Here is a 57,671-nt window from a genome sequence, read left to right on the forward strand (position 1 = left end):
CGCCCTGATCACGAACTTGCGCTCGCTCTCCTGCCAGCTATGAAGCGCAAACATCTTGAACGTTGAATAGTACCTGTCATAGATGGCAATGGAGTCCAAGGGCAGTTCCTCGATCCAATGGGAAGCCAGGGTCAGCTCGCTGGTCCGGTATGGGGCTATGCAGGCATGGGTCACCAGGTCGTTCAGCACATCGTAGTGATAGAAGGTCTTTGCCTGCACGAAGCTCGAGTTCTGGTTGCTCTGGCCGCCAAAGTGGGCCTGCAGGGAAGGYGTGTTCACCAGRGCAAGGTTGGAACCGTCAACTGCGATCAGGCGGTAGCCCATCCATCTCCTGGTATCCCCCGAAGCATGGCGCAGGAAGCTCTCGCAGAGCACCCGGTTCCAGACCAGGAAGAAAAGGGGGCTCAGCTTGCTCCTCTGCTGGGAAAAGGCACTCACCGAGCAACTGATCTTCTTGCCCAACTCACCAAAGAAACCTTCCAGTTCGACAGAGAGGGTCCGCTTGCACATCTTGGCGATCAGCAGGACCAATCTCTCGAAATTGAGCTTGCGGTCCCGGGTGAAATGGGTTTTGGAATTCCTGAAAAGATTGAGCAGCARAGGATCTGTTAAACAGATAGAAATAAAATTTTTTAGGTCTGATATGATTTTAAGTGCTATTTTTACATCGGCCATAAACGCGGTTGTTTAGATTTGTTTAGTAGTGAATTCAAAATTAAACATTTACGTGATTTATGGCCTTATTTTTTTCTTAACTTAATGACATTGCCCTGTAGGGGTCAAATGCTGTAGGCATGAAATCTTCCTTAAATGCCGTAGGTATGCCATATCTATAGAAATGACATCAGCCCAAATACCAACGCCGTAGGTGTGGCATCTTTTAACAAACAAATGCACGTAATGCAACAAAATAGTTTCTTGAGCTAAAGCTCAAGACGATGACAGAGGCCTTTTTTTTAAAGGGGCGACATGGCTGTCATTCTTCAGCCCTCTCATTTTCAGTGGCGGAAGAATGGATAAAATGCCGCGGCCATTGTGCGTCGGGATTGCCCTTCGACTCCGCTCAGGGACCACCCTTGGATGCTTTCAAGCAATTATCTCCTGTAAAGAGATAATTGATTAGAACGGCATCCTCGGCAATAAGGCATTTTGTCCATGTGCGTTGGACTAGCGCGACAAGCCACCTTAAATGAGCAAGCGTTTTGGTTACTTTTGCGCCTCAAAAGTAACTAAACCATTTTTCAAATGACCAAAATCATTTTTCCAAACATCGCTCTACAAAACCCTGTTTTTCAATTGTTTGCAACAATTGAAAAACCCCGTCCATTTGTAACATACACAAAAACGACAAATTTGTCTTTTTTGTTTTCTAATTTTGTAGACAGTTAAGAATTAAATAGTTGAGAGAATTAAAGATCAAAGTGATGAACGAACAACAAATTGCACTAATTAAAGCTACCGTACCAGTATTAAAAGAAAATGGCGTTTTATTGACCAGTTATTTTTATGAGCGTATGTTTAAGCATAATCCTGAGCTTAAGCATGTTTTCAATATGGGGAACCAAAACTCAGGAAAACAACAAACAGCATTGGCGATGGCGGTGCTGGCTTATGCTGAGAATATTGAAAATCCATCCGTATTAATGGGCGTAGTAGATCACATTGGGCATAAACATACTAGTTTAGATATCCGTCCTGAGCATTATCAAATTGTCGGCAACCACCTTATATCATCCATTAAAGAGGTATTGGGTGAAGGCGCAACGGATGAGCTTCTTGAAGCATGGACCATTGCTTACAATCAGTTGGCAGCGATTATGTCGGGCCATGAAGCTCATATTTATGATGATAAGGTTAAAAAATCAGGAGGTTGGACTGGCTGGCGAGCATTTACAGTAAAAGATAGAGTCAATGAATCCGAGGAAATAACTTCATTCTACCTATACCCTACCGATGGCGGAAATATTGCGGAGCATCTTCCGGGGCAATATATCTCCGTTCGTTTGTTCCTGCCAGAGCTGGACTTGTTACAACCGAGACAATATTCAGTTTCAAACTCTCCGAATGGTGAATATTATAGAATTTCCGTTAAGAAGGAAAAAGGCAGTACCCATCCAGATGGCATGATCAGCAATCGTTTACATGACCATGTGCAAGTTGGAGATACCATTGAATTGTCCTCACCTTCAGGAAATTTTGTATTGCAGAATAAGGAGGAAGGTCAGCCCCAGGTTTTCATCAGCGGTGGAATCGGACAGACCCCGTTATTGGCGATGGTGGAAGATTTGATTTTCAACAAAAACACCGATCAGCCCATTGTTTGGGTGCATGGATGTAGAAATGAACGGGTTCATGCCTTTAAAAACAGGTTAAGGGAATTGTCTGCAGCGAATTCAGCATTTCAGAACCACCTGTTCTATGAGCAGCAGGAGGCTGAGAACGGAAATATAAAATGCGGAATAGTAGATCTTCAACAGATCGAAGACAAGATTTTGTTGGATGATGCTAACTATTACCTATGTGGTCCTGCAGGATTTATAAGAAAGCAATATGAATATTTAAAGCAGGTTGGTGTGGATCCGTCATCGATTCACTTTGAGGAATTTGGACCAGCATCATTATCCTTGAATTAGTATTTATACAGTATTAGATATTGGCGCCTTAGGAGGTGCCAATATTTCAATTAATAAAATAACCATGGAACCAAAACCACTTAAAAGACACAAAGCTCTGCAACCTCTCAGCAAGGAGCATCATTTTGCATTGCTTTTATGCTGGAAGATAAGGCGTGGATTAGAGTTAGGGATTGACCCAGAAAGGATTGGCCGTTATTTGGAGAAAATGTGGAGCCATCAATTGGACTTGCATTTCAACATTGAGGAGGAATTTGTATTCCCTATACTGGAGAGTGAAAATAAATTGGTGCATGATGCCATTTCAGATCACCGAGCAATAAAGCGACTGATCCTCAGCGAGCCTTTCACCGAGAAATCACTGAACCGTATTGAGGAAAAGCTAGAGGCACATATCAGGATGGAAGAACGCCAGTTATTTCCATTGGTTCAATCCATGGCCTCGGAAGAGCAGATGGCGTATATCAATTCCAAGCATAACCATCCGATCACGGAATTGCTGTGGGAGGATGAGTTTTGGACTTTATTAGACATTAGACATAAGACATAAGACATTAGAATTGGCAGCACTTCTTTTGGCGCCGGAATGGGTTGGTGGCCACATAAACAATATTACTCTGTAACTATTATAGCTCCAAAATAGTTTCCTGAGCTAAAGCTCAGGAATGACAGACACCTTTTTTTAAAAGGGGCGATTTTTTGGGGGATAATTTTGCGGCTTGCTGCAAAATTATCCCCCAAAAAATCGCCCTCACGCTCTCAAACTGGCTGTCAATCTTCAGCCCGCTCATTTTCAGTGGCGGCAGAATGGATAAAATGCCGCGGCCATTGTGCGTCGGGATTGCCCTTCGACTCCACTCAGGGACCCCCCTTCGGCTCCTGGTTTCGACTACGCTCAACCAACGCAGGGACCGCCGCTTCAAGCCGTGGCCGGTGTTCCCACCTGCCACCAAAAATATCCCTACGCCACTCAACCCTGTAGGGGTGTAACAATTATAGTAACACCCTATGCCATGAAATGGCATTTTTCCTATGGATGGTTGGTGGGGACACCAACCATGGCATTTGTGTTGGCAGCAATTTGGCGGTCGTGTTGCCGCCAATCTATGGATGATTGGTGTCCCAAAACAATCCCCTTTCCTTATCTGTTCTTTAACTAATGGATAATAAACAAAAATCACACAGATGGAAAATCTGGGTAGGCATCCTTGCCGCCTTCGTTTTATTGATATTAGGGGGGCTATATTTTGTTTCTTATAAATTGGAACCCATGTTGGACAAGAAGCTGAAGGAAGGAATCACCAAATCCTCCGAAGGACTTTACACTATTGAGTACAGTGACCTGGACTTAGATATCGCGGGTGGTAACCTTACACTCAAAGACATTCTTCTCAAAAATGACAGTACCGCATATATAAAGTTGGATAGCGCCAAAAAAGTACCCAATACTAGGTTTGAAGCTAGAGCGGATCGTTTGGCGATTAGTGGTGTCAGTGTATGGGGGATATTGGTCAATAAGAAGATAGATATCGGAACCATTGCTTTGGATTCCTTGAAAGCGAAGGTTCTACTTCGGGATAGGCCATATAACAAAGATAAAAAGGAAGAAAAAGACCCTTATGCTATGATCAAAGATCGTTTTAAGTCATTGGGAGTAGATAAGTTTCGGGCGAATGGCATTGATTTGGAACTTGAGGACCTAAACAAGGAAGGCACAAAACCAAAAAAGGTGAATGGAGTTGACTTAGCCGTTGCCAATTTTCTGATTGATGAACATTCGGGCAATGACAGCACGAGGTTTCTGTATTCCAAGGATATTTCATTGCACATTCCGGGGTTCAAGACCAATTTGGAGGGGGCACCCTATACATTTAGCTTCAAAGACCTAAAGTTCAGCTCAAAAAATCGGAATGCACAGATTTCCAAGTTGAGCTTGCAGCCTACATTGAGCTTGGAGGCTTTTGCAAAACAGGACAAACTGAACAAACCAAGGATAGAACTGGACCTGGATTCAACATGGATTACAGGCATAAATTTGCAGAAACTATTGGCAGAAAAATTATTTGAGGCCGATAGTGCTCATGTTGTCGGTGGAGTTTTTGATCTTTCCAAGGACAAACGCTACCAATTGGAGAACGTGTCCAAGGTGGGTCAATCGCCAGCCCAACAGCTGATGAAGGTAGGCTTGCGATTTTCTGTAAAGGCGGTAAAAGTAAGTGGCATAGACCTCAGTTATGCACAGATCAGCGATAAGTACTTTAGGGAAGGAAAAATAGAGTTCAAAAATATCAGGGGGACATTGAAGAATGTCAGCAACGATACAACTGTTTTGCGCAGAAACAAGAATATGACGGCAGACTTGGTGGGCAATATTTATGGGGAAGGTCGGTTGAGTGCGTTTTTCACTTTTGACATGCTCAGCAAGGCTGGCAATCATTCTTATAAAGGGGGATTGACGGCTATGAAAGTAGCTGCGTACAACCGGATTTTGGAACCGCTATTGAATATTAGATTGGCTGATGGAAATATTGAAAAGATTACTTTTGATATGCATGGCAATGATGTGAAGAATTGGGGGAAGTTCACGTTTGACTACAACCACCTGAAGGTTGATGTATTGAAGCATCCAGAAAAGGGACCTGGTAAGAAAGGGATTCTTTCTTTTATAGCAAACAAATTCTTTATCAATGACAGCAATCCCGATGCGAATGGGAAGTATCATGTTGCTCAGGTTGATTATGAGCGAAATCCAAATCACCCTTTTTTCAAGGTAGTATGGCAGAGTTTGCTTCAAGGGATTATTGAATGTACAGGGACGGATCCAAAATATTTGCCTTTGTAGATGCTTCAAAAAATAGTGGTCTGTGGGGACACCGACCACGGCTTCTTGGCTGTGCTTCGTTCTCTGGCTTCGGTTCGGGTCCTTCGGCTCCGCTCAGGGACCGAGCCGAAGGGCGTCTACCGCAGCACCAATAAAAAGTCTGGATAAACGCCCAGCACAATCGTCAATATCACAGTGATCACAAAGACCACCTGGAAATTCACAGGCGTAGCTACTGTATGATCTTCTTTAGAATTCATGAAATACATATGGACAACCACGCGCAGATAATAATAAACCCCAACTGCTGCATTGATTGCTGCCAGGATTAAAAGCACGGTATGGTAGTCGTTCATAACATTGGAGAACATCATGAACTTTCCGATAAATCCTGCTGTCAAAGGAATACCTGCCAGGGAAAGCATCGCGACGGTAACAGCAAATGCCAACCAAGGGTTTCTTTTGCCAAGTCCATTGAAAGATTCGAAATGGTCAGAACCTATTTGTCGTTTCACTAAGATCAATGCTCCGAAAGCAACAATGGATGCCAAACCGTATGCAGCTGAATAAGTCAATATTCCTGATGCTGAATTTGGTCCTATTGACAGGATTGCAAACAACATATAACCAGCATGTGAAATACTCGAGTATGCCAACATCCGTTTAAAGCTTGTTTGCATCAGTGCCGTTACATTTCCAATAAACAGTGTAATAATAACAACTGTCAGTAATACTGGAGTCCAGAATTCATTTAATGGAACCAAAACTGTACTGAACAATTTCAGGAAACCTGCAAATGAAGCAATCTTTACGACCGTACTCATAAAGGTTGTTACCAGAATTGGCGACCCATCATATACATCTGGAGTCCAGAAGTGGAAAGGTGCAGCACCAACCTTGAAACATAGACCTACCAATAACAATAAGATCCCACCATAGAACATCGGTGATATTCCGGTAGGGTTATCAATGATATATTGTTTGATGGCAGCCAGGTCAAATGAACCTGTGGAGCCATATAGCAATGTTATTCCGAACAATAAGAACCCTGTTGAAAAGGCTCCCATCAAGAAATATTTCAGGGAGGCTTCATTTGAAGCTTTATCATTTCGACGGATACCGGCGAGGATATAAAGTGCTACTGACATAATTTCCAGACCAATAAACAACATCGCAAAATTATGGTATGAACATACCAATAATGCTCCGGTCAAAGAGAATAATATCAAGGTGTAATATTCAGCGATATTGTCGGAGATTGCCTTGAAGTATTCTTTCGACAACAATAAAATCAAAATGGTCAATGCCAGGCATAGGATAGAAAACGAAAGGGAGAAATGGTCAAGGATTACCATCCCTTTATAGAGAGGCACTGCTTCCATATTCCAATAATAAACTTCATAACCCAAGGCAAGTAACAAGCCTAATATGCTAACAGGTAATAATGCATTTTTTGCTTTATAGAGCCCTAAATACAAAATAAGTATACCTAACAAAGAAAGCGTAATAATCGCACCCATAATATCTATAAACTTGTTCTATTTAATCTGTTGTAATAATTGTGAAACTGATGCTTCAGAAAGGTGCAATAGACCATTAGGCAATACACCGATCAAGATGATCAGGATAACTATAATTGAAAGGACTACTACCTCATAGCCTTTGATATCAGCTACATGAACATGGCTATCATTGATTTGTCCCAACATTGTTTTTTGAAAGAGGCGAAGCATATAAACTGCACCCAATATTAAGGTAGTACCACCTATCACGGCATACCACACCCCATTATCGGATCCTGAGAAGATACCTTTCAACAACAAGAATTCTCCAATAAAACCATTGGTCAACGGAAGTCCTACAGCACCCATAATGATGATCAGGAAAGTAATGGCCAAGATAGGCATATTACTTGCCAAGCCCCCCAGCTCATCTAGGTTTCGAGTTCCCGTTCTTTGTTGGATAATATCAATTGCGAAGAACAGTCCTACTACAGAAATACCGTGGTTTATCATTTGCAGGATTGCCCCTTGGATCCCTTCTTGTGTCAAGGAGAAGATGCCGGCAGCAATAAGGCCAACGTGAGCAATAGAAGAATAGGCGATCAATCTCTTGGCGTCTTTCATTTTAAACGCGATGATAGATCCATAGACCACGCCGATCAAGCCCATTATCAAAGCAATATGACCATAACGCAATACGGCTTCAGGAGTTAATGGCAGCAACCAGCGCAATAAACCAAAAAGTCCCATCTTTAGCATAATACCTGACAGCAGCATCGTTCCTGTTGATGGTGCATGTGTATAGGTATCAGGTTGCCAAGAATGCAATGGAAAAAGAGGGATTTTTATTGCAAAGGCTATAAAGAAAGCCCAGAACACCCAGTTTTGGGCACCGACAGTCAAATCCAGTTTGGTCAATGTTGCCCATGACATATCTCGGCCACCAGTTTGTTGATAGAGATAGACAATAGCGATCAACATCAATAAACTACCGAAGAATGTATATACAAAAAACTTAAGGTTAATACTGATTCGGTTGCCTTCTCCCCAAAGGGCACAGATAAAATAAATCGGAATTAATGCTGCTTCCCATCCCATATAGAATGAAAAAGCGTCCAATGAGATAAATACCAAGACAAGGCCGGCTTGCATAAAAGACACAAGGCCATAGAAACCACCCTTTTGTTGATGGCCAAAGCTTGCAAGTATGATTAATGGGATAAGACCATTTGTCAAGATCAGCATCGGTAGGCTGATACCATCGAGACCAATTTGAAATTGAATCCCTAAACTGGAGATCCAGTTCCAGGATTGTGAAAATTGGATACTGGCATCTGGCACAAAATTACAGATGAAAGGAAGGGTTAGACCCAATTGAATAAGTGACAATACCAAAGCTGCCCATTTTGCAGAGCTTGTTTTGATAAAGGCTAAGATGATAGCACTTATTGCAGGTAATATTAGCAGTATAAAAAGGTTGTCCATTGATTCCTAAATTCTGATCTAGATTGTAAATAATCCATAAAGCATGAAGGCAATAACACCAATTACCATCATAAAAATATAAAATCCCACATTTCCGCTCTGTAATTGGCGAATTCCTTTTCCCGAAGAGACAAAGAGATCCCCAATGCCATTGATAAGCCCATCTATACCTGCTTTCTCAACTACGGAGTGCAAGAATTTGGAAAGGCTGTTCAAAGGGCGTACAAATAGCGTATCATACAATTCATCGATATATAATTTATTATATGACAATTTATAAAGTCCGCTTTCTTCTGATGCTCCATCACCCTGAGGGATTTCAGATTTCTTCACGTATTTATTATAAGCTATAAAGGCCATGATAATTGCTCCTAATGCAGAGGCCCCCATTAGCACGTATTCTGTGCTGTGCGATAGATGGAAAGGCTCCACCACTTGGTTGGTCTGTGCAAAGACAGGGCTCAGGAAGTTTGCCAGCCAAGTGCCCCCATGCAATGCTTCCGGTAAATTGATCACTCCTCCAACAACAGATAAAACTGCCAATACAATCAGAGGTATAGTCATTTGAACAGGAGATTCATGTAGGTGATGCTTTTGGTTTTCGGTACCACGAAATTCTACGAAAAAGGTCATATATAACAACCTAAACATATAAAATGCCGTACACAACGCTCCTAAGAATCCCAATACCCAGAATACAGGGCTTGAAACAAAAGCATGAGCCAAGATTTCATCCTTAGAGAAGAACCCTGACAATGGTGGAATACCCGCAATAGCAATGGTTCCCACTAACATCGTTGCGTAAGTAATTGGCAGATATTTCTTGAGACCACCCATCGAACGCATATCTTGTTCATCGCTCATGGCATGGATAACCGATCCGGCACCCAGGAACAATAAAGCCTTAAAGAATGCATGTGTCAATACATGGAAGAAAGCACCAGTGAAGGCACCTACTCCCAATCCCAGGAACATATATCCTAATTGCGATACGGTAGAGTATGCTAGGACTTTTTTGATGTCGTTTTGAGTAATTGCAATAAATGCTGCGATTAAAGCAGTTGCCACACCTATGATTGCAATAATTTGCATAGTTACAGGAGACAATGAGAACATGATATTAGAGCGTGCGATCATATAGATCCCTGCTGTAACCATCGTTGCTGCGTGGATCAATGCCGATACAGGTGTTGGGCCTGCCATGGCATCTGGAAGCCAGGTGAACAACGGAATCTGTGCTGACTTACCTGTTGCAGCAACAAATAACAATAAGGTTATGATCAATAATGTGGTATCACCCATTGCCAATTGTCCGGCACCGGCGAAAACCGTATTGAATTCCAAGGATCCAAAATTTGCCAATATAAAGAACATCGCGATCAAGAATCCCAGATCACCGATTCTGTTCATGACAAATGCTTTCTTAGCAGCCTTGCCATAGTTGCTGTTCTTGAACCAAAATCCAATCAACAAATACGAACATAAACCTACACCTTCCCAGCCGATGAACATCACTAGGTAATTCGAACCTAGCACTAACAAGAGCATAAAGAAGATAAATAGATTGAGATAAGAAAAGTACTTGCCATATCCTTCATCATGTGCCATATACCCTACTGAGTAGAGGTGGATCAAGAATCCCACGCCGGTAATGATCAACAACATGATTGAGCTCAATGGGTCGACCAAGAAACTTATATTGAAGTTAAATGTTCCTACGGTAAACCAATTGAATACCTCTTGATAAATTATACCATCTCCACCGGCTTGGCGTGCATCATATACTTCCTTGAAAATACCGCAGCTTAGTAAAAACGAAATCAGGATTGTACCACATCCAATGATGGAGATCAATGGTTTTGGCGCGCTCTTGCGGAGCAGACCAATCATCAGAAATCCTAACAAAGGAATTAATGGGAGCATCCAAATGAATTCTTTCATATCTAGTTCTCTCTTAAATTCTAATTCTTACCACCTCAGCTTATTCAGGGAATCAATATCCACTGATTTGGTATTTCTATAAACCATAATTATAATGGCGAGTCCGACTGCAACTTCCGCTGCTGCCAGTGCCATAATAAAAAACACAAACACTTGCCCGCTCGGGTCACCTCTATATGCCGAAAACGCTGCCAGCAATAAATTCACAGAATTCAGCATCAGCTCGATCGACATCATGATGATGATGACATTACGGCGAATTAATACTCCGATTACACCAATTACGAAAATGATGCTGCAGAATATCAAATAATGATTCAGGGGAATACCCTGCATATTTTCTATCAGATTACCCATTTTGTTTCGCTCGTGTTTCTTTCTTAGCCAATAAAACTGCTCCTACCATCGCTGTCAACAACAGAATTGAGGACAGTTCGAATGGAAGCAGAAAATCCTTAAACAATACTTTTCCCAGGTTCTTTACCAGACCAAGGTCTTCAGAAGCCTTTACAAACTCATTATTGGTCTCCAATACTCTAAATGCACCCAATAAAGTTGCCAATAGACACATCCCGGCGATCGCACCCATGAATTTTACAAGATGGGATTTCATCGGTTCGGTATCTTTGTTGAGGTTCAAAAGCATCAGCACAAACAGGAATAGAACCATAATGGCCCCCATGTAGACGATAAAATTCACAACCGCCAAAAACTGCGCATTCAGCAGGATATAATGAACCGTAAAGGTGAAAAATGTAATTACGAGGTAGAGTACACTATGCACGGGGTTCTTTGTGAAGATGGTCATCAACGCAAAGAAGATCGATAGAAACGCTACAAAATAAAATATGGTCATAGTTTAAGCTTGCTGATTTTGAGATAATTTCGTGATATCAAACTTTGGTTCCAACAATTTGTCTTTCCCATAAATAAAATCTTTGCGCAAGTAATCTGCGGTAACATGCTTGCCGTCCAAATAGATCGCTTCCTTAGGACAAGCTTCCTCACATAGACCACAGAATATACAACGTAGCATATTGATTTCATAAACTACAGCGTACTTCTCTTCTCTATACAGGTTTTCTTCTCCTTTTTTACGTTCTGCGGCAGTCATGGTAATTGCCTCCGCCGGACAGGACAAAGCACATAGGCCACAAGCTGTACAACGCTCTCTGCCTTGTTCATCACGCTTCAATGAATGTTGACCCCTGAAATTCTTCGAATAAGGCCTGATCTCCTCAGGATATTTCACCGTAGGAATTTTCTTGAAAAAGTGTTTTATAGTGATCGAAAGACCTTTGGCAATGGCAGGTAAATAAATACGCTCCCAAAAGCTCATCGGTTTCTGTTCTAATACTTTTTTTCTATTTGATAACGACTGCATTTCCCTCCCTATTAAAAGTAAGTATCTTTAACTATGGTAATGATTCCTGTCAATACAATATTTGCAATGGCCAATGGGATCAACATTTTCCAACCTAAGTTCATCAATTGATCATATCTGAACCTTGGCAAGGTCCATCTAACCCACATAAAGAAAAATATAAAAGCAAATATTTTCAGGAAGAATACCAATACTCCAATGATTGTAATCCAATTTTCTGACAGTCCGAGGTCATACATAAATGGAAAATTATATCCTCCAAAGTACAGGGCTGCCATCAAGGATGATGAAACAAACATATTGATATATTCAGAGAACATATAAAGGCCCAATTTCATGGACGAATACTCTGTATGGTAACCACCGACTAGTTCAGTTTCACATTCTGGCAAGTCAAACGGCACGCGGTTACATTCTGCGAATGCACAGGTCATAAAGATCAGGAAGCCCAAAGGCTGAACCCAAATATTCCAATTGACGAAACCAGATTGCTGTGCTACGATCTCACCGATGGAAAGGGTACCTGTAACCATCAACAAAGCAATCAGCGACAATCCCATTGCGATTTCGTAACTGATACTCTGTGATGCTGCACGGATTGCACCCATCAGCGAGAATTTATTGTTGGAAGCCCATCCTCCCAACATGATTCCATATACCCCAAGGGCGATGACCCCAAAAATATAGAGAACACCAATATTGACATCGGCAACCTGCAATTTGATCGCTTGGTCACCTATTGTCAGGGTCTGACCCCAAGGAATAACAGCCGAACTGATACAAGCTGTTATGATTGCGATCGTAGGACCTAATATAAACAAGGTTTTATGTGCCCCGGCAGGAATAATCTCTTCCTTAAAGAAGAATTTTCCACCATCACACAGGGGTTGTAATATTCCGAATAGACCGGCACGGTCAGGACCATAACGGTCCTGCATAAACCCTGCAATCTTTCTTTCTGCCAAAGTAGAATACATCGCTATGACCAAGGTGATCACAAAAATGATTACTACTAAGATTAATTTCTCTAAAATAAAGGCCGTTTCCATCTTCCCTATTTCTATTTTAATTTTTCAGATCTTGCTAACTGTTCCACATTCGCCTCCTTTAAAACAGGATTGTCCTTAATTACGCTTGGCGGATCGAAACGCAGGTAATGATTCGATGAAATCACGGATTGATCGCTGATTTTTGTAGGTTCTTCTAAGTTCCAATCGTCAGTTCGTTTGGTTTCAAACCTACAAGTATCACAGATAAAATCTTCGACTTCATTGTGTTCATCCTTGCGTCCTGTTACACGGATTACATCTGGCCCTTTATACCATAATGTCACTTTCCCTGAACATTTAGGACAGTCACGGTGAGCATTCACTGGTTTGGTAAACCAAACCCTGTTTTTGAACCTAAAAGTTTTGTCTGTCAATGCTCCTACTGGGCATACATCAATGACGTTCCCAATAAAATCATGATCCAAAGCTTCATGTATGTACGTTGAAATCTCAGCATGATCTCCGCGGAATAGAACGCCATGTTCTCTTTTGTTGGTCAGCTGATTAGCAACATATACACAGCGGTAGCAAAGGATACAACGGTTCATATGCAGTTGGATCTTTTCGCCGATGTCTATTCTTTCGAAGGTACGTCTTTCGAATTCATATCTTGTTTTGTCTGCTCCGTGTTCATAACTCAGGTCCTGAAGTTTACATTCTCCGGCTTGGTCACACACAGGGCAATCCAAGGGGTGGTTGATCAACAACATTTCCACTACTGCTTTTCTGGCGTCTACCACCTCTGGCGAGGTGATGTTGAGCACTTCCATTCCATCCATGACGGTTGTTCTGCAGGATGCTACCAACTTGGGCATCGGTCTAGGGTCTTTTTCTGATCCTTTGCTCACTTTTACCAAGCAGGTTCTACACTTTCCACCAGTTCCTTCCAGCTTGGAGTAATAGCACATTGCCGGTGGCACAATATCACCACCTATCTGCCTTGCAGCGTTTAATATCGTAGTACCCGGAGCAACTTCAACTGTTATTCCGTCTATTGTAACTTTAAAATTTTGAACTTCTTCTGCCATTGTCGCTCTTTCTAAATAAATCCTTTATTCCGTTACTGGAACTAGGGGATCTGCATAATGTCCTAAACCGTAGTTTCTTTGCATTGCTTCTTGAGGATTTAGGATATGCCATTCAAACTCATCCCTGAAATGGCGGATTGCTGCCGCCACGGGCCATGCTGCCGCATCACCCAAAGGACAGATCGTATTTCCTTCAATCTTCTGTTGAACCTGCCATAATAAGTCAATGTCCGACATATCACCCCTGCCATACTCAATCTTTTCTAGGATCTTTTCCATCCATCCTGTTCCTTCGCGACATGGTGAACATTGTCCACAACTCTCATGTCTATAAAAACGGGTATAATTCAAGGTATTCCGTACAATACATTGGTCTTCATCAAATACGATGAAACCACCTGATCCCATAGCGGTACCACTTACAAATCCACCGTCTGCCAAGGACTCATAGGTCATTAGGCGTGGGTTTCCTTGCATGGTCTTAACAATCAGGTTTGCAGGCAAAATAGGAACGGATGACCCGCCGGCCACCACAGCCTTCAGACGCTTTCCATTCGCCATGCCACCACAATATTCTTCTGAGAAGATAAATTCCTCAACGGGAAGGCCCATTTCGATCTCATAAACTCCAGGTTTTGCTATGTTCCCTGATGCGGAGATCAACTTTGTCCCTGTACTTCTTTCGATACCGATTTTCGCATACTCCTCACCGCCATCATTGACGATAGGTACTGTTGCGGCAATCGACTCTACGTTATTTACAACCGTCGGACAGCCATACAATCCTGCTACAGCAGGGAATGGCGGTTTTATCCTTGGGTTTCCTCTTTTTCCTTCCAATGATTCCAATAAGGCGGTCTCTTCACCACAGATGTAAGCTCCACCACCCGGCTGAACGAAAATCTCTAGGTCATAACCTGTCCCTAAGATGTTCTTGCCTAAAAATCCGGCAGCTTTAGCTTCTTCGATGGCCTTTTCCATAATCCGAATCTGAGGCATCATTTCCCCACGGATATAGATATAGGATGTATGTGCTCCAAGTGCATAGCTGGAAACAATCATTCCTTCAATCAATGCATGCGGAATATAAGTCATCAGATAACGGTCCTTGAAGGTACCAGGCTCTGACTCATCTCCATTGCACACCAAATAGCGAAGGACACCCTCAGGCTTGGCCAAGAAACTCCATTTCATCCCTGTTGGGAATCCTGCTCCACCACGACCTCTCAAACCTGATTTCTTAACCTCCTCGACTACGTCTTCCGGAGACATGGTCTTCAAGGCCTTTTCAACTGACCGATAGCCACCCTTCTCACGATAGACAGCGAAGGTATTGATGCCCGGCACATTGATATGTTCTAATAATAACTTACGTCCCATATTACTAAGCCTCGCTTTTTGATTTTTCCTTTAAATCACTGATTAATGTGTCCACACTCTCTGGAGTAAGATTCTCATAGAATGTATAACTTGGACCGATCTGTAAAACAGGTCCGTATCCACATGCTGCCAAACATTCTACACCACGCCAAGAAAACAGACCATCCGCCGTCGCCTCACCTTCCTTAACGCCTAATCTATCTTCCAGATGTGCCATGATCTTCTCCGCTCCTACCAGGCAACATGGTCCTGTACGGCAAACCTCAAGTACATACTTCGCTTGTGGCTGCAAAAAATACATGGTATAAAAAGTCGCTACTTCAAATACTTCGATAGGCTCAATGCTCAGAAAGGATGCAACCTTTTCCATAGCATCGACGCTCAACCAGCCGTATTCTGCCTGAACCAAATGTAGAATCGGCAATAATGCTGACTTCTGCTTGCCCTCAGGATAACGACTTACTACTTCGGAGAATTTCCCCAAAAGATCTGCCGAGAAATCGACAATCATATTTTCTTTAACACTAAGCATCTAATTCACCTGCTATTACGTTTAAACTACTCATATTGATGATGGCATCCGAGATCAACATACCGCTGCTCATCGGTGCAAACATCTGATAATTGATGAATGATGGCCTTCTGAAATGCAAGCGGTAAGGGCTTCTGCCCCCATCGTTGATCAGGTAGAAACCTAATTCACCATTTGCTCCCTCAACCGAAGCATATACTTCTTCCTTAGGGGCATCCCACTCGCCCATCACGATCTTAAAGTGATAGATCAATGCTTCCATATTGGTATATACCTGTTCTTTTGGAGGCAGGTAATATTCTGGAACATCGGCGTGGAACACACCTTTAGGTTCTTTTTCTATTTTTTCAAGCGCCTGTTCGATGATGCGAAGGGATTGCCACATCTCCTCATTTCTCACCATAAATCGATCATACACATCCCCATTGGTACCAACCGGAACATCAAAATCAAATTCCTCGTATGAGCAGTAAGGATTGTGCGCCCTTACATCATAGTCAACACCCGTTGCGCGCAAAATCGGACCTGACCAGCTATAGCTCAGAGCTTCCTCTGCTGTTACTGCCGCCACATTCGAAGTACGCTCGATAAAGATTCTATTACGGTCAAATAACTCTTGGAACTCCTTTAACACAGGAGGGAATCTTACCAAGAACTCACGGATCTTTGCAAAGGCAATATCATTGAAATCACGCTCAAAACCACCAATTCTACCGATATTGGTTGTCAGACGTGCACCACAGATCTCTTCATATATTTCATAGATAAACTCACGCTCCTGCATCACATAAAGGAATCCCGAGAACGCTCCTGTATCTACCCCAAGGATACCATTACAGATAATATGGTCGGCTATCCTTGCCAGCTCCATAACAATAACGCGCATATATTGTACACGTTTTGGAATCTCGATATCCAACAGTTTCTCAACCGTCAGGTACCAACCGATATTGTTGATCGGTGATGAACAGTAGTTCAAACGATCCGTCAGGGGCGTAATTTGATAGAAGGGTCTATGTTCTGCGATTTTTTCAAATGCACGGTGGATATAGCCAATGGTAGAGACACCACTGACGATACGTTCACCATCAATTTGGACTACATTTTGGAATACACCGTGGGTAGCAGGGTGCGTAGGTCCAATATTGAGGGTTATCAACTCATCCTGAGGGTCATTGTCCTCAAAGACAGGTGCATTATGTGATATTTTCGAAATAGATTTGCTCATGATTGTCCTATCTTATCGACCAAAATAAAAGTCTTTCTTATCCACACGGTTAGGATCTTCCAATGGGTATTCTTTACGCATTGGGAATACGCCAAGATTATCCATGTTGAGGATTCTTCTCAGATCAGGATGACCTTCGAAGTTGATTCCAAAGAAATCGTAGGTTTCGCGTTCCATCCAGTTTGCTCCGTTCCATAGCACTGTTGCTGTAGGAATAGATGGGTTTTCCTTTTCCAAGAACACCTTGATACGTATACGGACATTATGGACCAAGCTATGTACATGATAAACTACGGCAAAAGGTTTTTCCCTTTCCGGGTAGTGTACCGCTGTAATATCTGTCAAATAGATAAATTGCATGGATTCATCTGTTTTGATGCTTGACAGCAGATCAATAATATTTTCCGTATCTGTTTCGACTGTAAGCAGTCCTTTAGGTTCTGATATATGGGTTACTTTATCGCCGAATTCTGTTCTCAGCTTTTCGATAACCGCTTGATTAGTCAACTTATCCATTGTCTGTTAAGATTCCGTACTTTTCCAATAACGCTTTATATTCTGGCGTATTTCTTCTGTTCAATGATTCGTTTTTCACGATGTCCTGCAGCCTGAGCACACCGTCCAGAATTGCTTCTGGTCGTGGTGGGCAGCCAGGAACATACACATCTACTGGTATGATTTCATCGATCCCTTGTAACACGGAATAGGTATCGAAAATACCGCCACTGGAGGCACATGCACCTACGGCAATTACCCAGCGGGGTTCTGCCATCTGTACGTATACTTGCTTCAATACAGGCGCCATTTTCTTTGCAATCGTTCCCATTACAAGCAACATATCTGCTTGTCTTGGGGAGAAACTAGGTCTCTCAGCACCGAACCTTGCCAAATCATAGGTCGACCCCATGGTCGCCATAAACTCAATTCCACAGCAGGATGTTGCAAACGGCAGAGGCCATAGCGAATTAGCACGCGCTAGTCCGATGGCTTTATCCAACGTTGTTGCAAAGAATCCCGCTCCCTCTACACCTGGAGGCGCATCTGATAAGGTAATATTGCTCATCTCTAAATTATTTGCGAGATCAAACCGGCAAAAACCAATAGGTTAATCCCAGTCTAATGCTTTCTTTTTAATGATATAAATAAACCCTAAAAGCAATAATCCCATGAAGACGAACATCTCAATCAATCCCTGCATTCCGAATTCCCTGAAATTCACGGCCCACGGATACATAAAGATGACCTCAATATCGAAGATCACGAACAAGATAGCAACCAAGAAATATTTGATTGAAAAGGGCTGTCTAGCGTTTCCGACAACTTCAACTCCGGATTCAAAAGCCCCCAGTTTGTTCTCTGTACGCACTTTTGGACCAATAAGGTGGGTTCCAATAATCGTTGTAACACCAAATCCCATGGCCACAGCCAATTGAATTAATATAGGAATATAATCTATGGGCGCACTTTGCCCAGCTAATCCATCCATATCTTTAGTTTATTGCTATTAGTAGTCTAACAAAAATAACAAAATATGTCAATAAAAAAAGAGAGCTGGATTACTATAAGGTTGGTATTTGTTATTTTGAATCATTATAAATAGATGTGATGTAGGGTAGACATAAGGCAAAAGAGAAAAACAAGGGGCAAGGTAGATGTGGGATGTGAGATTTGAGATAGAAAGGTGAAATTTTACTAGGTCCGTAGAAACGCGAGCTTCGGCTCCGCTATTAGCCACCGGAAGCGGCCCCTGAGTATTGCCAGCAATGCCGAAGCCAGAGAGTATAGGTTTGTCCATGAGCAAATCACCAAGCCGCGGTCCGTTTCCTCACCAGCCACTAACTATAATTAAACGCCTTGTTCTGACTGGTGGGGACACTGCAATGCCAATGTCGTTCGTTAAATTGGCAAAATATTATCCATATATAAAAACAAAAGGTCTGAAGCTTGGCTTCAGACCTTTTGTTTTTATATAGACTATTCAGATTCTAATGTCTATTGTCTACTGTCTTATTTAACTGCCTCCACCATTTGAGTAGCGAAAGGATCTTCTGGTTTCAATTTCAAAGTTTCAGCGAATTCAGCTTTAGCTTTAGCGTTGTCACCTTTTAGGTAAGCGAAGTAACCGATGTAGTTATGTGCATCTGCAGCATAAGTTTTGTTAGCTTCTTCTTCTGCTTTACCTGAAGCTGAGATTGCAGCCAATAACTTAGTGAATGAATCTACGAAGATACCTTTAGCATTTTCTGGATCGTACATTACGTTGTCCAATGCTAATTCTGTCAATCCTTTGTAGTACAATGCAGGGATTTTGTATTTGTCAACCACTTCTTTTTTAGTTGCGTCACCTACGATACCCAATGATTTCACTGCAGCCTCCAAGTGTGGTTTTGCTTCAGTCATCTTTGCAGCTACTTCTTCAGGAGTCAATTCAGTTCCTTCAGGAACAGTTACTAATTTCGAACCGATACCATACTCTATCTGCCCTAAGTAGAAGTTTGAGTCATAGAAATAGTCAGAGCTGTCATTGCTAGCAGGGATCGTAAAGATCTTAGCAGCGATTTCGTTCTCACCATTCTTGAAGTATTCGAAAGCTGTTTCTGAGATTTCCTCATCGTAGTTCTCGTCTTCAGTTTGTTTTGTTTCTGCAACTTTCAGGTACTCAGCTCCTTTAGCAGCGTCACCAGCGATGATATTTGCTAGACCAGCGTACAAGTAGTCACGACCGATCAATCGTGCAGTGTCAACTTTGCTGAACAAGGTAGTCATATACTCCAATGATTTTGCGTAGTCTTTATCTTGCAAGAAAGAGATATAACCTAAGTAACGGTATACTTTAGCATCTACACCTTCTACAGTTGATAATTCTTGAGCTACGGTTTTCAATTCGTCATAGTTACCAGAATATACCAAGAAGTCAGCGTAACGTACTTTAGCGTCAGTTGAAGCATCACCAGTCAGTGACAAGTATTTTTTATAGTTGTCTACTGCTTTTTGGTTGATTTCACGGTATTGTTCTTCTGGAGCTTTGATAGAGGACAAGTAGTATGTCTCAGCCAACTCACGGTAGATTGGACCGTACTCAGGGTTTTCACCTGCCAATGTTGTTAATTGTTCCAATACGACGTCATAAGCTTGTGCTCTTCTCGAGATAATAGCTTGACCGATTTTTGGAGCCAATAATTTTTCATCTAGTGCCAAAGCATCACGGTATGCTACGTATGCAGGGCTACTTTCACGCAAACCAGCATAAGCATCACCTAATGCTGTAGGGATCATAGGATCTTTAGCATTCAGTTCTTTAGCTTTCGTTAAATATTCAACTGCTTTTTTATAGTCAGGTTTTGGAGCATCGATGTATCCTCTACCGATATAGTAAGGTACTTCATATTCTTTTTTGCCCACACCTTGTGCTGCTGTAGCGAATTTTGTCTCTGCTGCAGCTACATCGCCTTTTTCTAGGTCAACGATACCAAGACCTACAGTATTCAATTTTTCTTTAGGAGCATTTGTTACACCTTCTTGGAAAACGATTTGAGCAGAGTCAATTTTATCGTTGATCAAGTGGATTCTTCCTAGATAAAAATAATTCTCACCATCTTTTGCCTTCTTCTGAACTAAATTCTGCAACATAGCTTTAGCTTTGTCATATTGTTCAGCTTGAATTGCAGCCTTAGCATCCTTTAAACTTTGAGCTTGAGCTGTTCCTGTAGCAACAGCCCCTGCAACTAAAAGGCTTAAAAATAATTTGCTGTTTGTCATAATCTGTTATTTACTCTTTGTTATAAACTAATTTATGTTGTCTTCTCTAATTATAATTTCTCTTCCGGGCATGGTCACTGGCAACAGGCCATATTTCAGAACAATTCTCTGCCCACGGTCTCCTGTCATAAATGCAGAAAATCCAATTCCCAATCCCAAATTCGGCTGATAATTTAGCACTTGAAATTCATTCTTCAATGCGTATTCATCGGTAGCAAAAGTGGTTTGAGAGGGCTTAAAATATCCTATGCTTTCTCCGTCCTTCAAAGTCTGAAGGCTTAAGATACGAATTTTATTTTCTTCTCCAAACTGTCTTACGCAATCTAAATATTGACCGTAGGACATCACCCCGAAACTATTTACGTCTTTCAATACCTCCTCTATCACTTCCTTTGACGTTTTCATTGCTTTGACCGACTGCCCCGATACCTTTTCCAATTTTGCCAATTCCTTCACTGTACGGAAAGTGCTAGAGTTCACGTTGTCGAAAACTAACTTCTTGCCGTCTTTAGATTCTCCCTTTAACATTGATGTTAACGCATTAATGTCAATTGAAGTATCTGTTGCTGAAATATTATTTACAAAAACCACACCATCATAGAATGCTGGGAAGGTTCTTGGTGAAATTCCTCTGCTTTTGAAGCCTGCATTTTCTTCATTGGTCAGCAGGCGTGCAAGAATTGCGATGTCTGCTTGTCCTTGCATCAAGGCATTGATAGCTTCTCTTTCCGGCAGAGGGATCAACTTAATATTGGAATTGACGTACGAAGACTTGAATACATCCACTTGCTGTAGCATCAGTGGCAGTGCTGCTTCGTCTACAATAACCGAGAGTTCACCCGTCAGAATATCATCTTTCGCCGCATTAGCGCTTACTTTTGTCGTATCTGAGGTTTCCTGTCCTTTATTTTTGTTCTGCGAACAAGAAACTACGAGGGCCAAAAGTATCATCATCGCTAATGAACACCATATTGAACGCTTCATATTACTTAGAATAATTAAATACCGAAAAGGATTAATTTAGTTCCGAAAATTATTTTGCCATAGTCTAGCAAATCGCATAAAAGAATATACGATCAGGAGTATTCCGAAGATCTTTTTGTAGGTAGGGTCAATCTCTATTGGAAAGCCGTTCCAGAAGATAATCAGGATCCCCAGTACAAAATAAAAGAGGAACATGAATAGTCCTAAAATGGACAGAAATCGCTGTGTGGGCGATTTCTGTCTAAAATTATTTCTTGTTGAATGATTCGACATATCGAATTACATATTTGACAAGTCTAAGCGAATAGGCAATGAATAGCGAACTGGAACCGGGCGACCATTTTGGATTGCTGGTGACCATTTCTTTGATTTCTTCAATGCTGTGATTGCTGCTTGTCCTGTTCCGTAAGAAAGGTCTTTAGTCACTTTAATATCAGAAAGCGCACCGTTTTTGTCAATTACGAATGACAATTCGATCGTTCCTTTTACACCAGCATCGATTGCTGCTTGTGGATATTGCAGTGTTGTAGACACGAATTGACGGAATGCGTTGATACCACCTGGGTAAGATGCAGGCACCTCTACCGCTTCAAAGTCATAGACTTTGTTAGGATCTCCATCTGGCGTACCTTTGGTACTACCTGTGATGGCACCTTCTACTTTCTTAGGTCCGAACTCTCCAGTTGGTACACCTGATGCACCTGGCGTTCCTTTAAGGGTAATACGCGCTGGAGTAGCATTTTTCTCTTTGATTTCTTCTTGAGAAACGACCTCTTCTTTTACTTGTCTTGCATCAACAACCTTAGGTTCTGGGAAACGGATTAGGTCTTCCGCAGGTGGTTCTTCTGCAATACGTTGAGGAGGTTCTTCCTCTTGAGGTAGTGGTTCTTCTTCTTCAGGTGGTTCAGGGATCTCAAGATCCTCTAAAGTAACTGGAGTAACTTCTACTACTTCCTCAACAGGCTTCTCAGGAAAAAGCTTTATATCGAAGGCTTTGATAGCCACGAAAGCCAAGACTACTGCCGATACTGAGAACAGAGCGATATTGGTAGCAATCGGTGCGTATTTACGCAATGCATATGCTCCATAGTCTTTATTTCTATTCTCAAAAACGACATCTAGCCATTCTTTCTTAAATAAATCTAATTTTGAACCGATCATTTTTTTCCTTTTTATCTGATGGATTATTCGTTATAGATTCCGTTTGTTTTCAAAACCTCAACTTCTTCAGGTTTGATCTTGGAAATCATAAAGCGTTTCACATCAGTGATTTTCATTTCATCTAGTATGTCAACGAGGTTACGTTGTACAGACCTATCACTTGGACGGATTACGACGATTAGGTCTTTACCACCTGACACCTGAGGAACCTGCGCTTTTTTCTCCAAAACGATTTTTCTGATTCCTTCTTTGCTGTAGTCAACTACTGCTGGTGCAGAGATAGGATTTGCCAATTGTCCGTAATACCAAGCAATTTTATCATCTGATCCTAACAATAAAGTGATTGAACGGTTGTCTGCGATTTCGATCTCAGGGTTCAGTTCGTTTTTGTCTTTATTTTTGTCAGGCATGTTAACATCCATTGCTTGAGGCTTGTTCAAGGAAGTTGTAAGCATGAAGAATGTGATCAGAAGGAATGCTAGATCCACCATCGCGGTTAAGTCTACGCGTCCCCCGTTTTTCTTCGACCTTACTTTGCCACCTTTTTTGCCACCACCGGAGTCTTGATTTAATTCTGCCATTTTTTATCTTGTTATTGTTCCTGGCGTAAACCTGTAACAAAACTGAATTTGTTTTGTTTTTGGTTTCTCAGGGTTTCGATAATCAAATTCATTACTGCGTACTTCTCTTCAGCATCTGCTTTGATCGCTACTTTCATTGCTCCTGGATCTACCCAGTTTCTCACCTTGCCTTCTTGGTCACGGTTGAATTCAACTGTTGCCAAGCGAGCTTGCTGTGTCCAATGATAAAGTTCGTTTGAAAGTTCTTCCGTACTATCCACTGGGATACCTGGTTGAACTTCTAAAGTACGTTTGTCATTTTCCAATGAAAGCAGTGCACGCAATTGCTTGAATGGTACTCCAAACTCATCTAGTGCTTTGAACTTCTCGTACTCTTCTTCTGTGAAGCCAACTTTATACTTCGCAGACATATTCTTTAGGGTCAATTTACGAACCTCAGGGTTCTTAACGCTAAAAAATACTTTTCCACCATTACCTACTGTGATCACTGAAAGGTTATCATCTGGTAATTTATCCAACGTTGTGGATGCTGGTGTGTCTACGGGCATTACTTCTGGCTGACGTGCTGTTGCTGTCAAGACGAAGAATGTAAGAAGCAAGAAGGACACGTCACACATCGCCGTCATGTCGATCGTTGTGCTGGCTCTTTTTACTTTTGCTTTTCCCATTTCTTTACTTCTTTAATGTGAACACTCTATTTCTTTTTTAATAATGATGCGAAAGGGTTGAACATTGCATAAAAATTGTTCAACTTTTTTTTCGGATCTTCTTATTTGTGGTTTGCAGCGTATGTTTGTACGATTGAGAAACCAGCCTCGTCAATAGAGTACGTTAATGTATCGATCTTAGAAGTTAAGATGTTGTAGAAAATAATCGCGATTGTAGACGTACCGATACCTGTTGCCGTGTTGATCAAGGCTTCAGAAATACCGTTTGCTAATTTTGCTGAATCTGGTGCACCACCTGTTGCTAAAGCCGAGAACGCTTTAATCATACCTGTTACTGTACCTAATAGACCAGTCAATGTACCGATAGAAACTAATGTAGCGATAACAGTCAAGTTTTTCTCTAACATTGGCATCTCTAAAGTAGTAGCTTCTTCGATTTCTTTTTGGATAGCCAATACAGATTTTTCTGTATCTAATCCTGGATGTGCTTCAACATCTTTATATTTTAAAAGACCAGCTTTGATTACGTTTGCAACAGAACCTTTTTGTTTGTCACACTCTTGAATAGCGCTATCAATGTTTCCTGATCTCAATAAACCTTGTACTTTTCTTACAAAGTTACCTACGTTTCCAGTTCCAGACGCTTTACCGATAACGATAAGACGCTCGATTGAAAATACCCATACCATTAAGAATAGACCAAGTAATACTGGTACTACGTATCCTGCGTGGTAAACCATTCCGTAGTAGTTTCCTGGTTTTGGTTGGTTCTCTGGGTTGTTGTCGATAAAGTTGGAAGGATCACCCATCACAAACTTATAAACTAAGAAACCAATTACTAGACAAATGATAATTGCTAAACTTGCAAATAGGTTACCCGCGTTGCCACTCTCTTGTTTAGCAGGGGTTGTAGTTTTTGGTGCGTTTGCCATTTTTTACTAATTTTTAGATTTTTTACTGTTGTTTAATTATTAAGTTAAATTCAATTTAATGCAAGCTAAATGCCGTTATTTTACATTAATTCAAAACAAATATAGCATTTTCTGTTAAAAACAAAATTAATTTGAAGATATCTGATTATTTAACTTTTAGGCTGTGTTACCTACTCATTGACGTTCTTCAGCAGCTCTCAAATCAATGCTTTCTTTGTCGTATCACATAACGGTTGAATATTCCATATTTTTTACAATGAAAACCATTTTTTTTTTGAATTGCAAATTAACAAATCATTAAATGTTAAAAATAAGTGAGTATTTACTTACAATCCCCGCCGTTCCGCAAGAACCAAAACAGGAACGAAATACCACTATTTCTTTGTTTTTTAAACGTTTACACGACAATTCCATCTTTAGCCCCCAAAGGATTTAACTTGGAACTTCTCCGAAGTTAAATATTGGATAATCTTTTCTTTAAAATCACCTTGTATCAAGATTTCACCATCCTTAGCACTGCCCCCAACACCACATTTCTGCTTTAATTTCCGCGCTAAATCTTCTAAGTCAGCATCCGTTCCTACAAATCCAGTAACGATTGTCACAACTTTTCCCTTGCGCTGTTTCTTGTCCAGTCCAACTTTCAGACGTTGCTTATCGTTGGGCAAGGTCTCCTGCTCCTCTCCTCCTTCTGCCTCGTTGTACTCAAAATCGTCCGATGTAGAATATACTATACCTTCAAAACGTTGTTTTTTCTGTTTTGCCATATTTTATCAACAAATTATTTTCAGTGCATTGCTTTGCACTTTGATATCTATTTTATCGCCCAGGTCCATGGGTTCACCGTCCAAATGCACCGGAGCTTTGCCTTCCTGCTCGATACAGATCTCTTTCCCGGGGATGATTTCCACATATTCCGACTGATCTGCAGTCTTGTTAAAAAGATGAAAGATCATCATCGGTAATATATATAACGGAAATTTATGCACAATACATACATCGAGCAGCCCATCATTTATAGAAGCATTTGGCGCGATGTAGGCATTATTGCCATATTGAGGTGAATTTGCTACCGATACCATGAACGCCTCCCGTTCATAGACCTTGCCATCGATCTTTAGCGAATACTTTCGAGGTTTATATTTGCTCAATACATTGATTGCTGTTCGTAGGTATCCTACCGGCCCCCGGAATGTTTCCGATGCAAATTTATCGCTGACCGATGCATCGAAGCCTATTCCGGCCATATTGAAGAAATAACGGTCACCTACCTTTCCGCAGTCAATTTCCACGCTGTCGAACCTGTTGATGCGCCTCAGGGCAGCCGATTCATTCATAGGAATCCCCAGATAATAGGCCAGTCCATTTCCGGATCCTTCGGGAATAATTCCCAAGGGGACTTCACTTCCTGCAAGAGCGGAACCGATTTCGTTGATTGTACCATCTCCCCCGACCGCTATAACGGCATCATATTGCTCTTCGATGGCAGATTTTGCGAGTTCATAGGCGTGATTAGCGTGATCGGTCACTTTAAAGGTCGGATCAAACCTGTTTAAATCGAGTACTTCGAGTACTTGTTTATTAAACGCTGTTTTCTTCTTCCCACCTGATACTGGATTGATAACAAACAGTATGCGCTTCTTTCTCATTTACGTCATTTAATTCCGCTAAAGATAATAATTTGGTTGAAATACTTTTTAAATATTGCAAAGTATCGTAGCTTTGTGCCACACAAAATGTGGACTGATTTGCATTTAGCATTATCATAATGTAAATGGGAGATTGCAACCACAGTAAAAAAGTGCTAAAACCATTCGGGACAAATGATTTTTCACCTACTGTCTGCTATTCCCTTCAAACGTTTATAAATTTTATGGCATATTTATTTACCTCCGAATCTGTTTCTGAAGGACATCCAGACAAAGTCGCAGACCAAATTTCGGACGCTTTAATCGACAACTTCCTCGCATGGGATGAAGATGCCCGCGTAGCTATTGAAACCTTAGTTACTACTGGACAGGTGGTTTTAGCAGGTGAAGTGAAGTCCAAAATCTATCTGGACGTTCAGAAGATCACTCGCCAGGTTATTGAGAAAATCGGATATACTAAATCCGAGTATATGTTCGAAGCCAACTCCTGTGGCGTACTTTCGGCAATACACGAACAATCAGCGGACATCAACCAAGGTGTAGACCGCATCACAAAACAAGAACAAGGCGCTGGTGACCAAGGGATCATGTTTGGCTACGCTAACAATGAAACCGACAACTACATGCCTCTGGCATTGGATCTATCGCATAGACTATTATACGAACTTGCTGCACTGAGACGCGAAAACGATGAAATCAATTACTTGCGCCCAGACGCCAAGTCTCAAGTGACATTGGAATACGACGACAATCATAAACCGGTTAGGATCGATACCATCGTGATCTCTACACAGCACGATGATTTTGCTTCTGAAAAAGAAATGCAAGAGAAGATCCAAGCTGATATCATCAATATCTTGGTTCCTCGCGTAAAGGCTCAGCTCAAACCAGAGCTACAGGCTTTATTTACCGACCAGATCAAATACCATATCAACCCTACTGGAAAATTCGTTATCGGTGGCCCTCATGGCGACACTGGTTTGACAGGTAGAAAGATTATCGTTGATACCTACGGTGGTAAAGGCGCGCATGGTGGTGGTGCTTTCTCAGGTAAAGATCCTTCAAAAGTAGACCGTTCTGCAGCTTATGCTACCCGCCATATCGCCAAAAACCTCGTTGCTGCAGGTGTGGCTGACGAAATTCTCGTTCAGATCTCTTACGCTATCGGCGTTAAAGATCCTATGGGAATCTATGTAAACACATTCGGCACTAGCAAAGTCAACAAAACGGATGGCGAGATTGCAGCAATTATCGGTGATCTATTTGATATGACTCCTTACGGTATTGAAACACGCCTAGGCCTTCGTAACCCGATCTATGCTGAAACTGCAGCTTACGGACACATGGGCAGAACCCCAAAAACAGTGACCAAAACTTTCGAAAACTCTAACGGCGAAACAAAAACCGTAGAAGTAGACCTGTTCACATGGGAAAAATTGGACTATGTGGATGAGGTGAAGAAGGTGTTTGGGTTGTAGTCTTAAACATTAGACATAAGACATTAGACTTGAGGTGGCGAGATAATCTTAGGTTTGATCTCTTTAGATTAGATAACAAAAAAATAGAGGTCAGGAGAAATTTCTCCTGACCTTTTTTTATGCGGGAATTTTTCTTTTTATAGGGTCTTATTCCACTCTTGTTCCACTCTCCTTCCACTCTAAGTATTCTTTCGTTCGGACCTTGTTCGGCGCAAAACAAATGCGGAAGTCAAGCTGGCGAAAAAATTAGTCGAATGGCGGTCTCTGGGCGGAGTCGAAGGGAAAAGTTTAGAACGCAAGTGACCCTGTGCGTAGGCCACCGCTCAACACTTCCGCTAGCTCTGCTGAAGATGGTTGGTGGGCAAGACGAGTAAAAAAAGCCCCGAGAATAATCCCAGGGCAAAAATTGTATCAGTAAACTATACAGTCTCTAATGTCTAATGTCTAAGTATTATCCTTCCAGTACTGCTGATGATGTTGGGATTTGGCGATTTACTTTTTTCACCAATCCTTGCAGGACAGTTCCAGGGCCAACTTCTACGAAGCTTTCGGCGCCATCTGCCAACATCGTTTCTACAGACTGTGTCCAACGTACTGCGCCAGTTAACTGGGCAATAAGGTTGTCTTTGATCGCTGTTGGGTCCTGATAAGGAAGGGCATCATAGTTTTGGTAGATCGGACAAACCGGGATCTGGATTTCAACGTCCATAATAGCAGCTTCCAATTCTTGTTTTGCAGCTTCCATCAAAGGGGAGTGGAATGCTCCACCTACATTTAATTTCAGCGCGCGCTTAGCACCGGCTTCCAATAATTTTTCACAGGCTTTGTCAACTCCGGATACGGTTCCTGAGATTACCAATTGACCTGGGCAGTTGTAGTTTGCTGCTACAACGATATCATCGACCTGTTCACATGCCTCTTCGACGATTACATCGTCAAGACCTAGGATTGCAGCCATTGTTCCCGGCTCTAGTTCTGTTGCTTTCTGCATGGCGTTAGCACGTTTGGCAACTAACCTTAAGCCATCTTCGAATGATAGGGCACCAGCAGACACCAAAGCAGAGAATTCTCCTAGGGAGTGACCTGCTACCATGGCTGGTTGAAACTTGTCGCCTAAGGCTTTTGCTAGGATAACTGAATGCAAGAAGATTGCTGGTTGGGTAACTTTAGTCTGTTTCAGTTCATCTTCGGTACCATTGAACATAATATCAGTGATGCGGAATCCCAAGATTTCATTTGCTTTTTCAAATAATGCCTTGGTTTCTTCATTTAGATCGTATAGGTCCTTGCCCATGCCCACAAATTGTGCACCTTGGCCTGGAAAAATATAAGCTGTTTTCATATGCTATAGTTTAATTCAACAAAAATATACTTAATCTTCGGGTAGAAAAGAAAGTGAAGAAAGATTTTCTCTACTAAAAATGTCATTGGATAGTTCTAGGATCTCCTTTGCGGTCACTTTATCGATTTTTCCGAATACTTCATCCAATCCTACCACGCGGTCATAGTCCAAGATATTCTTAGCTTCAGCGATAATAAGGCTCATCCTGTTTTCTTCTGCCAGGGCAATCTGTCCTTTGAATTTGTTCTTTGCGCGTTCGAGCATCTGTGGGCTCAGCTGACTTTCTTTGAGCTTATCCAGTTCTCTATGGATGAGCTTTATGGTTTTTTCGACTTTCTCGTCATCGGTTCCGAAGTAAATACTGAAGAGTCCGGTGTCGGAATAGAGGCTATAATTGGATTCTATGGTATAGGCGATACCGTATTTCTCTCGGATATTGAGGTTAAGGATATTGGACATGCCATATCCTCCAAGCAGGTTGTTCAATAGCAGGAGTCCGGTTTTTCGGTGGTCATGGATTCCATAAGCAGGACCTCCGATCACGACGTGAGCCTGATTGATTGGTCTTTCCTGTTTTGCCTGCAGCACGGGTCTTTTAACCATATCTTCAGCGGCGTGCACCCAACTATGAGCGTTTGCATTACCAAAGCTCTTGTTGGCTATCGCTTTGACCTTCTTCTCTGTGTAATTCCCTGAGATAGCAATTACGATCTTTGAGCTATCATAATGCTGCTCAATAAACCTTTTGATATCTGATTGCTGTATAGATTTGAGATCCTCTTCCAAGCCCAGGATATTATGCCCCAAACCTGTGTTTGAAAACACCTGATCTTCGAAATCATCCATAATGGATTCTTCGGGACTATCCAGATAAGATGCCATTTCATCGAGGATTACTTCTTTCTCTTTCAGCATTTCATCTTCAGGAAAGACAGAATGGAACAGGATATCCTCGAACAGGTCGAGTGCCCTATCCAGGTATGGATTTAAGAAGGAAGCATGGATACATGTATATTCTTTGGTTGTGTAGGCGTTAAGGTCACCACCGACAGATTCCAATCTATTTAAAATTTGATTGGTACTTCTGCGCTCGGTCCGCTTGAACAGCAGATGTTCAATAAAATGGGCAGTACCGAACTTTCCCATTTCTTCATGCCTTGAACCTGCATCTACAATCAAGCAAATATGAGTAATGGAAGAAGAATGTGGCTGAAACAAAACCCGCAACCCGTTGTCAAGCTGGAATATTTTATGATCCATATTGATTTTTTGAATGACAAAGGTAGTGAATAGATGTGAGATATGAGATGTGGGATGTAAGACAGTGGGCTCGAATCACAGTGTCAGAGTTGACTTGTACCTCACCCCCATCCAGTTTATCCCTCCAACTAGTTTATACCCACAGCCAGTCTATCCCGCTTTCTATCTCATATCTCATATCGCATATCTCCCAACCTACATCCTCGGTCTTCTCATTCCTGGAGGCATTCCGTTGTCTATGTTTGGTGCCATTCCGGAGAATTTTTGAAGTTTGAAGGTGAACGTCAGCATAAAGTATCTGCCAAGTCGGTTTGTTCTGGTGTCAGAGATCAGGTTGTCTTGGAAGCTTCTGTTCAGGTTCAATTGTTCGTTCAGCAAATCGAATGCTTGGAAGCGAATTGTTCCGCGTTGATCTTTTAACACCTTTTGCTCAATGTAAGAGTTGACGATAAAAGGGTTGGCATCGCTTAAGCTACCGTACCCTTTGTTGAAGGTTTTGGACACATCGACTCCGAAAATTGTTGTTGGCGTGATGTTCACCGAACCGATAAATGTCGGTGTTAACCCTGATACTGCAGTGTTGTTTTCTGTCAAGGAATTTCTCACCATATTGTAGGAATACCTAATTCCTGGGTTTAATTCTAGATTTTCAGAAGGGTTATAACGGAACATCAATCCTTGCATAAATCTCCAAGTATTGGCAATATTTTTCATTCCTTCTACAGCATCTGGATCAGTAGATGTATAAGCGACATTCTTGCTGTAGTTGATTCCACCCATCAGCATCAAGTTATAGGTTTTCTCTTTCATCGATTTCCCAAAGTGGTAGAAAGAGTTCACCGCATACACAGGTTCCTCGGTTTCGTTCAGATAACGAGTCTCAGAAAGCATACCCCTTCCCGTTCCTGGGATACGTTTTACATAAGAGACGATTTTATCATTTGTAAGGTTACCATTAACGAATGCAAAGAAGGTATTCCCTTTTTGGAAATCTCCAGCACGGAAACGCATCATCATTTGGTGCCTGAATTCAGGATTTAGATTAGGGTTACCGATGGTCTTGTTTGTTTCGTTCAAGCTCACTTCATAAGGCAGGATTTGGTCCACTGAAGGTTCCGTTGCTTGCCCTGAATAGTTAATGCTAAGGTTCTTCTGGCGTGAAAACTTATATTCAAACCTGGCAATAGGCATTATGTTAAAGTTTTTTCTATTGATCTGCGTGGTCAGGTCGTCACTAGAAGCGTATCCATCCAAAAGAGAAGGTTGTACTGCTGCACCGATCGAATATTTTATCTTATCGTTCTCGAATGCATAGTTCGCTCCTATCCTATGCGTAGTAAAGCTATAGTCTTGATCATAATGGAAATTGATGATCGTACTGTCATTGTTTAAGAATGGCGTACCATCTTCATTGAATGCATCCTGATATCTTCTATTGTCGTAATTGTTTTTGTTGAAATCATAGGTGAATTCCAGTTTTCCATGTTCTGACAAAGGTTCGATATAGGAAAGGCTAGCTCCAGCATTCCAGCTTTTGTTTTTGACCTCTTGAAGCGTTCTTTGGTAGATTTCTTCGCTTGTTGCATTAGCATTGTTAGGGTCATTTACCAAACGTTCGAGGATACGGTCGTAGTCACTGTTTGTGGCAGCGTTATCATAGTTGAAGTTAAAGAATAAATTACGGCCATTATCGCTTAGTTTACGGTTGTACAAACCGGAAATGCTATATCTTGGGATATTGGATTCATTAGCTTCCAGTTCATTGTCAGTATTTGTCAGTACACTTTCAAAGAATGATTGGCTCAATGAAGTTGAATTTAACTTATTGTTGTTGAATCCAAATTGAGGAGTCAATTTGATATAGTCCTTATCCGTGATATTCCATTCAAGATTTGCTTCCAACCTATGGCTTGCCGTGATATTATTTGCGTCGGATTCGGCCTTGTCTTCTTGGGTTCCTTGCTCGAATGTATATTGGTTGATTCTTTCTGTCAGCGTGGTATTATCGTCACGGCCGAAGGAATAGTTACCATAGACTTTTAATTTATCGGAGAAGTCATGGCGTATATTCACACCTATGGATGCGACATTGGTTAATCCGTCTTGGTTTCCGAACATTCCACCACCTGGTCTACCGCCGCCACCTTGTCTTCTTCTGGCACCACCGCCCATGGTATTGAAGTCAAACAATGGAGCATTGATATTATTGAGGTTTCCTAAGACAGAAACTTGTGTTTTATTGGTCATTCCCATCCACATAGCAGTTGCTTGGTAACGGTCTTCTGTTCCATATCCTGCCCTTAGGGTGGTCATATAACCTTTGTTGTACTTGGGATCGATCTGTATATTGATTATTTTCTCGGAATCACCGGATTTATTACCTGTAATATTTGCCATATCGCCATAGTCATCTACGACTTGGATTTTCTCGATGATATTTGCTGGCAGGTTTTGGGTTGCTGTTTTCACATCTCCGCCGAAGAAATCCTTACCATTGATCCTTACTTTGGTGATGGACTCCCCTTGAGCAGTTACATTTCCGTCTTTATCGACTTCGACGCCCTGCAATTTCTTTAAGGCATCTTCAGCTACGGACCCTTCTCTGAGTTTGAGGTCTTTGGTAGAGTATTCTACGGTATCACCTTTTACTTGAACGGTCAATACCCCTTGAATTACGACTTCTTCGATTTGGTTTTCGTTTACGGCGAGTTCAAAGCTTGGAACTTGAATTTCCTTTTGCCCTTGAGGGAATTCAACTTCTTTTTCAAAGGTGTCGAAGCCTAGGCTGCTGACCCTGATTTTAAATTTTGTTGCAGTTACATTTTCGAAGGTGTAGAACCCGGCATTTGAGGAACTTGTTGCCATGGTATCTGAGTCTGTAATAAGCCTTACAGATGCTCCGGCGATGGGCCTTGATTCGGTATCACGGAGCATTCCGGAGACCGTACGGCTTGATTGACCGTACACAGTAATTCCAATAGCCATGAAGCAAAAGCATATCAGGCCTTTCAATAATCTATCCATATATCAATTAAACTAATTCTAGTTCAGAGTGCCGAAGATCCAGACCTCAGTCTTCATCTTGTAGGGGCTCTTGACCGTTGGAGTATATCGTCCATAGTACGAACCTCTCGGGTCAGGTCTGCTTTTGATAGTTTTTTGTAATATGGAAAACCTGTTGTTGATCATGATTTGGATGGCTACGGGTTTATCTAGGTCTTTGATCCCTATCGCTTGAATCGGGATTTTAGATTCGTAAGCCAAAACATCATTATCCAGCAGCTTTGCTACCGCTTGTACGCCATACGTATTGTCGTATGACAACAATCCATCCACTATCCGAGCAAAACCTTTGACACCATATCCCCTGCTTCGCTTGATCAGCTCTTCGCGAACGTTCATATTCGGGAGGTTTTCGTCATTTCTCATAGCCCTAACAGACTCGCTGTCTGGAATCGGAAAGATTAATGTTGCCCCATCTTTCTTTTTTCCATCGGCATTGACATTGATGATGATACCATTTCGAGCAGCTTCCTGTTGCAGGGCAAGATCTCTGATTTTTACCGCCGCATACAGAAATTCACCGTCCTTTGTAACAGCGAAACTCCAGCTGGAGTCCTTGTCCACAAGGGTATGCTGATCGTCCCATTCTTTCAGGTCCCCATCCAAAGTCACCTGAAAACTCGGTAGAATCGCGTACGGTTCTTTTTTCTTCTGCGCCAACAGGCTCGAACTAGCAAAGATTAAAATGGCAATAATGATATTCCTTTTCATACAATTCTAGGTAATCTACTTTATGACAGCAGTATAAGAAAAAAAATCTTATTCCCGAATACATCACAAAGAAAAGTACAAGAAGTGTAAATAAGTGTAAACGGGGGTTAATCACGGAGATGTTACAGAGGGGACATGAGACTTTAGACATAAGACACAAGACATTAGACATTAGAAATGGAATGGTCTACCTAACGTTTTTAATTTTGAAAGGTTTCTCTTTATAATTAAGAATCAAAAAACCGACAAACTGTTCAGATTCTTATGTCTTGTGTGTATTGTCTTGTGTCTAAAGATCCTTATCTTTACCTCCATGGAATCCTTAACCTTACTTTCATATTTTCAGGATCAATTTATTGAGGCGGGATGTGACGAGGCTGGTCGTGGTTGTTTGGCGGGTCCTGTTTTTGCGGCGGCGGTTATTTTTGCGTCGGATTATTGCAATCCGGTGTTGAATGATTCGAAGAAACTGTCGGAGAAGCAGCGTTTGGAACTGCGTTCTATTATTGAGCAGGAGGCCTTGGATTTTGCTGTAGCGAGTGTTTCTGCGGAGGAAATCGACAAGATCAATATCCACAGAGCTTCTTACCTGGCGATGCACAAAGCTTTGGATATGCTGGGAATGAAACCTGGATTCCTAATTGTTGACGGCAATAAATTTATTCCTTATCAAGAGGTGCCACATGCCTGTGTTATCAAGGGCGATGGAAAATACCTATCGATTGCTGCTGCCTCCATCTTGGCAAAAACCTACCGCGATGAGTACATGGAAAATATCGCCTGCGACTATCCTGATTACGACTGGAGACAGAACAAAGGCTATCCGACAGTCAAGCATAGACAAGCAGTACTGAAGTTGGGCTTTACACCGCATCATAGAAAGACCTTTAGAGTAACAGATCCTCAGCTTACTCTTTTTTAAGAGAGACATTAGACATAAGACATTAGAATTGGTAGGGCGCGTCTATTTCCGCATGATCGGTGAGGACACCGACCATGGCGAGCTTCGCCCATCATAAAAGAAGGCGACCTAAAAAGGTCGCCTTCTTTTATGATATTTATCTATACCTTATTTATTTGCTTTCGCATCAACAGGTTTTTGCTTTTCATTTTTATGTTTGATTGATAGCCAGATTGCGAATGCTAATCCCAACACCAAAACAATTGAAGCGATCAAAGAGATCACATTGCTTACTTTCATTGAATTAGGTGCGAAAACAAATTCTACTTTATGGTTACCGCCCGGTAATGAAAGCCCTCTCAACAGGTAGTTGGTCCTGATGATTGGCACCTCTTCTCCATCGACATAAGCTTTCCAGCCTTTATCATAATAGATTTCTGAGAATACAGCAAATACATTGTTTCCTGCTGAATACTCATATTTCAAGGTGTCTGGATGGTAGGATACCAATTTGATATCTGCGTTATTTGGCTGTCCAATTGATTTGTCTCCCAATTGGCTTTTCAGTCCTTCGTTGATAACAGCTTCTTTGCTTGGGTCAAATGTTCCCAAAGCATCCATTTCAGCTTGGTTGCTGTTGACGAATTTAACATTGTTGACAAACCATGCATTTCCCAATGCTGAACTTCGGCGTTGAATCTTGTCGGAATTGTTGCTTTGATCTTTGGTGATCAGGTAACGAACATTCATCATATCCAGCACATCCTCATTCAGATCTCCATTGAATTTGTTTTCCAGCAATTCTTGGAAACGCATCAGTTTTGCAGCATGGTAACCACCGAAACTTTTATGGAAATATGATGCGCTAGCGTCATTGAATGGACTTGTGGTCAGGTCAAATACACGGTAAGAAAGGTCTTTGTCCAAGTGGATCAATTGATCTACTTCACGTTCTGGTATCGGTCGGTCATACGTGCTTTTATCTACAAATGAATCTGAATTAAGATATCTTTTATCCACTGACCATAGGTCAACAAGGGTGATAACTGCAACTGCTGCAATCAAAACTGTAGCAGAAAGTTTCTTTTTGACGAAGAACCATACAAATCCGAATGTCAATGCGACGATAAAGAACGATCGCCATGCATCTTTAGATGCCAAATCAGCACGGTCTTTCAATAATGAATTGACCAATTCATTTGCTAGATTTGGATCTGGAAGCATTTGCTGAACGGATGCTGCGAATTCTTGATGTGTAGATGTTCTTAATGAAAGAATACTAGGCATCACTGCCACCAATAAACAGATTAAAGCTACCGCTCCACCTGAATACAGCACCTTTTTATCAAGATCAACGATTTCATTGCCTCTTGTAATAATTTCATTCAGTCCAATTATCGCCAATAGCGGCATCAGTACAGATGGGATAACCAAGATAGATTCCACTGCCCTGAATTTATTGTACATCGGGAAATAGTCGAAGAACAGATCTGAGATAAATGGCAGGTGTCTACCGAATGCCAAGAAGAAGGTTAGGATCGTTGCTGTAAGAATCCACCATTTCAAGCGGTCTTTTACAACGAACAGGGCTAGCACAAATAGGAATATTACTCCGGCCCCAAAGTACCATGGCCCTGAAGTGAATGTTTTTTCGCCCCAATAGGTAGGGAAGAATCTATTTGCTGACTGCAAGGCTTCGGGAGCAGATGCACCTAATTTCTGTAGCGTTTTTACCGTATATGATTTTTCATCAAGGGTACCGCCGGTTCTGCCTCCATACGCGTTTGGAATCAACAGGGTTATGTTCTCACCAATTCCTTGGCTCCATGCATAGGCATATTCCTTATCAAGTCCTGCTGCACCTTTTCCGTCTTCGGTATGCTTCGTGATATTTGCCTTCCCACGGATTGTTTCCTTGCTATATTCATAGGTTGGGAACAATACTGATGCATTGACCAATACCGCAACTGCGACACCTATCAACTGCAGTCCTGTGGCTTGCAAGAATTTATTCAGTTTTTTGTCACGGATAGCGTAATAAAGCTCGAATCCTACCAGTACCAATAGTGCCAAGAACAGGTAATAGGTCATTTGGATATGGTTGGCACGGATTTCTAAGGCCAGGAATAGCGCGAGCAAACTAGGTCCCCAGAATTTACTGCCTCTGTAACAGAGTATGACAGCCCCTATAATAGGCGCCATATAGGCTATTGCATAAGCTTTATTAATATGTCCTGCTTCGACATAGATCATGTTATAGGATGAAAAAGCTATGGCTATAGCTCCGAGGGCTGCGACCCAAGGTCGCATTTTCAGCACTGCAAAGAGAAAGTATCCTCCCAGTAGAAATAGCAAGAGCACATCTGATGGCGGAGGGAATATAGCCCGGATGGCAGGACCAATATGACTGGTAATATTATTTGCATGGTCATACCAAATCTGGTATGTTGGCATCCCTCCGAACATGGAGTTTGTCCACAAGGGGGTATTTCCGTCTTTTTCCTTATAGTCAAAAATTTCTTTTTGGCTACCACGCGCTTGCATCACATCGCTCTGCAACAAGGTTTTACCTTGCCACACTGGCGTAAAATAAAACACCACTAAAAGCAAGAAGATGCCTATAATGATTAAGTGATTCTGATTTTCCTTAAACCAAGTTTTCATCTAGTAATTGATAGGATTATTAATGATATAGCCCCAAAAATATAGAATAGATGTGAGATATGAGATATGAGATATGAGAAAGTTGAAAAAAGCCTAGCCTTTCTGGATCAGATTTTTGATATTGGACAGTTCTCCGAAAAGGACCAGCAGGTCGTTTTCCATCAGAACGGTATCCGACTTGGCGATACCGGAGGCTTCCTTGCTGAGCTTTGTAGTTCCTTCTTTGGTGGTCTCGTTTTCAACATGAACCGTAGTCAGGACGATTACTTTGTATTTATTGGTGAGGTCAGCTTCCCGCAGGGTCATGCCAACGTATTTGCTTGGCACTTTGGTTTCGATAATGCTATATTTATCAGAGATCTTAAATGAATCGACTATATCGATATTGTCGAGACGCATTGCCAATCGTTCAGCAGCCTCTTCTTCGGGCATAATATATTCATCGATATTCATGGCTTCGAGTACAGTTTTCTGAAGATCAGATACTACCCTTCCAATTATCCGCTTAACCTTGAGCTGTTTTAACAGAGCAACGGTCAACAGGCTTGCTCCCTCCTCCTCTCCAATGGCCACGATCACGGCATTACTTTCCCTTAATGGCAAAGAGCTCACTGCATCTTTGTCAGTTGTATCCATACATACCGTATGGGTAATTCGGTCTTTGGTTTGCTCGACAATGCTCATATTCTTGTCCGCAGCGATAACCTCATGGCCCAATTCGGTCAAATGTATGGCCAATGATCTTCCAAAATGTCCCAATCCTAATACGATGTACTTCATAAGCTCTAAAACAATATCTTTTCAGTTGGATAAATATAACTTTTGTTCTTTGTGTTTTTAATAAATGCCACCAATAATGTCAACATCCCTACCCTACCGACAAACATGGTGAACATCAGAATAATCTTGCTGGTAGCGGACAGTGATGGAGTTATTCCCAATGAAAGCCCACAGGTTGTATATGCTGAAACAGCTTCAAAAAGCAGGGACATCATTTCTTGGTTAGGGTCTGAGAAATTCAGCAGAATAAAGCTCAGGGCAACTGTAAGCACTGAAAGCAAGATGATGGCGAATGCTTTATTGATAGATTCTGATGCTATTTTGCGTTTATATATTTCTATAGATTCCTTTCCTTTAGCCAATGCTACAATATTCATCAGTGCGATTGCTATAGTAGTTACTTTGACGCCACCACCCGTTGAACCTGGTGACACGCCTACCCACATCAATGTCACAAACATGATCAAGGTTGGCACATTGATAAAATTGAGATCTACACTGTTGAAACCTGCAGAACGGGCCGAGTTAGCCATAAAAATCGAGGTAATCCATTCACCAATAGTTGATTTATCAGCCATCAAGCTATGGTTCTGTTCCAATAAAAAGAATGAAACGGTGGCCAATACAATAAACAAGGTATTGCAGACAACAATAAATCTAGAATTGAATGAGAATACCTGTGGTTTATGTCTGTAGGTTTGTTTTCTAATGAGTTGGCAGATTACTGAATTAATCTTTTCTTTTACCCAGGTATAGAAGTTAAAAATAGTTCCGAAACCGAATCCTCCCAGAATGAACATGGAAGATACTGCGAGTTGGAAGTTATAGTTAAATCTATAATTATCGTTCATGACTCCATCTTTGATGATGGTAAATCCGGCGTTACAGAATCCTGAAATAGCGTGGAAACAGGAGAAGAATATCATTTCTCCCATGGATTCGAAGTTTTTAGGATTGAGGGAACTGAATATAAGTATTGCACCAATAAGTTCAAACAGTAGCGTTATGAAGATGATGGTCAGCAATGTTGATATGACGGAGTTGAGTTTATTTTCCCCTAATATTTCTCCGAACATGAGTTGGTTTTTGAAGGAGAATCCTCCTGAGAAGAAATATCCAAAAAACCCGGTAAAGGTCATGATTCCGAGTCCTCCGATTTGTATGAGTGCCATGATAACGGACTGTCCGAAGAGGGAAAAATTGGTAGATATATCTGTTGTTGAGAGTCCTGTAATGCACACGGCGCTTGTTGCCATAAAAAAAGCGTCGACGAAGCTGAGAGGCGCTTCTGTAGTCGTTCGGGGCAGCATCAATAGAAAGGCGCCCAACACGATAAGTCCGAGGAAACTCACTACGAACAGGATGGTCGGGTTAAAATAGAAATTATCGAAGAAGAGGCTGTTTTTTGACAGTTCAGTAAGGAATATGATTGCTATTCCGAGATATAGCCATTCATCTTTTGCGAATGTTTCGAGGAATCCGCCGCTGAGTCGTGCGATGGTAATAAAGAGGAAATAGGCACTGACCATCACGCCGGTATAATGGGACATATTTATCCTACGGGCGACGAGGATGGAGGAGATGGTCCTGAACAGCTCAAAGATAAAGAGCCCATAATACAGTGCTACTACGATCTTATCACTGATTACTGCCAATTCTGGATCCGTAATGTAGCCGACGTGGATGACCATGGTAACGGCGCTGATCAAGCTGATGTAGAACACAACTTGATCAACGACCTTCTTCTTATATCGGAAAATATACTTTAGAAAGCTATATATTGAATCCATCTATTTACAAACATAGGAATATCTAAATAAAAGATTATAATCAAAAGTTCAGTGGTCGGTGGAAACACCGACCACGGCGAGCAATCTCATTAAGTTAAGAGAATTTAGCAAACATGCCACACCTACGACGTTGGTGTTTGACGCGATTTTCATTTCTATAGATGATATTACATGCCTACGGCATTTTACCCCGATGGGGCTTTTGGGCGTGTATGGCCTTATTTTTTTCCTAACTTAATGACATTGCACAGCGAGGCTCAGTATATGGTGGATACACCGACCACGGCAAAGCTTTCACGTGAAACTAATTCTTTTTTTCTTCTTCTTTTTCTCCTTTATCTTTCTTTTTGAACAGTCCTTTGATGAAATTCCCGGTTTTTTTGATCACTTCTTTTGTTTCTTCCACAACTTCTTTACCGGTCTCTGCCGCGCCCATCAATTTTGCTTCTCTCTCTTTGCTGATACCTGCACATTGCTTAATACCCTCAAGCATACTTTGCCATAAAGTCTTAAAGAATGTATGTTCTGGCACACGCTTATAATTCACCTTCCCGATATGGTATTTCTCATTTGCATCCGGATTACTGTCATTGATCAGGATATTGTTTACCACAAAAGACAAGACTCCTTTTTTTGTTTTGCTCATCCCAGGATCCACTGCGTTCATCAAGTTGAGCTTCAAATGGTCATAATCAAACCTGAAATCACCCCAATTCCTATAATCATTGGCTTGGTAATTAAAGGATATCCCTCTGATATTGCCGGATTCAATCTGTGCATTCAACAGTGGTGTCAATATTTTATTGAATGCCGGTGCTTGCATTCTGCCCAGCGAACCCTTGTAGGTATGATATCCATCCTTGCTGAGCATATCAAACCCAAACTGTATTTTTAACAGTCCTGCATTCATGATTTTTGCCTGCAGATCTGCACGCATAAATTTGTCCTTTGCCAGGACAGTGCTGTCATTGGTAACATTTGTTAAGGTACCACGTGCATTATCGAAAGTTATGACTCCCTCTTTATTGAACTTGGCAGAATATTCACCATAGAGCACATCTACATTTTCCACAAAGACAGTATCAATTCGAATGAGTTGGTTTACTTTCATCAATTGCTGTTGTGGACCTTTTCCAATTTTAGAGCTTGATTTTTTAGGGTATCTCTTGTCATTATATAATGAAACCGAACCATTCTTGATCTGAACCTGTTCCGCCAAGGTTTGTTGGTTGTCGATAAGCTCTTTAAAATTGAGTTTTTCAAACCGTAGGGTGTCAAACTTCATGACCGCCATGGTTACATTTTGATTTTTAGCCTTAAAATAAGCAGCTTTGCTTATTTTAGGAGCATATTCAACTTTTGTCAACAGCACATTCTGATCTTGCGTGTTCAACAACAGTCGGTCAAATTTTGCTTTATAGATCCCATTTGAGAGGTCGTACTCAAACTTTGGCACTTCCACCTCCACCATCTTGGTATAGAAAAGTCGGGTTGTATCATGAATGGATGCTTGGTCAACCAAAACATCATGAACCTTAATTCCAATGCTATCGAGAACAATATCACTGGTTTTTCCTTCCTCAATCTTGGAGAACTTGAATTTGACATTATCGATATTGATGTCTCTTACATTGATGGAGCTGAATACATCCTTGATATTGTCGTATAATGTTTTTGTCTGTTTTGGCTGGATGGTATCATTATAGGCATGACGCTCAGACATCATATGGATGTCCGGTGATTCAAATATGATGTCTTTGATATAGAGCTTTCTGTTTTTTATAACATCCCATATATTAAATCGGCGGATTTTCAATGCAGCCAACTTGATATGATACCTGCTGTTTGGTGCTTCTTTTGCCAACACCATTCTATTGTAGACTGCAGAATCGGGAGTCAATTCCGCATTTTTCAGCGTAGCATTCCCCAACGTGATATTCAAGTCTAGGTCATCATATTTCAATGTATACAGCCCATTTGTTGATTTACTGACGGTTTCTTTCAGTTTAGTTTCTACAATAGGCTTCCAATTCCGGCTATAGTACCAGCCGACAACAAATACAGCCGCAATCAGTACGACAACAATTCCAATAATCCATTTCCAAATAGGTTTCATAAGTTTATAGACAACGATTTACCCCACTATATTTTAGGATTAACAATAATTTAGCCAAGAATGTTTACTCCTGATGAATTAAAACATTTGTAATCAGAATTACAAATTTTAACAAGCGAAATCTGCTTGAGTACCAGCTTTAGATTTGTTTAAAAACATTTAATATTCTTTCGAATGATTAATTAATATAAAATATTTACTTAATCTTCTGTTAACAAAGCTTATTTAATTTTAGCCTCTGAAAAACAAAAAAGAAAGGAGGGCAAAGAAAATCAATCTAGCCACTAAATCAAAACTAACATTAATAAACATTAACTAGCGCACAGATTTCTCTAAGCAGGAATTAATCAAAGAAATAATCAACCATCATAATTCAATCCTTAGCATTTAAATTTCAGGATTGATAATTTTTTTTACATGTCTACTATCCTAAAAAAAGGCTACTCAAGTTTTAACTTCGTTTTAAGTCTCTGTTTTATATTGCAGTTATTCTGCATCAAGAATTCCATGGGTTCCTCTCACGCTAATAGCGGTTCAGTATACCCCTCGGGCGAATTATTTGTTTACAATATTGGCTTACAGCAGACTGGTCGCGTCTCTGGTAATGTTACCAATAGTAATGGCAATCCGATTTCCGGAGCCACGATAAGTGTACCCGCATTGGGAATATCCACTTCCTCAAATAGTGCTGGAAGATACAGCCTAGAATTACCTTCAGGGGAACATACCTTGAAAGTAAGTTTTATATCCTTTGCAAGCCAAGAAAGGAAAGTTACGGTTTCGCCCGGTTCAACTCAAGAAGTGAATATTTCGTTATTGGAGAATAGTGACGACATCGATGAAGTTGTGGTTGTGGGTTACGGTACGTCAAAAAAAACTGACGTTACAGGATCGACGAGTACAATTTCTACCAAGCAGTTTGAAAATGCTCCAGCTACAAGAATCGATCAATTACTACAAGGTCAGGCCTCTGGAGTAGATGTAAAATCGACTAATGGCGCTCCCGGTGCTCCTACAACCATTAGGATCAGGGGTTCCCGATCTATTACCGCAACGAATGAACCCATATACGTCATTGACGGAATCGTGGATCCAAGCGGCACTAGTTTAAACTCCATCAACCCAAGTGATATCGAGAGCATCAATATTCTAAAGGATGCTTCGACTACAGCTATTTATGGTTCAAGGGCTTCCAATGGAGTAATTTTGGTCACGACCAAAAAAGGTGTAGCCGGCAGGGATATCGTTAGATTTTCGACAAACCAGGGGTTTTCCCAGTTACCTCGGAAATTGGATTTAATGAATGCTCGTGAATTTGCTGAGTTTATCAATGAGGCTTTAGTTTTTGGGAATAAACCACCTTTATATTCCAACATAGATTCATTGATTAATAAGATAGGCGATGGAACGGACTGGATTGATGCTGTTACGGAAACAGCTCCATTTTCCAGTTATGATGCTTCCGCATCTGGTGGTGCAGGAGGAGACCGAGGCTATACCTACTTTATATCTGCAAATCTATTGGACCAAAATGGGATCATCAAAAACACTGGATTCAAAAGATATCAAGGGAGGATCAATTTAAAGAAGAAATTCGGTTCCCGTATAAATATGGGTGTAAGCACAAATATCAGCAGAGAACAGCATAAGATAAGTAGTTTAAATTTTGGAACTAACACCGGTTGGTCATCTTCCTTCATTTTCTTACCTCCGACCATGCCTATTTACAAAGAAGATGGCTCCTATGAAACGTATAATCCGATCTGGTATACAGGTGGCCACATCAACAATCCGGTTGCAGTATTGGACAAGGTGAAAAATGAAAGGGCAATAAATAATATCTTGACCAATGCTTATTTAGAGTTTGAATTGTTGAAGGATCTGAAATTAAAATCCACCTTAGGTATTAATTTCATCAATCAGCGCGGAAATTATTATAGTCCGACCGACATGCCTCAGAATGTTTTCAATAACACTTTGTTTGGTTCTGCCAATTCGGATATCTATAACACCCTTGGTTTAATCAACGAGAACACTCTAAATTTCAAGCGCAGCTTTGGAGAGCATACTCTGGATTTATTGGCGGGTACCAGTTATCAGACTAAGCGTGTGGATCGTTTATATGGAGCCGGCAGTAATTTGACAAATGATATTACGCAATATAATAACTTAGGGTTGACGGAGCTACAATTCCGTGGTCTTGCCTCAGGTCTGGATGAGAATACGATCATTTCATTTTTGGGCAGGGCGAATTACAATTATGGCGGCCGCTATTATCTTACATTGACGGGCCGTGCCGACGGTGCGTCTAATTTTGCTATGGGCAAAAAGTGGGGCATTTTTCCGTCAGGTGCGGCAAAGTGGCGGATTTCGGAAGAATCTTTCTTTAAGGAATCAGAAATAAAGGAAATTATTTCAGAGCTTGCAGTAAGGGCAAGTTATGGTATTTCCGGGAATCAGGGAATAGCCAACTACCAATCTCTAGCTTCCCTGCCTTCCAATCCAAATTCCTATATATTTGGAGGTCAACAGACCCTTGGATATACTCAGGGAAACTTAGCAAACAAAGATTTAAGCTGGGAGACTACGGCACAATTTGATGCTGGCTTAGACATGCATTTTTTCAATGGCCGGATTAACTTGACTGCGGATTATTATGACATGAAAAGCCGTGATTTATTGTTGACTGTTCAATTACCCTCACAGACTGGATATACGAGTAGGTTGATCAATCTTGGGCGGTCTCAAACCAAGGGGTTTGATTTTTCATTATCAGGCGAGGTATTGCATCAGGGAGATTTCAGCTGGCAGGCAAACCTGAATGTATCGACCAATAGTCAACAAGTAACCGATATTGGTCCGTTGAGCAAGGTTTTTCTGGATGCAGGAATAGGTTATGGAGTGACGACAAGTTATCTTCAGAAGGGATATCCTATCGGGGGAAATTTCGGGTTGGAGTATGTTGGGACTTGGAAGAACCAAAAGGAGATCGATGCGGAACTTGCAAAACCTATTGAGGAAAGGGAGTTTGTTTCACATAATAGCCATTACCTTCCTGGCGGGCAGAAGTATCGGGACTATAGTCCGGATGGTCAGATCAACATCAATGATTATCATTATTTGGGGCAGGCCAATCCCAAGGTTTTTGGCGGAATTGGAAGTTCCTTTAATTATAAAAGGTTGAGCATGGATGTCTTTTTTCAATTTAGCCAAGGTGCCAAAATGTACAACGCTATGGAATTCTTCAACGGTAGTGGGTCCTCCCTGACCAATCAGTTTCACTATTTTGTGGACCGTTGGTCTCCTGAGAATCCAACATCAGAAATTCCAAAGGTTGAATCAAGGGACAATATAGCAAGCACGAGATTATTGCAGGACGCATCCTTTATCAGGTTTAAATCTGCTCAGATCCGATATTCCCTTGGCGGATTGATCCTCCCTCATATTATCAAGGATATGGATGTATTTGCAAGCGGCACAAATTTATTTCTATGGACAAAATACCGTGGTTTTGACCCGGAGGTAAACAGCAGTGGTGGCAGTTCCACCATTATTGCAAATGACAATGGAAATTATCCCAATGGCCGAATAATCACATTTGGAGTCAACTTAACACTTTAATGAAATCAACTAACTATGAAAACAACATCTAAACTATATAAAATCGGAGCATTTTTAGCTCTTCTATTAGGGAGTGCCTATTTAACGAGCTGTGAAAAATCATTGGATGAGGAGGCTAAGACCTTTATCAATCCTGACGATTTCTTCAGCAATGAAACGCAATGTATCCAAGCAGTCAATGGAGTTTACGAAACATTATATGACATCTACAGTTCACCGGATTATTGGCGGATGGTAGATTTAGGCACTGATGTTGCGTACTCGAAGGATGTCAATTCGTCGGTTCAGAATTACGAATACGGATCAGGCAATACAGGCACGGGCAATTTATGGTTGAATGCCTTTGCGGGCATCAAGAATTCCAATTTGGTCATTAGCAGAGTTTCGAAAGCCCCTATTGATGGTGCGATAAAAGACCGAGTTATCGGGGAGGCCAAGTTTTTAAGAGCTTTGTATTATTTCAATTTATCGAATACTTTCGGTGCAGTCCCACTATGGACAGATGAAATCGTTATAGAATCAATCTCATCCTTAGAGCGAAGCAGCTTAGAAGATGTTAGAAAACAGATCGTCAAAGATTTGAGTGAAGCAGAAGGAGTGTTGCCCCTGTCTTATCCGGGCAGCGATGTAGGGCGAGTAACTAAAGGAGCGGCCCAAACCTTATTGGCCAAAGTTTATCTTTACGCTAAGGATTGGAAAAATGCCAAGGCAACAGCCGAGAAAGTAGTGAATTCGGGCACTTATTCACTTATGCCGGATTATTCACAACTATTTGATGTTAACACTGGCTTTAAGAACAATCAAGAGTCTATTTTTGAGGTTCAGTATCTGCGTGAGCCCACTTCAAACAAGAATACCCGCACCCATTCTATGATTTCCTATTATATTCCACAGAGGGATGCTGGCAAAAGCACCTATGCCGGGGTCGATTTCGGGAAATTGGTGGTTGATGGTTGGAGTGTATTTTTGCCAACAGCCAAACTGGTAACTATGTTTGAGGCAGGTGATAAGCGTAAAGACATTGTTTTGGGCTATGGGTTTAAAGATCAAAAATTCACGGCTTTCCCTAAACCGGGTTATCCATGGTTTGGCAGTAAATTCTGGGATTTGAACGCAAAAGGGCAAGCTTCGGGCAAGGACCTATATGTCCTTCGTTATGCAGATGTATTACTTATGCTTTCAGAAGCAGAAAATGAATTGGGAAATATCAGTGGAAGTGTTCAATGGATGAACATGATTAGGGAAAGAGCAGGACTTCCAGCTTTGGCAACTAGTACAACAAAAGCGGAAATCAGCGAAAAGATATTCAGCGAAAGAGCCATTGAGTTTGTTGGCGAATTTCAACGGAGGTTTGACCTCAACCGCTGGGGCAAGTTGGTAGAAGCGGTAAAATCAGTGGCTGTAGACAATCCAATTGGAGCTGCAAAGGTCAGACCATATCATCAATATTATCCTATTTCTCAAGACGAGATTATTAAAAATCCAAATCTTAAACAGAATGATGGGTATTAATATCTAGCCTTCCATTAAGAATATTTCATAACCCTTAGATTCCCCAGCATGTTTGTTGGGGATTTTTTTTTGAATTATTTAATTCCTATTATTCTCATTATTGTAGATACTGAGGTAGCTATCATATCTTGACGATTCTATTTCACCTTTTTCGAGTGCTTCAAGGACTGCGCAGCCCGGTTCGTTGATATGCCTGCAATTATGGAATTTGCATTGGTTGAGGAGCATTCTCATTTCGGGGAAGAAGTGTGAGAGCTCTTGGGGTTCTATATCTACGATTCCGAGTTCTCTGATTCCGGGCGTATCGATGAGCTTCCCTCCAAATGGAAGGTCTATCATTTCGGCGAAAGTGGTCGTATGCTTTCCTTTATCCGACCAATCGGATATATTGCCGGTTTTGAGCTCCAACCCGGGGATCAAGGCATTGATCAATGTTGATTTTCCAACTCCGGAGTGGCCTGACACCAAGGTGATTTTATCTTTTAAGACCTGTTTGAGGTCTTCGATATTTTGTTTTTCTAGGGCGGACACGGTATAGCATGGGTAGCCTAGGGTCTCATATATATCGACATATTCGGCCAATATTTCCAGTCCTTCATCAGAGAAGAGGTCTAATTTATTGAATACGATTCCGGCGGGGATGGAGTATGCTTCCGCAGTTACGAGGAATCGGTCGATAAAGCCTGTTGACGTTGGTGGGGATGCCAATGTAACGACCAATAACGCAAGATCTAGATTAGCACCGATGATTTGAGTTTGTTTGGAAAGATTTACAGAGCGGCGTATAATATAGTTTTTGCGGGGCTCCAGCTTGGTGATTACAGCACTCTGCTGTCCTAGTTCCACTTCAAACTCGACCCAGTCGCCCACAGCGATTGGATTTGTAGTCTTGATACCGTGGGTTCTGAACTTACCTTTGATCCTACATTCATACCTAATCCCCTTTTCATCCAAAACCTGGTACCAGCTACCTGTTGATTTAGTTACTATTCCGCGCATATCTGTTTTCCATATATTTTAAAAATACAAGCTCCTGACGCAAAAATGGAAAAAAATAATTAATCTTTAGGTCTATTTGATTTTGTTAACTTTGTTATACAGCTAAAAAACTGAGAATTTGAAAAAGTTATTTCTTTTAGACGGGATGGCACTGATTTATCGTGCCTATTTTGCATTGAGCAAGACTCCACGTATTACTTCATACGGACTGAACACAGGTGCTATTATGGGTTTTACCAATACGCTACTTGAAGTTTTGAACAATCAAAAGCCTACGCATATAGCTGTTGTATTTGATACGGCAGCACCTACCAATCGACATTTAGAATTTGAGGCCTATAAAGCCCAGCGTCAGCAGATGCCGGAGGACCTTGCAGCTTCTATTCCTTATATATTCAGGCTTATCGAAGGGTTTAATATCCCCATTATCACCATGGATGGTTACGAAGCTGATGATATTATAGGGACTTTGGCAAAAAAAGGCGAGAAACTGGATTATACAGTTTATTGTATGACACCAGACAAGGATTTTGGGCAATTGGTTTCGGAGAATATCTTTATATATAAACCTGCCCGTATGGGTAACGGTGCGGAAACATTGGGTGTTCCCGAGATATTGGAGAAATGGGAAATCAACCATGTCCATGAGGTGATTGACATATTGGGTTTATGGGGTGATGCGGTCGACAATATCCCGGGGATACCGGGCATTGGTGAAAAAACCGCCAAAAAGTTGATTCAGGAATTTGGGTCGATAGAAAACCTGATCCAGAACACCGACAAGCTCAAGGGCAAGTTGAAGGAAAACGTGGAGAACCATGCAGAACAAGGATTGATTTCAAAGAAGCTGGCGACGATCTTATTGGATGTTCCGGTGGATTTCGATGAGCAATCCTTGGAGTTAGAGAAGCCTAACAAAGATGTTTTGGAGCCTCTTTTTGTCGAACTGGAGTTTCGGACCTTAGGGAAGCGCGTTTTTGGAGATGACTTCAGCATGGTGGACAATGCCAATCCAAAAGCAGGACAGATGGATCTATTTGCCGTCCATGAGGATGGCAACCTTGCTGGTGCAACTTCTTCCCAGACTACTGCAAGCACAGAACCGGTAGTATTTACAAACATCCACAATACCAACCATGAATATATTCTGTTGGATACCGAGGAGAAACAAAGGGAATTTGCAGAACGGTTGAGTAAAGAAAAATCATTCTGCTTTGATACGGAAACCACGGGTTTAGACGCTTTACAGGCAGAATTGGTTGGTTTTTCTTTTAGTATCAAGCCACAGGAAGCATATTATGTCCCGGTTTCTGCAGATCCGGCAGAGGCTCAGAGGACTGCCGATATTTTCAAGGGGGTTTTGGAAAATGAGGAGATTGAAAAGGTAGGTCAGAATTTAAAATACGATATACTGTTGCTGTCAAGGTATGGCATCGATGTTCGAGGCGACTTTTTTGACACGATGCTTGCCCATTACCTGATTGATCCCGACACTAGGCATAATATGGATTTTCTTTCGGAGACCTATTTGAACTATACACCGGTTTCTATTACAGAATTAATCGGCGGAAAGGGCAAGAATCAAGGCAATATGCGGGATGTGGAGATTGAATTGGTGAAGGAGTATGCATCTGAGGATGCTGACATCACGTTACAGCTTCGCAACAAGTTTGCTCCTCTTTTAGAGGACAGTTTTACCCATGATTTGGCGAAAAAGGTAGAGTTTCCATTATTGAAGGTTTTGTCTACGATTGAGCGGAATGGTGTTAAGATCGATGTTGACACCTTGCAATTGTTTTCGAAGGAGATTGAAAAAGAGGTAAAGCAGTTGGAGCAGCAGATTTACGAGAAGGCTGGTGTTTCCTTTAACATTGCATCACCCAAGCAGTTGGGTGAAGTTTTGTTTGACAAATTGCAATTGGACCCGAAAGCGAAGAAAACTAAAACAGGCCAATACAAAACTGGTGAGGATGTATTGTTGGCTTTGGCCAACAAATCTGATATTGTACAGGACATCTTGGATTTCAGGCAATTGCAGAAGTTGAAATCGACATATGTCGACTCTTTGCCAAATTTGATCAACCCACGTACGGGGTTGATCCACACTTCTTATAACCAAGCTGTTGCTGCCACAGGGAGATTAAGTTCTACCAATCCAAATCTACAGAATATCCCTATCCGTACTGCTCGGGGTCGGGAAGTCAGGAAGGCATTTATCAGTAGGGATGAAAACTGGACTTTGTTATCTGCGGATTATTCTCAGATCGAGTTGAGGTTGATGGCAGAACTAAGCCAGGATGTGAATATGTTGGAAGCCTTTAAGCAAGGTTTAGATATTCACAAAGCCACTGCGGCCAGGGTTTATGGCGTAGAGCTGGAGGATGTCAGTTCGGATATGCGTAGAAATGCCAAGGCCGTAAACTTCGGGATTATTTACGGTCAGTCGGCATTTGGTTTATCCCAGAACTTGGGCATCAGCCGTAAGGAAGCTGCAGAGATCATAGATCAATACTTCAGTCAATATACTGGAATTCGGAAATACATGGGTGAGGTAATTGAATTTGCGAAGGAGAACGGCTATGTTGAAACTATCTTGAAGCGCAGACGTTATTTAAGGGATATCAACTCTGCGAACATGACGGTACGGGGATTTGCGGAGCGCAATGCGATCAATGCCCCTATTCAAGGTTCTGCAGCAGATTTAATAAAAATCGCGATGATCAATATTCAGAAAGATATTGAGGATAGAGGCCTTGAAGGTAAAATGATTATGCAGGTTCATGATGAGCTTGTGTTTGATGTTCCGAACCATGAGATTTCCGTTTTCAAGGAGATCATTGAAGATCGGATGAAAAATGCGATTGAACTTCAGGTTCCGATAGAAGTAGAGATTGGTGAGGGCAAAAATTGGCTGGAAGCACATTAATGAAAAAGGCAATTGGACTTATTGGATTTATCATTATGTTCCTGTGTGTTTATTCTCAGGAGCAAAAGCAGGTTTTTTTTGAATCCGCAGGCGATAAATTGGTAAGGTTTTATTTTGATGAAAATTATTACTTAGTTGACAAGAACTGTGAATTCAAAAGTATAGAACGATTAGCTGCCTTTGATGGTTCAACTAATAAATACATAGGTTCGTTTACGGATTTTGACCTTAATGGCCGGCCCATTCTTGAGGGAAACTATGTAAATGGTGAACGGTCGGGTTTATTCAAGGCTTATCATCCGAATGGCTCCATAAAATGGGAGTGTAATTTTTCGAACAACTTGCCTTCTGGCGAATGGCGATATTATTATCCGGACAGCAAGTTGATGATGGTCGTATTGTTTTCTCCCGAAACGGCTAGGATCATGGAGTTTTACGATACTCGAGGTAGAGCGGTTGTGCATCAGGGGAACGGTCGATTTGAGTTCAGGGTTCCTGTGCAGGGATATAATCCTTATGGTTATCCATTTGTCAAGCAGAAAGGCAAGCTCAAGGATGGTGTTCCTGAAGGTTATTGGCAGATTTATTACGAGGCAGATAAGATTTCGGATTTGATCGCTGAAGAAATGTATTCTAAAGGAGTTTTTAAATCTGGGGTTGACCTGATCAACGAAAGGGAGTATGAGTCTCCGACTTTCAGTCTGTTGCCGGTGGAGAAATTCTTCAGGGCGGAGCGCTTAATCTCCAAGAGCTGCAATTATGATGAGATTGCGGGGTATATAGATTATTTGATGGATCAGCTTTCCGAGCCATTCATAACGTATGAACCGAAGGGGACAATCGATGATGAATTTGAATATAAAGTTCAGGTAAGCAAAGAGGGTTCTCCATCAAAACTAGAGGTGATTGATGACGTCCCTAAAGAAATAAGTAGGCCATTTAAATATATATTGACAACTATTGAACGTTACATTCCTTCGTTTGTAAATGGTGAATATATTGAAGATGAACTCCATATCAAGGGTAAGGTGGCTATTAATGCTGCGGGGAAGATTTATTTTCACAGCATTTCTATCCAAAGGAAGAATGAACAATAGGACATTTATATAGATTATTTATATTTGCACAAATTATAATTCATGAAATTTCACAAAGAAGGCTATACCAGTTTAGCAATAGTAGTATTATTTATTTTTATAATAAATGCCATTGCTCATTATTATGATGCAGGGGATACTGTGAAATGGTTAGTTTATATTGTTTCTGGTTTTTTACTGCTTACGATTTTACAATTCTTCAGGAGTCCAACAAAAAAGATTACCATTGATGAGTCAACGGTTTTATGTCCTGCAGATGGCAAGGTTGTGGTAATTGAGGAAACGGAGGAGACGGAATATTTGAAAGATCGTCGGATTCAGGTTTCGATTTTCATGTCGCCTATCAATGTACATGTGAACAGAAATCCTATTTCAGGGGTTATTTCCTTTTTCAAATATCATCCAGGCAAATTCCTTGTTGCTTGGCATCCCAAATCATCGACAGACAATGAGCGCACGACGGTTGTTGTGAAGAACATTTCTGGTGTTGAGGTTTTATTTCGTCAGATAGCAGGAGCTATGGCAAGGAGGATTGTATGGTATGTGAAAGAAGGCCAAGAAGTTCAACAAGGGCAAGAGTTCGGTTTTATAAAATTCGGTTCACGTGTGGATTTGTTTCTGCCTCTAGATTCCAAGATCAATGTTAATATCGGGGATAAAGTGACCGGTGGTAAGACGATTATCGCTGAATTCAATAAATAAACATAGGCAATCCCTAAAAATGGGTAAACCATGAATTTCCGTACACTCATCTTAGTCATAAGTTTTGTATTCTCGCTGCTCTTGTCAGGGATGAACTATTATTATGAGCGGGATTTCCCTACCTTTTCCTTTATTCTGATCTTAAGTTTTGTCCTTTCCTTCAGTTTATTGAATTATGTTTTCCAGAAGTTTGTTTATGAACGGATTAAGTCTGTTTATAAGTTGATTCATAATCTAAAGTTGGGCAAGGAGTTGAAAGATGCTTTGGGTGACCATAAGTCTGAGAATCCTATCGGCGATGCTGAGAAGGAAGTTCGGGATTGGGCGAAGCAAAAAACGATCGAGATCAACCAATTAAAAGCTCAGGAAAAATTCAGGAAGGAATTTCTCTCCAATATTTCCCATGAATTCAAGACTCCCTTATTTGCTATCCAGGGTTATATTGAGACTTTGCAGGATGGGATGCTGGAGGACAACCCAGATATGGCGGTAAATTTTCTGAACAAGGCTTCCCGCAATTTGGACAGATTGAGCTATTTGATCCATGACCTGGATGAAATCGCGAAATTGGAGTCTGGCGAGGTGTCTATTGTCAAGGAAAAATTCGATCTGGTTGCCCTGATCAAGGAAACGATCGATGATTTGGAATATAAGGCCAAGGAGAACAAAATCAGCTTGAATTTCAACCCCAAGGGAAATCAAGCTATTCAGGTAAAAGGTGATCGAAAAAAAATCCAGCAAGTTTTGATCAACTTGATTGACAACTCCATAAAATACGGGAACAAAGGGGGGCAAACAAATATCAAGGTTCATTTATTAATAGATCAGGTTCTGATCGAAATAACAGATAATGGACAAGGGATTGAGGAAAAAAATCTTCCACGCGTTTTTGAGCGCTTTTTCAGGACAGATAAGAGCAGGTCGCGGGATATTGGAGGATCGGGATTAGGACTAGCTATTGTAAAACATATTATAGAGGCCCATCAACAGAATGTACATGTTCGTAGTACTGAAGGGATTGGAACTACCTTTTCTTTTACCTTGGAAAAGGCATAAAATTGGTCTTTTATAAAAACTTAACATTAACTTAACATTAAGTGCATAATTTTGCGCTACTTAAAACACATGTTATGTCTTTGAACAGCATTTTTCAATACTTTGTCCCAAAGGACAAGAAATTTTTCCCATTATTTGAACAAGCCGGCTCTAATTTAATTGAAATGGCCAAGCTTTTAAAAGAGAGTGTTCACACGACCGATCTTCAATTAAGAACCGACAATTCCAAGTTGTTGGAGGATCTAGAACATAAGGGGGACAACCTAACCCATCAGATTCATTTAGAATTAGGCAAGAACTTTATTACACCCTTTGACCGTGAGGATATCCATGCCTTGGCGAGTTCATTGGACGATGTTGCAGATTTTATCCATGGTGCATCCAACCGTATGGAATTATATAAGGTGACTGAAACTAGCGAAGCGATGAAAGAGATTTCAAGTTTGATCTTGGAGGCTACGGAGCATGTTGCCAAGGCACTGTTTGAATTGAAGGATTTAAAGAACATCAGAAACATCACCGATTCTTGTGTACGCATCAACAGCGTTGAGAACAAGGCTGACTATATTTTTGACAAGGCTGTTGCGGAGTTGTTCGAGTACGAGAAGGACGCGATCAACTTGATCAAGAACAAGGAAGTATTATCTGCTATGGAGGACGCGACCGACAAATGTGAGGATGTAGCCAATGTACTTGAGAGTATTTTAGTGAAGAACGCGTAATATTTACAAAGGAATTCACAATTATATTATATTATGGGTATAACCACATTATTAATTGTCGTTGTCGTTTTGGCGATTGCATTTGATTACATCAATGGATTTCACGATGCAGCCAATTCCATTGCGACTATCGTTTCGACCAAGGTACTGACACCATTTATGGCGGTATTATGGGCGGCACTATTCAATTTCGTTGCATATTTTGTTTTTACGGATCATAAGGTAGCCAACACGATTGCCAAGACGGTGATAGAGGAATATATTACGCTCGAGGTAATTTTTGCAGGTTTGGTTGCGGCGATTGCCTGGAACCTATTTACTTGGTATTATGGCATTCCATCGAGTTCGAGTCATACCTTGATTGGCGGTTTTGCTGGATCGGGGATGGCCTATGCGCTTTTCGTTGGGGCGAATCCTATTGATGCGATCAACTTGAGTGCAACTTTAAAGATTGTATCATTTATAGTCTTGGCTCCATTGGTGGGTATGATTATATCGATCATCATTACATTGATTATTATCAATATCTGTAAGAAAGCGAGGCCTGCTGTTGCAGAGAAATGGTTTAAGATCTTGCAATTGGTATCTTCGGGTGCGTTGAGCTTCGCGCACGGAGGTAACGACGCTCAAAAAGTTATGGGTATTATTGCTACGGCTTTGATAGCTCAGGGTGTGATAGGCAGTTTTGAGGAGATGCCGGAATGGGTTCCATTGACCTGTTATGCCGCTATTGCTGCCGGTACGATGAGTGGTGGATGGAAGATCGTGAAGACCATGGGTACGAAGATCACGAAGGTTACGCCATTGGAGGGTGTTAGTGCGGAGACTGCTGGAGCGATCACGTTGGGTATTACGGAGCATTTTGGTATTCCAGTATCGACGACTCATACGATTACGGGTTCTATTATAGGGGTTGGTTTGGTTAAGCGTGTTTCGGCTGTTAGGTGGGGCGTGACGATCAGTTTATTATGGGCTTGGATCTTGACGATACCTGTCAGCGCATTGTTGGGAGGGTTAACTTTGGCAATAATTCATTATATTCTGTAGTAAAAATCATACAGGATGCTGTTTTATTGCTATATTTATTGAATGATAATAAAGTTTTGACAAAAAATTTGTGTTATTTAATGTTAATAAGTATTTTTACGCGGCAAAAGCGTGTTAAATAAACATAATTATGAGCTTTTCTATATTTAACATTTTTTGGCATCGTTTTTGTTAAGTTATGTTAAATTGATTTTGAACAACTAGAAACAATTAAAAATTTTAATAACCTTAAAAAAAAGAGTATGAACTATTCTACAATTAAAAAAACAGCTGTTGCAGCTTCATTAGTAGCCGCTTTAGGTTTCGCAGAAACTGCACAAGCACAAACCCCAACTGTATTTGGTGGTAGATCACAATACAGAACTTGGTCAATCGGTGTTCAAGGTGGTATTACTACTCCTAACACTATCTTAGGTGGCCAAAACGGTTTCGGTCAAAAAGTTGGTTATTTCCAAAACAAAGTAGGTGAGTATTATGGATTAACTATCCGTAAACAATTCTCTCACTTATTCGGTTTAGAATTGGAAGGTAACCGTGGTCGTATCAAAACTTACAACCATGACTTAGTAACTGCTCCTGAGACTGCAAACGGTGCAAGATCTGCTGAGACTTCAGTTAACTGGGCAGCTAGCTTAAATGGTGTATTCCAATTGGGTACTATCGACTTCATGAGAAGAGAAAACGCTGTTAACTTCTACGCTAAAGTTGGTTTAGGTGTTATGGCTCACAACCCAGTACAATTCGCTAACAACGATTTCACTGGTAACGAAGTTTACAACAATGCAGGTAACTGGGGAGAAGAAATCTTCGGTGACCGCGAGGCTACTGGTGACAAAGACAACCGTTTAACAGGATTTATCCCAGTTGGTGTTGGTGTTAAATTCAAATTATCAGAAGTTGTTGCCTTGAACTTAGGTTACACAATGAACTTCACTGATGACAACTTGTTATACGGACCAGTTCGTTACGACGGAAAACAAAAATTCTCTAACGTTTACGGTGGTTTAGAGTTCACTTTAGGTTCACGTGATAAAGAAAGCTTAACATTCACTAACCCAGTTGCTACATTATATGATGAGTTGAAAGACCCTTCATTACGTAACGAGGTTGAAGCATTGAAACAACGCGTATCTACATTAGAAGGTACTGTTGATCAATTAAGCAAAG

Annotated in this window: 46 protein-coding genes (1 of these 46 running past the window's edge); 14 read left to right on the forward strand and 32 right to left on the reverse strand. The window is 41.2% G+C overall.

The features are described from left to right. Positions 1–675: hypothetical protein (locus CRT24_RS20615; RefSeq protein ID WP_306473156.1), on the reverse strand; the 675-nt coding region annotated here is incomplete at its 3' end. Between the two features lie 749 nt (positions 676–1,424). Here CRT24_RS20615 and hmpA point away from each other — a divergent pair. From hmpA to CRT24_RS06725, 3 genes are all read left to right on the forward strand, one after another. After that, a complete protein-coding gene (hmpA, locus tag CRT24_RS06715) occupies positions 1,425–2,633 on the forward strand; it encodes an NO-inducible flavohemoprotein (RefSeq protein WP_099370531.1) in 1,209 nt (402 codons plus the stop codon). A 64-nt stretch (positions 2,634–2,697) separates the two neighbouring features. Then, positions 2,698–3,183 carry a hemerythrin domain-containing protein gene (locus tag CRT24_RS06720; RefSeq protein ID WP_180269080.1) on the forward strand — a complete coding sequence of 162 codons (486 nt, stop codon included), beginning with the start codon at positions 2,698–2,700 and terminating at the stop codon, positions 3,181–3,183. Positions 3,184–3,792: 609 nt separating this feature from the next. After that, positions 3,793–5,475 carry a hypothetical protein gene (locus CRT24_RS06725; RefSeq protein ID WP_099370472.1) on the forward strand — a complete coding sequence of 561 codons (1,683 nt, stop codon included), beginning with the start codon at positions 3,793–3,795 and terminating at the stop codon, positions 5,473–5,475. A gap of 116 nt (positions 5,476–5,591) precedes the next feature. Here CRT24_RS06725 and CRT24_RS06730 read toward each other — a convergent pair whose 3' ends face one another. The 22 genes from CRT24_RS06730 to CRT24_RS06850 form a co-directional block, all read right to left on the reverse strand. Beyond that, a complete protein-coding gene (locus CRT24_RS06730; RefSeq protein ID WP_099370473.1) occupies positions 5,592–6,974 on the reverse strand; it encodes an NADH-quinone oxidoreductase subunit N in 1,383 nt (460 codons plus the stop codon). Between the two features lie 18 nt (positions 6,975–6,992). Next, complete coding sequence (locus CRT24_RS06735) at positions 6,993–8,441, reverse strand: NuoM family protein (RefSeq protein WP_099370474.1); 1,449 nt, start codon at positions 8,439–8,441, stop codon at positions 6,993–6,995. 18 nt (positions 8,442–8,459) lie between these two features. Beyond that, the gene (nuoL, locus tag CRT24_RS06740) at positions 8,460–10,382 is read right to left on the reverse strand and encodes an NADH-quinone oxidoreductase subunit L (protein WP_099370475.1); all 1,923 of its coding nucleotides are present in this window, start codon (positions 10,380–10,382) and stop codon (positions 8,460–8,462) included. A 27-nt stretch (positions 10,383–10,409) separates the two neighbouring features. After that, a complete protein-coding gene (nuoK, locus tag CRT24_RS06745; RefSeq protein WP_099370476.1) occupies positions 10,410–10,739 on the reverse strand; it encodes an NADH-quinone oxidoreductase subunit NuoK in 330 nt (109 codons plus the stop codon). After that, positions 10,732–11,238: an NADH-quinone oxidoreductase subunit J gene (locus tag CRT24_RS06750; RefSeq protein ID WP_099370477.1), complete on the reverse strand. Its 507-nt coding sequence runs from the start codon at positions 11,236–11,238 to the stop codon at positions 10,732–10,734. The genes nuoK and CRT24_RS06750 overlap by 8 nt, the downstream gene beginning before the upstream one ends. 3 nt (positions 11,239–11,241) lie before the next feature. Further along, positions 11,242–11,766, reverse strand: a complete 525-nt coding sequence (locus CRT24_RS06755; RefSeq protein WP_099370478.1) for an NADH-quinone oxidoreductase subunit I — start codon at positions 11,764–11,766, stop codon at positions 11,242–11,244. 11 nt (positions 11,767–11,777) lie between these two features. Then, complete coding sequence (gene nuoH / locus CRT24_RS06760) at positions 11,778–12,815, reverse strand: NADH-quinone oxidoreductase subunit NuoH (protein ID WP_099370479.1); 1,038 nt, start codon at positions 12,813–12,815, stop codon at positions 11,778–11,780. Positions 12,816–12,826: 11 nt separating this feature from the next. Then, positions 12,827–13,843 (reverse strand): 2Fe-2S iron-sulfur cluster-binding protein, encoded by a 1,017-nt coding sequence (locus CRT24_RS06765; protein ID WP_099370480.1) that lies wholly within the window; start codon positions 13,841–13,843, stop codon positions 12,827–12,829. A 24-nt stretch (positions 13,844–13,867) separates the two neighbouring features. Further along, on the reverse strand, positions 13,868–15,223 hold the full coding sequence (gene nuoF / locus CRT24_RS06770) for an NADH-quinone oxidoreductase subunit NuoF (protein ID WP_099370481.1): 1,356 nt from the start codon (positions 15,221–15,223) through the stop codon (positions 13,868–13,870). Between the two features lie 4 nt (positions 15,224–15,227). Next, a complete protein-coding gene (gene nuoE, locus CRT24_RS06775) occupies positions 15,228–15,755 on the reverse strand; it encodes an NAD(P)H-dependent oxidoreductase subunit E (RefSeq protein WP_099370482.1) in 528 nt (175 codons plus the stop codon). Beyond that, the gene (locus CRT24_RS06780) at positions 15,748–16,983 is read right to left on the reverse strand and encodes an NADH-quinone oxidoreductase subunit D (protein ID WP_099370483.1); all 1,236 of its coding nucleotides are present in this window, start codon (positions 16,981–16,983) and stop codon (positions 15,748–15,750) included. The genes nuoE and CRT24_RS06780 overlap by 8 nt, the downstream gene beginning before the upstream one ends. 12 nt (positions 16,984–16,995) lie before the next feature. Next, the gene (locus CRT24_RS06785) at positions 16,996–17,499 is read right to left on the reverse strand and encodes an NADH-quinone oxidoreductase subunit C (protein WP_099370484.1); all 504 of its coding nucleotides are present in this window, start codon (positions 17,497–17,499) and stop codon (positions 16,996–16,998) included. After that, the gene (locus CRT24_RS06790) at positions 17,492–18,046 is read right to left on the reverse strand and encodes an NADH-quinone oxidoreductase subunit B (RefSeq protein ID WP_099370485.1); all 555 of its coding nucleotides are present in this window, start codon (positions 18,044–18,046) and stop codon (positions 17,492–17,494) included. Before CRT24_RS06790 ends, CRT24_RS06785 begins: the two co-directional genes overlap by 8 nt. Before the next feature lie 42 nt (positions 18,047–18,088). Next, the gene (locus CRT24_RS06795) at positions 18,089–18,469 is read right to left on the reverse strand and encodes an NADH-quinone oxidoreductase subunit A (protein WP_099370486.1); all 381 of its coding nucleotides are present in this window, start codon (positions 18,467–18,469) and stop codon (positions 18,089–18,091) included. 521 nt (positions 18,470–18,990) lie between these two features. Beyond that, complete coding sequence (locus CRT24_RS06810; RefSeq protein WP_099370489.1) at positions 18,991–20,742, reverse strand: lipopolysaccharide assembly protein LapB; 1,752 nt, start codon at positions 20,740–20,742, stop codon at positions 18,991–18,993. Between the two features lie 27 nt (positions 20,743–20,769). Continuing rightward, positions 20,770–21,726 carry a PstS family phosphate ABC transporter substrate-binding protein gene (locus CRT24_RS06815; protein ID WP_099370490.1) on the reverse strand — a complete coding sequence of 319 codons (957 nt, stop codon included), beginning with the start codon at positions 21,724–21,726 and terminating at the stop codon, positions 20,770–20,772. A 279-nt stretch (positions 21,727–22,005) separates the two neighbouring features. Next, positions 22,006–22,887 (reverse strand): energy transducer TonB, encoded by an 882-nt coding sequence (locus tag CRT24_RS06825; RefSeq protein ID WP_099370492.1) that lies wholly within the window; start codon positions 22,885–22,887, stop codon positions 22,006–22,008. 23 nt (positions 22,888–22,910) lie between these two features. Beyond that, a complete protein-coding gene (locus CRT24_RS06830) occupies positions 22,911–23,468 on the reverse strand; it encodes a biopolymer transporter ExbD (protein WP_099370493.1) in 558 nt (185 codons plus the stop codon). 11 nt (positions 23,469–23,479) lie between these two features. After that, positions 23,480–24,136 carry a biopolymer transporter ExbD gene (locus tag CRT24_RS06835; protein WP_099370494.1) on the reverse strand — a complete coding sequence of 219 codons (657 nt, stop codon included), beginning with the start codon at positions 24,134–24,136 and terminating at the stop codon, positions 23,480–23,482. Positions 24,137–24,237: 101 nt separating this feature from the next. Next, positions 24,238–25,068: a MotA/TolQ/ExbB proton channel family protein gene (locus tag CRT24_RS06840; protein ID WP_099370495.1), complete on the reverse strand. Its 831-nt coding sequence runs from the start codon at positions 25,066–25,068 to the stop codon at positions 24,238–24,240. 416 nt (positions 25,069–25,484) lie between these two features. Further along, positions 25,485–25,835, reverse strand: a complete 351-nt coding sequence (locus tag CRT24_RS06845) for a translation initiation factor (RefSeq protein ID WP_099370496.1) — start codon at positions 25,833–25,835, stop codon at positions 25,485–25,487. Positions 25,836–25,841: 6 nt separating this feature from the next. Continuing rightward, positions 25,842–26,717 (reverse strand): diacylglycerol kinase family protein, encoded by an 876-nt coding sequence (locus CRT24_RS06850; RefSeq protein ID WP_099370497.1) that lies wholly within the window; start codon positions 26,715–26,717, stop codon positions 25,842–25,844. Positions 26,718–26,941: 224 nt separating this feature from the next. Here CRT24_RS06850 and metK point away from each other — a divergent pair, with 224 nt between their 5' ends. Next, positions 26,942–28,195: a methionine adenosyltransferase gene (metK, locus tag CRT24_RS06855; protein WP_099370532.1), complete on the forward strand. Its 1,254-nt coding sequence runs from the start codon at positions 26,942–26,944 to the stop codon at positions 28,193–28,195. A 451-nt stretch (positions 28,196–28,646) separates the two neighbouring features. Here metK and fabD read toward each other — a convergent pair whose 3' ends face one another. The 4 genes from fabD to CRT24_RS06875 all read right to left on the reverse strand — a co-directional run bounded on the left by fabD (position 28,647) and on the right by CRT24_RS06875 (position 34,571). Further along, entirely contained in the window at positions 28,647–29,537 is an 891-nt protein-coding gene (gene fabD / locus CRT24_RS06860) for an ACP S-malonyltransferase (protein ID WP_099370498.1), read from the reverse strand. A gap of 30 nt (positions 29,538–29,567) precedes the next feature. Continuing rightward, positions 29,568–30,797, reverse strand: a complete 1,230-nt coding sequence (locus CRT24_RS06865; protein WP_099370499.1) for a pitrilysin family protein — start codon at positions 30,795–30,797, stop codon at positions 29,568–29,570. Positions 30,798–30,992: 195 nt separating this feature from the next. Continuing rightward, a complete protein-coding gene (locus CRT24_RS06870) occupies positions 30,993–33,782 on the reverse strand; it encodes a TonB-dependent receptor (protein WP_180269081.1) in 2,790 nt (929 codons plus the stop codon). 57 nt (positions 33,783–33,839) lie between these two features. Further along, complete coding sequence (locus CRT24_RS06875; RefSeq protein ID WP_099370501.1) at positions 33,840–34,571, reverse strand: hypothetical protein; 732 nt, start codon at positions 34,569–34,571, stop codon at positions 33,840–33,842. A 313-nt stretch (positions 34,572–34,884) separates the two neighbouring features. Here CRT24_RS06875 and CRT24_RS06880 point away from each other — a divergent pair, with 313 nt between their 5' ends. Continuing rightward, positions 34,885–35,493 (forward strand): ribonuclease HII, encoded by a 609-nt coding sequence (locus tag CRT24_RS06880; protein ID WP_099370502.1) that lies wholly within the window; start codon positions 34,885–34,887, stop codon positions 35,491–35,493. Between the two features lie 147 nt (positions 35,494–35,640). On the opposite strand, the gene CRT24_RS06885 is transcribed toward CRT24_RS06880, so the two are convergent. The 4 genes from CRT24_RS06885 to CRT24_RS06900 all read right to left on the reverse strand — a co-directional run bounded on the left by CRT24_RS06885 (position 35,641) and on the right by CRT24_RS06900 (position 42,822). Next, a complete protein-coding gene (locus CRT24_RS06885; protein WP_099370503.1) occupies positions 35,641–38,136 on the reverse strand; it encodes a YfhO family protein in 2,496 nt (831 codons plus the stop codon). Between the two features lie 93 nt (positions 38,137–38,229). Further along, the gene (locus tag CRT24_RS06890; RefSeq protein ID WP_099370504.1) at positions 38,230–38,916 is read right to left on the reverse strand and encodes a TrkA family potassium uptake protein; all 687 of its coding nucleotides are present in this window, start codon (positions 38,914–38,916) and stop codon (positions 38,230–38,232) included. Between the two features lie 5 nt (positions 38,917–38,921). After that, positions 38,922–40,706 carry a TrkH family potassium uptake protein gene (locus CRT24_RS06895; RefSeq protein WP_232047073.1) on the reverse strand — a complete coding sequence of 595 codons (1,785 nt, stop codon included), beginning with the start codon at positions 40,704–40,706 and terminating at the stop codon, positions 38,922–38,924. Positions 40,707–41,010: 304 nt separating this feature from the next. Further along, the gene (locus CRT24_RS06900; protein WP_099370505.1) at positions 41,011–42,822 is read right to left on the reverse strand and encodes a hypothetical protein; all 1,812 of its coding nucleotides are present in this window, start codon (positions 42,820–42,822) and stop codon (positions 41,011–41,013) included. A gap of 417 nt (positions 42,823–43,239) precedes the next feature. On the opposite strand from CRT24_RS06900, the gene CRT24_RS06905 reads away from it, so the two are divergent. Together CRT24_RS06905 and CRT24_RS06910 are read left to right on the forward strand one after the other, a co-directional pair. Continuing rightward, positions 43,240–46,443, forward strand: coding sequence for a TonB-dependent receptor (locus tag CRT24_RS06905; RefSeq protein WP_099370506.1), 3,204 nt, complete (start codon positions 43,240–43,242; stop codon positions 46,441–46,443). 15 nt (positions 46,444–46,458) lie between these two features. Continuing rightward, positions 46,459–47,955, forward strand: a complete 1,497-nt coding sequence (locus CRT24_RS06910; protein ID WP_099370507.1) for a RagB/SusD family nutrient uptake outer membrane protein — start codon at positions 46,459–46,461, stop codon at positions 47,953–47,955. Between the two features lie 78 nt (positions 47,956–48,033). On the opposite strand, the gene rsgA is transcribed toward CRT24_RS06910, so the two are convergent. Continuing rightward, positions 48,034–48,954, reverse strand: coding sequence for a ribosome small subunit-dependent GTPase A (rsgA, locus tag CRT24_RS06915; RefSeq protein WP_099370508.1), 921 nt, complete (start codon positions 48,952–48,954; stop codon positions 48,034–48,036). A 118-nt stretch (positions 48,955–49,072) separates the two neighbouring features. Between rsgA and polA the strand changes: the two genes are divergently transcribed. The 7 genes from polA to CRT24_RS06950 all read left to right on the forward strand — a co-directional run. Continuing rightward, on the forward strand, positions 49,073–51,880 hold the full coding sequence (polA, locus tag CRT24_RS06920; RefSeq protein ID WP_099370509.1) for a DNA polymerase I: 2,808 nt from the start codon (positions 49,073–49,075) through the stop codon (positions 51,878–51,880). Continuing rightward, positions 51,880–52,977: a toxin-antitoxin system YwqK family antitoxin gene (locus CRT24_RS06925; protein ID WP_099370510.1), complete on the forward strand. Its 1,098-nt coding sequence runs from the start codon at positions 51,880–51,882 to the stop codon at positions 52,975–52,977. The genes polA and CRT24_RS06925 overlap by 1 nt, the downstream gene beginning before the upstream one ends. 42 nt (positions 52,978–53,019) lie before the next feature. Next, positions 53,020–53,679 carry a phosphatidylserine decarboxylase family protein gene (locus CRT24_RS06930; RefSeq protein ID WP_099370511.1) on the forward strand — a complete coding sequence of 220 codons (660 nt, stop codon included), beginning with the start codon at positions 53,020–53,022 and terminating at the stop codon, positions 53,677–53,679. Positions 53,680–53,709: 30 nt separating this feature from the next. After that, positions 53,710–54,735 (forward strand): cell wall metabolism sensor histidine kinase WalK, encoded by a 1,026-nt coding sequence (locus CRT24_RS06935; protein WP_099370512.1) that lies wholly within the window; start codon positions 53,710–53,712, stop codon positions 54,733–54,735. 74 nt (positions 54,736–54,809) lie between these two features. Continuing rightward, positions 54,810–55,457 carry a DUF47 domain-containing protein gene (locus CRT24_RS06940; RefSeq protein WP_099370513.1) on the forward strand — a complete coding sequence of 216 codons (648 nt, stop codon included), beginning with the start codon at positions 54,810–54,812 and terminating at the stop codon, positions 55,455–55,457. A gap of 33 nt (positions 55,458–55,490) precedes the next feature. Next, positions 55,491–56,504, forward strand: coding sequence for an inorganic phosphate transporter (locus CRT24_RS06945; RefSeq protein WP_099370514.1), 1,014 nt, complete (start codon positions 55,491–55,493; stop codon positions 56,502–56,504). A 242-nt stretch (positions 56,505–56,746) separates the two neighbouring features. Continuing rightward, a protein-coding gene (locus CRT24_RS06950; RefSeq protein ID WP_099370515.1) for an OmpA family protein crosses the window boundary here: on the forward strand, positions 56,747–57,671 show its 5' portion. 452 nt of this gene lie beyond the right edge of the window; the window shows 925 of its 1,377 coding nt (coding positions 1–925); its start codon is at positions 56,747–56,749; its stop codon lies off the right edge, out of view.

This window comes from Sphingobacterium sp. 1.A.5, assembly GCF_002734235.1.
Taxonomy (GTDB): Bacteria; Bacteroidota; Bacteroidia; order Sphingobacteriales; family Sphingobacteriaceae; genus Sphingobacterium; species Sphingobacterium daejeonense.

Excerpts from the sequence above, each read along its gene's own strand:
- CRT24_RS06810 (WP_099370489.1), bottom strand. The coding sequence starts at position 20,742 with ATGACAAACAGCAAATTATTTTTAAGCCTTTTAGTTGCAGGGGCTGTT.
- nuoL (WP_099370475.1), bottom strand. The coding sequence starts at position 10,382 with ATGAAAGAATTCATTTGGATGCTCCCATTAATTCCTTTGTTAGGATTT.
- CRT24_RS06725 (WP_099370472.1), top strand. The coding sequence starts at position 3,793 with ATGGATAATAAACAAAAATCACACAGATGGAAAATCTGGGTAGGCATC.
- hmpA (WP_099370531.1), top strand. The coding sequence starts at position 1,425 with ATGAACGAACAACAAATTGCACTAATTAAAGCTACCGTACCAGTATTA.
- CRT24_RS06825 (WP_099370492.1), bottom strand. The coding sequence starts at position 22,887 with ATGATCGGTTCAAAATTAGATTTATTTAAGAAAGAATGGCTAGATGTC.
- CRT24_RS06880 (WP_099370502.1), top strand. The coding sequence starts at position 34,885 with ATGGAATCCTTAACCTTACTTTCATATTTTCAGGATCAATTTATTGAG.
- CRT24_RS06815 (WP_099370490.1), bottom strand. The coding sequence starts at position 21,726 with ATGAAGCGTTCAATATGGTGTTCATTAGCGATGATGATACTTTTGGCC.
- CRT24_RS06730 (WP_099370473.1), bottom strand. The coding sequence starts at position 6,974 with ATGGGTGCGATTATTACGCTTTCTTTGTTAGGTATACTTATTTTGTAT.
- nuoF (WP_099370481.1), bottom strand. The coding sequence starts at position 15,223 with ATGGGACGTAAGTTATTATTAGAACATATCAATGTGCCGGGCATCAAT.
- CRT24_RS06835 (WP_099370494.1), bottom strand. The coding sequence starts at position 24,136 with ATGGGAAAAGCAAAAGTAAAAAGAGCCAGCACAACGATCGACATGACG.
- CRT24_RS06720 (WP_180269080.1), top strand. The coding sequence starts at position 2,698 with ATGGAACCAAAACCACTTAAAAGACACAAAGCTCTGCAACCTCTCAGC.
- nuoH (WP_099370479.1), bottom strand. The coding sequence starts at position 12,815 with ATGGAAACGGCCTTTATTTTAGAGAAATTAATCTTAGTAGTAATCATT.
- CRT24_RS06870 (WP_180269081.1), bottom strand. The coding sequence starts at position 33,782 with ATGGCTATTGGAATTACTGTGTACGGTCAATCAAGCCGTACGGTCTCC.
- CRT24_RS06875 (WP_099370501.1), bottom strand. The coding sequence starts at position 34,571 with ATGAAAAGGAATATCATTATTGCCATTTTAATCTTTGCTAGTTCGAGC.
- CRT24_RS06735 (WP_099370474.1), bottom strand. The coding sequence starts at position 8,441 with ATGGACAACCTTTTTATACTGCTAATATTACCTGCAATAAGTGCTATC.
- CRT24_RS06750 (WP_099370477.1), bottom strand. The coding sequence starts at position 11,238 with ATGACCATATTTTATTTTGTAGCGTTTCTATCGATCTTCTTTGCGTTG.
- CRT24_RS06845 (WP_099370496.1), bottom strand. The coding sequence starts at position 25,835 with ATGGCAAAACAGAAAAAACAACGTTTTGAAGGTATAGTATATTCTACA.
- CRT24_RS06830 (WP_099370493.1), bottom strand. The coding sequence starts at position 23,468 with ATGGCAGAATTAAATCAAGACTCCGGTGGTGGCAAAAAAGGTGGCAAA.
- nuoE (WP_099370482.1), bottom strand. The coding sequence starts at position 15,755 with ATGCTTAGTGTTAAAGAAAATATGATTGTCGATTTCTCGGCAGATCTT.
- CRT24_RS06840 (WP_099370495.1), bottom strand. The coding sequence starts at position 25,068 with ATGGCAAACGCACCAAAAACTACAACCCCTGCTAAACAAGAGAGTGGC.
- CRT24_RS06930 (WP_099370511.1), top strand. The coding sequence starts at position 53,020 with ATGAAATTTCACAAAGAAGGCTATACCAGTTTAGCAATAGTAGTATTA.
- CRT24_RS06890 (WP_099370504.1), bottom strand. The coding sequence starts at position 38,916 with ATGAAGTACATCGTATTAGGATTGGGACATTTTGGAAGATCATTGGCC.
- CRT24_RS06865 (WP_099370499.1), bottom strand. The coding sequence starts at position 30,797 with ATGGATCATAAAATATTCCAGCTTGACAACGGGTTGCGGGTTTTGTTT.
- CRT24_RS06925 (WP_099370510.1), top strand. The coding sequence starts at position 51,880 with ATGAAAAAGGCAATTGGACTTATTGGATTTATCATTATGTTCCTGTGT.
- CRT24_RS06910 (WP_099370507.1), top strand. The coding sequence starts at position 46,459 with ATGAAAACAACATCTAAACTATATAAAATCGGAGCATTTTTAGCTCTT.
- nuoK (WP_099370476.1), bottom strand. The coding sequence starts at position 10,739 with ATGGGTAATCTGATAGAAAATATGCAGGGTATTCCCCTGAATCATTAT.
- CRT24_RS06755 (WP_099370478.1), bottom strand. The coding sequence starts at position 11,766 with ATGCAGTCGTTATCAAATAGAAAAAAAGTATTAGAACAGAAACCGATG.
- metK (WP_099370532.1), top strand. The coding sequence starts at position 26,942 with ATGGCATATTTATTTACCTCCGAATCTGTTTCTGAAGGACATCCAGAC.
- CRT24_RS06940 (WP_099370513.1), top strand. The coding sequence starts at position 54,810 with ATGTCTTTGAACAGCATTTTTCAATACTTTGTCCCAAAGGACAAGAAA.
- fabD (WP_099370498.1), bottom strand. The coding sequence starts at position 29,537 with ATGAAAACAGCTTATATTTTTCCAGGCCAAGGTGCACAATTTGTGGGC.
- CRT24_RS06785 (WP_099370484.1), bottom strand. The coding sequence starts at position 17,499 with ATGGATAAGTTGACTAATCAAGCGGTTATCGAAAAGCTGAGAACAGAA.
- CRT24_RS06765 (WP_099370480.1), bottom strand. The coding sequence starts at position 13,843 with ATGGCAGAAGAAGTTCAAAATTTTAAAGTTACAATAGACGGAATAACA.
- CRT24_RS06905 (WP_099370506.1), top strand. The coding sequence starts at position 43,240 with ATGTCTACTATCCTAAAAAAAGGCTACTCAAGTTTTAACTTCGTTTTA.
- CRT24_RS06895 (WP_232047073.1), bottom strand. The coding sequence starts at position 40,706 with ATGGATTCAATATATAGCTTTCTAAAGTATATTTTCCGATATAAGAAG.
- CRT24_RS06935 (WP_099370512.1), top strand. The coding sequence starts at position 53,710 with ATGAATTTCCGTACACTCATCTTAGTCATAAGTTTTGTATTCTCGCTG.
- CRT24_RS06885 (WP_099370503.1), bottom strand. The coding sequence starts at position 38,136 with ATGAAAACTTGGTTTAAGGAAAATCAGAATCACTTAATCATTATAGGC.
- CRT24_RS06945 (WP_099370514.1), top strand. The coding sequence starts at position 55,491 with ATGGGTATAACCACATTATTAATTGTCGTTGTCGTTTTGGCGATTGCA.
- CRT24_RS06850 (WP_099370497.1), bottom strand. The coding sequence starts at position 26,717 with ATGAGAAAGAAGCGCATACTGTTTGTTATCAATCCAGTATCAGGTGGG.
- CRT24_RS06780 (WP_099370483.1), bottom strand. The coding sequence starts at position 16,983 with ATGAGCAAATCTATTTCGAAAATATCACATAATGCACCTGTCTTTGAG.
- CRT24_RS06795 (WP_099370486.1), bottom strand. The coding sequence starts at position 18,469 with ATGGATGGATTAGCTGGGCAAAGTGCGCCCATAGATTATATTCCTATA.
- rsgA (WP_099370508.1), bottom strand. The coding sequence starts at position 48,954 with ATGCGCGGAATAGTAACTAAATCAACAGGTAGCTGGTACCAGGTTTTG.
- CRT24_RS06790 (WP_099370485.1), bottom strand. The coding sequence starts at position 18,046 with ATGAGCAATATTACCTTATCAGATGCGCCTCCAGGTGTAGAGGGAGCG.
- CRT24_RS06900 (WP_099370505.1), bottom strand. The coding sequence starts at position 42,822 with ATGAAACCTATTTGGAAATGGATTATTGGAATTGTTGTCGTACTGATT.